The following is a 57,671-nucleotide window of genomic DNA, read 5'->3' as shown; positions in this document are numbered from 1 at the left end:
GCTGCGGAAGGCTATGCGCGAGTATCCGGCAAACCGGGCGTTGTCATTGCGACATCTGGACCTGGCGCGACAAATTTGGTGACAGGAATTACGGATGCGATGATGGATTCATTGCCGCTCGTTGTTTTCACGGGGCAGGTGGCTAGCACCGTCATCGGGACGGATGCATTCCAAGAGGCAGATGTCATCGGCATTACGCAGCCAATTACAAAACATAACTACCAAGTGCAGGACGTCAAGGATCTCCCGCGGATCATCAAAGAGGCATTCCATATCGCTTCAACAGGCAGACGCGGCCCAGTTGTCGTCGACATTCCGAAAAACGTGGCTACAGAAATTTTCGTCACGGAGGAGGAGCGCAATGCCGAGGTGAATCTGCCAGGATACCAACCGACGACTACTCCGAATTACTTGCAAATACAAAAGGCGGCAGAAGCGATCCGCTTTGCACGGAAACCGCTTATCCTCGCTGGTGCGGGCGTACTGCACGGCCAGGCGATGGAAGAACTGAAAACATTGGTTGAAACGAAACGGATTCCAGTAACGAACACATTGCTTGGTCTTGGCAGCATTGCAGGAGATCATGAATACTTCCTTGGCATGGCAGGCATGCATGGAACATACACGGCAAACATAGCGATTAGCGAATGCGACGTGCTGATCAATGTCGGCGCTCGATTCGACGATCGGTTGACTGGCAATCTGAAATCATTCGCACCGCATGCAAAAGTGATACACGTCGACATCGACCCTGCGGAAATCGGAAAGAACGTACCGACAGACATCCCGATTGTGGCGGATTCGAAAGAAGCATTGAAAGCATTGCTCAACCAGGAATTCGAAGCACCGGACACTGCAGATTGGCTATCATACTTGAGCGGCTTACAAGAAGAGGCGCCGTTATGGTACAACACCGATGAGCATGAAATCTTGCCGCAAGAAGCCATCCAAATGATCCATCGCATAACGAAGGGCGATGCAATCGTCACGACGGATGTCGGACAGCACCAAATGTGGGCGGCTCAATATTATTCATTGAACAATCCCGATCATTGGGTTACGTCAGGCGGTCTCGGAACAATGGGCTTCGGATTTCCTGCAGCAATCGGAGCGCAAATCGCGAAGCCGAATGAACGGGTCGTCGCAATCGTCGGCGATGGCGGATTCCAAATGACAGCACAAGAACTATCTCTTTTACAAGAGATGAGGATCCCGGTAAAAGTCGTGATTTTGAACAACGGAGCGCTCGGAATGGTGCGCCAATGGCAAGAGACATTCTACGACGAACGCTACTCGCAGTCATTGATTCCCGTCCAGCCGGACTTCGTCAAGCTAGCGGAAGCGTATGACTTGAAAGGGTACCGCATTACGAAAAAAGAGGACGCTGAACAGATCTTCCGGGAAGCCCTCCTATCAGATGAACCGGTGCTGATCGATTGCCGAGTAAAAATGTTGGAGAACGTCTATCCGATGGTAGCGCCAGGAAAAGGACTACAAGATATGATCGGAGTGAAGAGCAAATGAAAAGAGTCATTACGGTTACAGTCATTAATCAAAGCGGAGTATTGAACCGGGTGACAGGATTGCTAATGAAACGGCAATTCAATATCGAAAGCATCACCGTCGGTCATTCCGAACAGCCGGGCATGTCGAAAATGACGTTCATCGTCCATGTGGAGGATGAACAGAAAATCGAACAGCTCGTCAAGCAGCTGCAAAAGCAGATTGATGTCATCAAAGTGAATGACATTACTGATAAAGCGATCGTCATGCGGGAACTCGCACTTGTAAAAGTCGTCTCACCGCCGCATGCGCGCAGTGAAATTAACAGCATCGTCGAACCGTTCCGCGCAACGGTCATCGACTCAGGGAAAAACGTCGTCACCTACCAAGTGACCGGCGCACCGGAAAAGATCGAGGCATTCATCGATCTCGTCAAGCCTTATGGCATCAAAGAATTAGCTAGGACCGGAGCAACGGCATTCACCCGTGAAATCCAAAAGGTCAACTCACCACAGTTATCCATTTTAAAATAATAGATAAACCCAAAATCGAGGAGGAACTAACAATGGCTAAAATGTATTACAACCAGGATATCAATGAAGGACTACTACAAGGAAAAACGATCGCGGTTATCGGCTACGGCTCACAAGGGCACGCACATGCACAAAACTTGAAAGAATCAGGACATAACGTAGTTGTCGGCGTCCGCCCAGGTAAATCTTTTGATCAAGCAAAAGAAGACGGACTTAATGTAAAAACAGTTGCCGAAGCGGCAGAACAAGCAGACATCATCATGATCTTGCTTCCAGACGAAAGACAAAAGCAAGTGTATGACGAAGAAATCAAACCAGCATTAAAAGCAGGCAAATCACTCGTGTTCGCACACGGATTCAACGTCCACTTCGGACAAATCGTGCCACCAGCAGACGTTGACGTATTCCTCGTAGCGCCAAAAGGACCAGGACATCTCGTCCGCAGAACTTATGAAGCAGGCGCTGGCGTACCGGCACTATTCGCAGTATTCCAAGACGTTTCAGGCCAAGCGAAAGATGTAGCGCTTGCTTACGCAAAAGGAATCGGCGCTGCGCGTGCTGGCGTACTTGAAACTTCATTCAAAGAAGAAACAGAGACGGATCTATTCGGCGAGCAGGCGGTGCTTTGCGGCGGATTGACTTCACTCGTCAAGGCAGGTTTCGAGACATTGGTGGAAGCAGGTTATCAGCCTGAACTTGCCTATTTCGAAACGATGCACGAACTGAAACTGATCGTTGACCTCATGTATGAAGGCGGCATGTCCGGAATGCGCTATTCGATTTCCGACACTGCTGAATGGGGCGATTACGTATCGGGACCTCGTGTCGTTGATGCGGACACGAAAGCTCGCATGAAAGACATTCTGACGGATATCCAAGAAGGGAAATTCGCGGAAGGCTGGATTGCTGAAAACGAAAACGGACGTCCAAATTACAATTCGTATGAGGAGTCGGAAGCGAAGCACCAAATCGAAGTAGTTGGAGAAAAGCTACGTGAGATGATGCCGTTCGTAAATAGTGGCAAGAAAACAAAACAGGAGGAAGTGGTGGGTAGTGCGAAAAATTGACATCTTTGATACGACACTTCGTGATGGTGAACAATCAGCCGGCATTAATCTGAACACGGCAGAAAAGATGGAAATTGCCCGCCAACTAGAACGTTTTGGCGCTACGGTGATCGAAGCAGGATTCCCTGCTTCCTCACCTGGTGATTTCGAAGCAGTGCAGCGCATTGCAAATACAGTAAAGAATTCGACAGTGACTGGCCTTGCCCGCGCCATGAAAAGTGATATCGATACATCATGGGAAGCGCTGAAAGGCGGACAGCAACCACATCTCCACGTGTTTTTGGCAACTTCTCCGATCCATATGAAGCATAAATTGATGAAGACGCCTGACCAAGTCGTGGATATTGCAGTGGAGGCCGTAAAATACGCAAAAAAATTCTTTCCTCTCGTTCAATGGTCAGCAGAAGACGCATTCCGTTCCGACCCTGCATTCCTCGTCCGGATCATCAATGATGTAATCAAAGCCGGTGCGACAACGATTAATATCCCTGACACGGTCGGTTATGCAACGCCGCAAGAATACGGTGCTCTATTCAAATTCTTAAAGGAGAATGTGACGGGCATTGAGCGCGTAAAGCTATCTGCACATTGCCATAACGATCTAGGAATGGCTGTCGCAAACTCCATCGCAGCGATTGAAAATGGTGCCGATCAAGTCGAAGGCACGATTAACGGGATCGGTGAACGGGCTGGAAATGCAGCGCTCGAAGAAATTGCAGTCGCCCTCCATATCCGCAAAGATATTTATGGATTTGAAACAGGCGTCAATTTACAGGAAATCAAACGCACAAGCCAATTGGTCAGCCAATTGACAGGCGTCGTCATCCAGCCGAATAAGGCGGTCGTCGGAAAGAACGCGTTCGCACACGAATCAGGCATCCACCAAGACGGCATGCTGAAAAACCGGGAAACATATGAAATCATCACTCCGGAACTGATCGGTGAAACGACAGCTCCTCTAGCACTTGGAAAGCACTCCGGACGCCACGCATTCAAGGATCGCGCCATCACGATGGGATTCGAGTTAAGCGACGCACAATTGAATGAAGCTTTCGCGGAGTTCAAGAAGCTCGCAGATCGCAAAAAGGAAATTACCGAAGACGATCTATTTGTTCTCTTCACAGGAAAGCAAATTGCGAACGCTGATGCGGACATTTATGAACTGACAAATGTGCAAGTGCAATACGGAACTTCCAACGTTCCAACAGCGACCATTTCAGCGAATATCCCTTCCGGGGAGAACGTCGTTGTTGCAACAACAGGCGCAGGCTCCGTCGAAGCAATCTTCAATGCACTCGAGCTGCTCGTGAAAGGGCAAGTCAACATACTGGATTACCGCGTAACTTCTATCGGCAAAGGGCGAGATGCTCTAGGGGAAGCCGTCGTCAATTTGCGTTTCAACGGCGAAACATTCACTGGGCGCGACATCTCCCAAGACGTCCTGGAAGCATCGGCAAAAGCATACTTGAACGCGATTAATAGGAAATTAGTGAAAGATCAAGTGAAAGTGTTGGAAACAGTCAGTCAATAACGATTTTATACATCATTGAGTCGGAAGATTATGCAAACGGGAATGACAACAAGGAGGAGAAGTTCAATGGAAAAAAGAGTAGCTGTACTACAGGGCGATGGAATTGGACCAGAAGTGACGTCGGCGGCTGTGCGTGTTCTTGAAGTGGTTGCAAGACGATTCAACCACACATTCCAATTTAATTACGGTTCAATCGGAGGAGCGGCTATTGATTCATTCAATAATCCGCTTCCGAAGGAGACAGTAGAACTCTGTGAATCAAGTGATGCAGTACTCTTAGGGGCAGTCGGTGGTCCTAAATGGGATAACAACCCTTCGGAATTGCGTCCTGAAAAAGGATTGCTCGCCATTAGGAAGCATTTCGACCTATTTGCGAACTTAAGACCGGTAAAAGCAGTCCCTTCCTTGCTCCAAGCTTCTCCGCTCAAAGAGGAAATCGTTCAAGAAGTCGATATGATGATCGTCCGTGAATTGACGGGCGGCATCTACTTCGGCAAACCGAGCCGCAAAACAGAAACATCCGCAGTCGATACGCTCGTCTATACACGTGAAGAAATCGAACGCATCGTTGAAAAGGCATTTGAGCTCGCACGATTAAGACGAGGAAAGGTTACATCCGTCGACAAGGCGAATGTATTGGAGTCTAGCAAGCTTTGGCGCGAAGTCGTTGAAGAGAAGCGGAAAGGCTATCCGGATGTCGAAGTAGAGCATCAACTCGTCGACTCGGCTGCCATGAAGTTGATTACGAACCCGAAAGCCTTTGATGTTGTCGTTACTGAAAATATGTTTGGCGACATTTTGAGCGATGAGGCTTCCGTCATTACCGGATCGCTTGGCCTGCTTCCATCCGCAAGTGTTCGCTCGGATGGGTTCGGTCTTTATGAACCGGTCCATGGTTCGGCGCCAGATGTTGCCGGCAAAGGGGTTGCGAATCCGGCAGCAGCCATATTATCAGCCGCAATGATGTTGCGGTATTCATTCGGAATGGAAACGGAAGCGGCAGCGATTGAAAAAGCAGTCGACACAGTGTTCGAGGATGGTCATTTTACGATTGACCTAGCGGGAGACTCAGACCGTGCCCTTTCAACAACAGAATGGACGGATAAAGTGATTAACGAGCTTGATCTGCAGTTCGTCTCAAATAGCATCATGTTTTCCTACGTGTAATGTATATAAGAAAAGCAAAATGAATGAGAAAGGAGATGCTCAAATGCCGAAGACGATCATCGAAAAAATTTGGGATCAACACGTTGTATACGAAGAACAGGGGAAACCTGACCTATTATATATCGACCTTCATTTATTGCATGAAGTGACTTCTCCGCAAGCGTTTGAAGGCTTGCGGCTGGCAGGGCGGAAAGTGCGCCGTCCAGACCTCTGCTTCGCGACAATGGACCATAACGTTCCAACTCGGAACTTGCCGACAATCAACGATCCGATTGCTAAAAAGCAAATTACGACATTGGAGAAAAACTGTGAGGAGTTTGGCATTGCACTTGCGGACATGGAGCATCCGGATCAGGGAATCGTCCATATTATTGGCCCAGAGCTCGGTTTGACGCAGCCCGGGAAGACGATTGTTTGCGGAGATAGCCATACTTCGACGCACGGTGCATTCGGAGCCATCGCCTTCGGAATCGGCACGAGCGAAGTTGAACACGTCCTTTCGACACAGACGTTGTGGCAATCAAAACCAAAAACGATGGAAATACGGATCAATGGAAAGCTTGGCTTTGGTGTCACTGCAAAAGACGTCATCCTTGCGATCATCTCGAAATTCGGCATTGACGTCGGAACAGGACATATCGCCGAGTATACAGGCGAAGCAATCCGCTCCATGACGATGGAGGAACGCATGACCATTTGCAATATGTCAATTGAAGCAGGGGCGAAAGCCGGTTTGATCAGCCCGGACGAGACGACAATCGAATATTTGAGGGGACGTCGTCATGTCCCTGAAGGAGAAGCGTTTGAAAAGGCAGCCGAGCAATGGCTATCTTTGGCAACTGATGAAGGAGCAGTATACGATACAGTTCTTGAAATCGATGCAGATGAAATCGAGCCATTCGTTACGTGGGGCACGAATCCTTCTATGGGTTCAGGCATAAGCGCGCATGTCCCGTCAGCTGATGATTTTGACAATGAATCCGATAAAGAAGCACTGAAAAAAGCGCTCGCTTATATGGGGCTTGAAGAGGGAACACCGCTCTCTTCGATAGAAATCCAACACGTCTTCATCGGTTCCTGCACGAACGCCCGATTAAGCGATTTACGGGCTGCTGCGGAAGTCATTACGGGACAGAAGGTGCATCCGAATGTGACAGCAATCGTCGTTCCAGGTTCACGCACGGTGAAACGGCAGGCGGAAGAGGAAGGTTTGGATAAAATCTTCATAGAATCAGGATTCGAATGGCGCGAATCTGGTTGCAGCATGTGCCTCGCAATGAACGATGATGTCGTTCCAGCAGGCGAAAGATGTGCATCGACATCGAACCGAAATTTCGAAGGCAGACAAGGCGCTGGCTCCCGCACTCATCTAATGAGCCCTGCAATGGCGGCGGCGGCAGCGATTTCGGGACGTTTCACAGATGTTCGGGAAATGAAATTGGCCCACGTCTAATAAACAAAAGCAGCTAGCGCCCATAGCTGGATGAAGAAAGGATGATTCCATGAAACCGATTAATGAAGTGCGCAGCGTCATGACCCCGCTCGATCGAAAAAATGTAGATACAGACCAAATCATATCGAAGGAATTTCTGAAACGGATTGAACGGACCGGCTTCGGAAAATACCTTTTCTATCATTGGCGTTTCCAAGCCGACGGCACAGAAAACAGGGAATTCGTCTTGAACGACGACCGTTTCAAAGACTCGAAAATACTCGTCGCGCACGATAATTTCGGCTGCGGTTCCTCCCGGGAGCACGCGCCATGGGCAATCCTTGACTATGGATTCGAAGTCGTCATCGCACCGTCATTCGCGGATATTTTCCATAACAATTGCTTTAAGAACGGCATCTTGCCGATTCGTCTACGCGTTGAGGAAGTCGAAGAGCTGTTGTCAAAAGGCCAATCAGATTCGTATTCGTTGGAAATCAATCTAGAACAGCAGACGGTAAAAGGCGAGGACGGCAAAACATATTCATTTGATATCGACCCTTACTATAAACAAATGCTATTGAATGGTTGGGATGAAATCGCATTGACATTCCAATACGAAGAACATATCTCCGAATACGAAAAACAGCATGCATAATTACAAATCCACCTTCCATCACTGCGGGAGGTGGATTTTTGAATGAAGTTCTTTATTCTCGTAATAAGTTTTAAAAATAGTTCTCATTTTCGACATCTAATCTATTACATTCTCTGTCTACTACTGTCGAAATAGTGTACAATGGATAAAAACATGCAGATAAATGACTATGACATATATACTAATTTAACAAGGGGTGGGCATGTGTTTGTTTCTGTATTAAATGATCGACAATCCTTCTCGATGCAAGTCCGGGATACGAATAGCACGTCAGGCGACGGGTGGAGAAAAGTGTGGGGCAAGGAAGCTGCCGCCATCAATCCGCTAGCGGCTGTGAACCAAGGACGGAATTCCCTAATCCTAGAGGCAGTGCGTACAAATGATTGGTCGGACTACCATAACTTCCAAGCAAAACAGCATCCTGCCTGGTATGACAACGTCGGCGGAGTCATGAAGCAAAATAAGCTCTATTACGGCAATCTCATCGATGTGCAAAACCGTTCGTTAAAAGAAGCGATCCAATCAGGCGATAAGGAGGAAATTGCAAAACGGCAAGCGCACATGAAAGAGCTAATTGCCGATTTCAAAAACGCTCCGGGAGAAGTGCCGCACGTTATTGCATTCGCTCAAGACCCGGCATTGGCAGAAGCGCATGGCATTCCGAAGCCATCGAGTGCTTGGTTTAACTCACCTTACAATAATGCACTTGCTGCGTCACAAGGACGTTTTGAAGATAAATACTGGTATGAAAACCCTTATTTCGCGGATCATCCAGACGAAATGAACTTTGCATTAGAAGCTGTGAAAGAATATAGACCGGACATCGCAAAAATTGCAGCCTCCATTAATAAAGGCGCTTATGAGCGAAATGTTGCATCTTCTTCATTTAACGCGAAGCCGGTCGAACAAGTAGTTATTGAAGAAGTAAAAGAAAATAATCAAGTGGAAACTGCTGGAGTTGTGGAGCAAGCTTCAACTGCACTTGCCGAAGCGACTGCAGTGAAAGTGGAGCAATTTGCACGCCAGTTCAGCACACAAAATCTTGCGATGGAGATGTTTGCGAAAAAAGAGCAGTCACATACGCAAACAACCTTCGATGCTTTGCGAGACAGGTTAAATCAACAAGCGGCCGAACGAAAATATAGCATTGTATGACAAGAAACGTGCAAGCTGACCAGCTTGCACGTTTTACATGACTCGAATAATTACGCAGAAAATCAGCAATATAAATATAAATACCGCGAAAAAAGCATAAATGAATCGAAAGAAGCATAAACGCATTTGAAAATGCATAATTCGCCAAAAAAGCTCATAAACGCCTATACATGCGCATAAACAGTCAGAAAAACTCATAACGCATAGAGAACTAACTAGCAACCTCCTAAAATCTAGGGGGTTTTTGTGTCGAATTTTATGGTATGATAGGACAAGATTTACGATAAGGAATGTAGTAGGAGGGTGAAAAAGTAGTGACGAAAAAGAGAATGACGACGGTCGTGCTAACGAGCGTATTATCTTTAGCGTTATTGTTATTCGGATGCAGCCCAACGGATGCGAATACAATAACGATCGACCAAAACTTTTCTGACATACATAATGAGTTTTGGGCTAAAAACGAAGTGACGCAGCTTGTCGATATGGGCATTATTAATGGATATCCTGACAAGCAGTTCAGACCGGCTCTTGAAGTATCGCGTGGTCAGGCGGCGAATCTCCTGTCAAGCGCGCTTCAATTACCGGAAGCCCCGTATGAACCTGTTTTCAAGGACGTCAGCAGCAAGTCTTCCCATTTAAAAGGGGCGATGACTACATATAAGGCTGGGATATTCCTTGGAAAAGAGGACGGTACATTCGGCGTCGCTGATTCTTTGACACGTGAACAAATGGCGACGGTTATCGTGCGTGCCTTCGACCTGCAAGATACAGGCGAAGAAATCCACTTTAAAGACGAAAACCGGATTAGCGCATCGCATAAAGACGGTGTAAGAATCCTTGCACAGCACGGAATTACGACCGGAAAAGAAGATGGCACATTCGATCCGAAAACAGCGGTAAACCGTGCAACATATGTCGTTTTCCTTCATCGTGCGATGGTAGAAACCGGAAAGATCGAAGAAAGCAAAGAGATCGTCTTTAATAAGCCACAAACGCTTGGAAACTATGAAACGGTCCGATATGAACAAAATTTTGTTGAAGTACCGATTTCAGGGGAAAATAAAACATATCTTCGTTCCAATTATTATTTACAATTTGCTGGTGAAAAAACGAGAAAGCACGCCCATTCAACAGATACAACTTACACATATAAAGTGGGCGGATTGTCTCCAGCCGAAGTTAATGTAACAAAACGTCTCCTCGAAAACGGCGACTATTTCATTTTCACGGAACTGAGAAATTCTCAACGAATGCCGATTACAATCGATGTCATCCAGACGGAAGGCAATGTAGAAAAAGGAATACTACGGGAATACAGCCGCTATCCGATTAAAAAAGAAACAGACGGCACTTTTGGTTTCGATCTGACGACGTATCCGACAGGCGTATTTGAAAAAACAACAGAAAATGGTGACAAAGCGCAACGGATGATCGGTAAAGCATACCGCTCAAAAGAGCTGACAAAAACGTATCCGAACGGCGCAAGCAGCCATACGCGCGAGTTGTTGAATGAAAGCGAGTCTTTCAGCGGCATCCTTCTTGGAGATACACAGCTTTCTGTCTATACGTTGAAGTCGAGCGGGTATGATATTGTCGATCAATGGCTTCTCGTTTCCGACGAGCTGCTCTTCTCCAGCCATCAAAGTATGGATCGATGGATGCTTGAATCCGCTACTTATTATAAGAAGCGTAATAAATGGTATACAGCAAACGGACCGTACAATAAGATGGCGACGACTATTGAACCGATGCCTAAATCAGGCAGAGGATATGGCCGTAACTTGCTGCTCGTGAAAGAAGATCGTACGATGGCGATGTATAATGAAACGAAAGAGCGCTACTTTGAAAGCTTACTATACAATTCATTCGCGAACCTCGATATTTTCCGTGGAGACCGAACGTATTGGGAAACCGAAGTAACGAGCACATACTTAAAAAATCTGTTCGGCATTACAGCTCCATTCGTGGATACAAGATTCAACGAACAGATCGCTTTATTCCTTTATAATGGAGGGAAGGCGTTTGGACATGACGACTATACGGTCGGCTTGAAAAATTATGCAAACCTTCTCGTATCGCAAAAAGGGAAAGGCAATATTATTAAAGTCGATGCAAATTCGTTTTACATCCAAGATTACTTCCCGGCGAAGCAAAACGTGAAGACACATAGCTCGATGAACCATCTGCTTGGGGGAATGAACATCCTGTTGCTTGCTTACAAGGAACTTGGCGATCCTGTCTACTTGCAAACAGCGGAAAGCATTCAATCCGCGCTTGAGAAGGATGCCAATAAATGGATTCGACCGAACGGTGATATTTGGTACAAAATTTCGCCGGACCATACATTTGTCGGAGAGGATTATGTGCATTTGACATTGGAAGATCTTATCCATTCATATGAAATGTGGTCCGATATCGATCCATCCAAAACGGCGGTCTTTGAAAAGTTGATCCGCTCGAAGGCGGGCTATATGGATAAGAATAATAAAGGTTACACAACGAAAATTAAGGAAGGCCTCGACCGTATCGGCATGCCGGAATTATTGCCAGCAGGTGTTGAGCATACGGACGCACTATAAAGCGTAGGGCGACCAAAGCTGGATTGACCATAATAAAAATAGAAAGTCCCGTACGATGAAAATATCGTACGGGACTTTTTTTAGTTGATTTTATTCACTAGGTCGGAGCGGATCCATCCATAATCGGACGGAGGGTTAATATCCGCTAACACTTTATACCATACATATCCGTCGCTGCCCGCGACTTCTTCGACGATGACGACTGGATAGCCGAATGCCGCATTTAAGCCAGGATTTTTCGGTTTGTAAGTAAATAACTTGTTGTCAGAACGGACTTCAGGGCTCGTTCTTACATTGACCCCTTCAGGGCCGGTATAATTAATGCTGCCTAGTTGTACCTGATTATAATCACGTCCGCCGAGGAATGTATCCATTTTCCACATATGGCCCGCGATTTTACTGCCCCAGTTCGGGTCGGATGCGTATCTCACGTTGATGCCGACAGCTTTATTGCCCGGTACCGCGCCGTTCGCATGGGCGCCAAGCGGATTCGCATAATTCAAGTTCATATAGCGTTGGATGAACGCATTGACACTATTTTCAGGAGTCGCATATACTTCTCCCATTTCAGGGGAAGAATCAAAGACTCTGATTCCGAAAATATTATTCTTCGTCTGTGCATTGGGACTGATGCCGTAATCACTTTCATGGATTGCCGCAGCAAGGATGAACATTGCGTTGACACGATATGTCTCTTCCACTGATTTCAAATAATCCCCTAAGCCGATCAGCTTTGATTTGACCGTCGCATCTTTGTAGCGTGCGATGCCCGTGCTTTGACGGTCTGCAAGCGCCCAATTGATGTACGAATCAAGTTCGGCAGCTGTATAGGACGTCGGCTGCCTTACGGATTGGAATTGGAAATATGGGTAATAGGTGATGACATTCTTCGATCCGACTTCTGCGAAATGGACGCCATCGAAACTAGTATACTTCTTCCCGTTTGCCATGCCAGGTCCTGCAGGGCCGACGTTGTAAACGCCTCTCGTCTTGTTGAGATTATCATAGGTTGAGTGCGTCAGTACGCCGTTGATTACTTCATAGAAATCATAGCCCGTAACAAGTTCTGTCGGGACGAGGTCAACTTCATTATGCCTAGCGTAGAATGTAGAACCCGCAAATTCAACGATTGCATAATCAGCACCGCTTCCGATGTATTTCATCTCGCGGCCTTTCGTAATATACGTCACTTCATTCCGCAATGTCTTATCACTGTAAAGGGATGTGTATTGCTTCGAGTTTTGCGCGCCAAATGCACGGCCCGCCTTCATTTTAATGACATCGCTTCCTTTTTGGATGACCCGAATGGATGAAGATGCATTGTAGACTGCCAATGCATCTTCATATGTTTTGTACAATGCGATTGTTGGGACGACTTGACCATTAGAAATCGAGCTTACTTTGTAAATTTCCGGATCCACTTCAGGCGTCTCCGGCACTGAAGGATCTGTCGGTTCAGTCGGCTTCAAAAGCTCTGCCGCTGCATTCATTCTGAAAAGGAATGCTGCCGCATGGGCGATTGTTGCGCTGTCTTGCGGTTTGAAATAAACACCGTTCTTCTGATGATCTCCTCGGATAATGCCTAAGTACACTGCCGCTGATACAGCTTCGCGGAAGTTAGGCGAAATCTTATGGGTATCTTTGAATGTGAAGTTCGTCTTTTGAATAGGAAGATCCATATAACGGAATGCTTTATATATCATTCCCGCCATTTGTTGACGAGTGATCTTATCATTCGGTCTGAACGTTCCATCGGGATAGCCTGAAAGCAAACCCGCTCCAGCCGCGTTTTGGATTTCGATTGTCAAACCTGAACCTGCTTTTAAATCTTTGAACGTATATTTCGTAGATGCAGGCAATTCCAAAGCGCGTGCGAGATACGAAGCAAATTCGCCTCGAGTGACAGCTTTATTCGGATTGAATTTACTGTCTGTCCGAATAACATTTTTCTGGATCCAATAATTTAACTCCGTTTCCATTTGGTGTCCCGAGACAGAGCTCGCTTCCACCGGATTTTGGAATAGAGGAGCAAACATTAGTAGCATGATCAAGGCAAAAGTTATTATTTTTTTCACCGATAAACCTCCTTTTGTACATCATCTATTATAATATCAGATTCTTTATGAAATAATAAGGTGTAATTTGGTGAGATTTACCGATTTACTAGAAATGAATTGTTCGGATAGTTTGCTAGGAGTGAAAAGGAGAGGGTTTTTGGCAAGTTCATGTCGATTTTTTTGAAAATGCAACTAAACGGTAAGCCGCAACGTCGTATAAGATGCTATAATGACTAAGGGTCATGCCCATTAACCTATTGGAGATCATTCGTGGAAAGGGTTTTATTGTTAATGACAACACTTACAAACAAATTGAAGGAAAAAGATACAGTTTATTTCTTAGTTGCATTGGCGGTCGTCGTGGTCGCACTTTTCCTTCCATCGTCCATTGCACTCGTCGCGACATCATTGTTTTTTGTTCTTTTTGCATTTTTCAGGCCACAGCAAAGCCTATTATTTCTCGTCATCTATGTAAGCATCCGCCCGTTGCTCGTGGAAGTGAACTCAGGGCTGAAGTTGATCGGTGATTTGATCACTTTCATAGCGTTCATCAAGATTGTCATTTCAAGCGGACGTAATTGGAAAACATTGTTTTCATTCAAATGGTTCGAATGGGCGTTTTTCGCACTACTGATCGCAGGATCGATCAGCGGATTGCTTCAAGACGTTCTGCCGCAAGCGATCATCTTCCAAGTTCGGACATTTGTCATTATGTACTTGCTTTATTACATCATCGCAAGAATGACGTTGCCAGATGACTGGTTGAAAAGACTCGCTTGGGTAACGGTTTGGACGAGCATGATTTCCTCCATCCACGGCCTCATTGAAAAGCTTTCGATGCGCCAGTTGCTATTGCCCGATGTGTGGAAATATAAAACGTTAAGCTCAACGAACTTCGTGCGCATTTACGGATTGCCAGGCAATCCGAACTCAATGGCATTATTATTGCTTTTCGGAATTATGTCGTTGCTATTTTTACAACACATTTATAAAGGCGAAAAATATAAGTGGTTCTTGAACATCAACCTAGTGCTGTTCGTCGGGGTCTTCATCTTAACGTATTCACGAGGAACATGGATTTCTGCTTTTGTTCTTGGAGCGATTTTCATTCTGATGACCAAGAATTGGCATTTGCTGAAAAAGCTTGTTATCGCAGGTATCGCTGCAATTATCCTCATCTACTATCCGGTGAATTTAGGCGTTAGCTTTGTCGCAAAACTTGGGGTTGAACCGCCGGAAGATCCGGCAGGCAGCATCGCCGGACGTTTCGGCGAGACGTTTAACGAGCAAAACTTGGCGCTCATGTCTGAAAGCGGCCGTTTCTTCTATATTAAGAAAGGCTTTGAAATCTTCAAGGAATATCCGGTCGCAGGTTCAGGATTCGGCTCGTTCGGCGGATCCGCTACATTATCGTATGGATCGCCGATTTACGATCATTACGGAATCCGTTCGGATATTTACGGAGGCAAGTATTTCTATTCGGATAACCAATATATTCAAATCATTACGGAGACAGGAATTATCGGCGTAATCTTATTCGCAGCCTTTCTGCTCGGCATGCTGTACCTGTTCTGGAAGGAACGGAAAACACCGATGGGCAAATTCATGATTGCGCTTTGGTTCGCAACTGGCTTCTCCGGCTTTTACTATAATATATGGGAGCTGAAGCTTTACACGATGTTCTACTTCATCCTGTTCGGCGTCTTCGCTTCCATGACGAATCAATACACGAAATTCAAAACGAAAGATATTTGACTACTCACCATCCGGCCACTTCGCCGGGTGGTCTTTTTTATATAATGAAAAAATCTACTATAATTCCATTCTAAAAAATCCTCAGTTAGTCTCCTAGTATTGTAAGCAATAATGACGATTTCTTCCTGAATCAAACAGTATTTACCAATCGAATTACGTCGGAATCTAGACAGGACAACACTTTGTCCGCTATTTCCTTCTTATGGATTATAGTAATTTGTCGAAACGTTTGGTAAGCTGGACATTGATTCATAGAAAGGAAGGTGTCGACTTATCATTAATAAAGTAGATTCATTGAAAAATTTCGGGAAAAAGGTCGCGATGACAGCGGCTGCTGTTTCACTTTTAGTGGCAGTGCCAGCTGGAGCATCTGCGAACACGCAGACAGTGGATAGCTATCCGGTTTCTTCCGGAGTGACGTATACGCATTACACACATTCGGGCACGAACCATATTAATCATGTAAGTGTCAATTTGAATGACCCTTACACGAAGCTCGATGTCGGATTGCCATCCCCGCTAGCAAAACGGGACGCGACGACAACACTTGCAAATCGGGATACACGTGATGGGAATCGTGTAGTTGGAGCAGTGAATGCATCATTTTTCGACATGAAGTCAGGATTGCCAATGTATTTGATTTCGCAAGGAAATGAAATCATCAACGGCGGCGTCATTTCAAGTTCCCGTGAATATTATGTGAGCAAGCCTATTGCCTTTGGTGTCATGAATGACGGCCGTGCAGAAATTGATGAGTTCAATTTCGACATTCGCATCAACCATCAAGGCACGGATTACAAGATGACCGGGTTGAACCGCGAAAGGCAAGCTGATGAAACCATTGTATTTACACCACAACATATTTCATCTACGACCGGGTCTAATGAATTCGGTATCGAAATCGTCGTAGATACCGGTGAACCAATTACGTCTACATATTATGGGCAGCAATTGACTGGAAAAGTTGTGCAAGTGAGAGATTATGGATCAAAAGAAAAAGTCACGATTCCAAAAACAGGATTTGTCATTTCCGCACATGGATTGAAGCCGTTGGAACGATTAAAAGGGATTAAAGTTGGGGAGACCGTTTCTCTTAACTTATCAATAGACTCGAAGTGGATGGATTCATCTTTCATGTTGGCAAGTGGGCCAATGCTGTTAAAGGACGGCAAGCCATACATTACGATGGATACATCGAACTGGCGTGCAAAAGCGATGACGGCACGCACGGCAATTGCCATCAGCAAAGATAAAAAGAAAGTCGACCTCATCACAGTGGATAACAAAAGCGGATATAGCAACGGCATGACACTGACACAGTTCGCGAATTATTTGGCATCCCAAGGTTACGACCGTGCCATCAACTTTGACGGCGGAGGTTCGACGACGATGGGCATCCGCAAACATGGCAGCAATACGGTCGTTCTTGCAAACCGGACGACTGATACTAGCCAGCGGAAAGTATCAGCGATCATTGAAGCGATTAGCACTGCACCGCTCAGCGATCCAGCGCATATTAGTGTTTCACGTGGACAAGTTGGTGAAATGCTCGTTGGTGCTAGCGTTCCGTTGACAATCAACTACGTGTTGGATACGTATTACAATCCGTTGAAAGTGGATGCATCCCAATTGTCAATTACGTCCGCTAACGGCAAAGCATCCGTTTCAGGTACGACATTTACGGCAACAGCAGCAGGAACTGATCGCATTAACGTCCAATACGGCACTGCAACGCAATCATTCCCGATTACGATTGTTGATGCACCTGCAAAGTTGACGATTTCACCAAGTACTTCGTCAATCGAACCTGGATCGACAGTGACTTTCAAAGCAACGGCAACCGATGCACAAGGAAAGCCGGTCATTTATTCTCCTGAACAATTGACATGGAGCGTAAGCGGTGATGTCGGTGCTATTACAGAAACAGGAACGTTCAAAGCGTCTAAAGTGCCTGGCAAAGGGTCCGTAAACGTGAAGCTCGGAACGAAAACAGCATCACTTCCAATCGAGTTGTCCGATGGAATGCCTGCATTCACGGATATCCCGTCAGATTATGCATACTATACGGAAATCCGTTTCTTGAAAGACCTCGGTTATATTAAAGGAGATCTGGACGGCAAGTTCAACCCTGGCCAGACGTTATCAAGGGAACACGCCGCTGTTATTTTAAGCCGCGTCTTCAACTTGGATACTTCTGTTAAAGGAGCTCAAAAGTTCAGTGACGTTCCGACGACGCATCGTTACTTCAACGAAATCAACGCCATCGCTGAAGCGAAACTCGTCGGAGGTAAAGGGGACGGTACATTCGATCCTGCTGGTCAGTTGACGCGTGCACAAATGGCTGCAATTCTCGTGAAAGCTTACGAGTTGCAAGGGGAGTCCGAGAAGAAATTCAAAGACGTGCCTTCAAGCCACTGGGCATACAAACAAGTTCATATCCTTGCAAACCATAAAATTACGACAGGGAATGAAAAAGGGAACTTCGAACCGAATAAACCGGTAAACCGCGCACAATTCAGCGCATTCCTATACCGCGCCATTAATAAATAATCATGAAAATGCCGTCGGATCGTTTATACGGTCCGCGGCATTTTTTTCTTTACAATCGAAGCATGATATAATAAGTACATTATTTGTAGAAGGATGTTGGATTATGAAAATAGGAATTGTAGGGAATTATGGAAACGATAATAACGGGGACGAAGCGATCTTGCTTAGTCTTGTAAAACAAGTAACATCCACTTTCGATATTAATACGTCTCAGCTCACCATTTTCAGCAATAATCCGCAACAGACGGCCGAGAGATACGGTGTGGAAAGTTATCCGCTCTATTATAAAAAAGGGAATGCTGTCAAGACGTTCATCGAGACATTCCGCCAAAATAAGAGAGTCGTGAAAAAGCTGGACTTGCTCATTATCGGTGGAGGCGGCATCTTGATGGACTTGTACCGCCGGGAAGCGCCGTTGTACGGATCGTATGCGATGATGGCGAAACAGTCGAAAACGCCATATGTCATATATGGATGCGGGGCAGGCCCATTGCATACGTCGTTAGGAAAATGGTTCATCCGCTATATGTGCAAACATGCTGAAAGTGTTTCTGTCAGGGATCCGGAGTCTGCACAGTTATTGCGGTCTATCGGTGTCAACGAACAAGTAGATGTGATCGGCGATCCTGCGTTTTCATTACGTGAAGAAGGCGCTTCAGATAAATCTATTGTACCGACTAAAATTGGTGTCACTGCTGTCCCTTATTACAACGCCGACTACTGGCCGGAAGGGAATCCTGATATTTATCAGAAATACGTTGAAGGCATGGCGAAAAATCTAGATAAGCTCGCATCTGGGCGTGACGTCGAAATTTCATTTTTCGCAACGAAGTTTCCGCAGGACGCCAATGTGACAAAGGATATTCAGGAGTTGATGACTGAGCGTTCGAAAACGACAATCATCGATGAAAACTTATTGCCTTCTAAAATATTGGAAGTGACAGAGCAGCAAGATATCGTCATCGGAACTCGGTTGCACTCATTAATATTAGCGACGTGCACCGAAACTCCAGTAATGGCGATTTCATACCATCATAAAGTGAAAGACTTCATGAGTTTGGCTGGGCTGGACCGTTTTTCATTCCCAATCGATGAACTTCATGAAAACGACGAGTACTTCCTCGGTGCGTTCAATGAAATGAATTCTGATTGGAAGGAGACTTTGCAGCAAACCGAACAGCTATCGAAGAAGCTGTATGATGAAGCGATGAATGGAACTGTTCAATTTACGAATGCGTTGAATAAATGATAGAGTGTGCCGCCGGATAAATAATTATCCGGCGGCTTTTTATTGAGTAAGTGCACAAGAAATCAAATCAGCGCTCAAGAAGTTCGTCTTCGCGCTCAAAAAATCCACCCGCGCTCAAGAAATCAATTCGGCGCTCAAGAAGTCCACCCGCGCGCTCAAGAAGTCCACCCGCGCGCTCAAGAAATCGAATCGGCGCTCAAGAAGTCCACCCACGCGCTCAAGAAAACAAATCCGCGCTCAAGAAGTCCACTCGCGCGCTCAAGAAAACAAATCCGCGCTCAAGAAGTCCGTCCCCGCGCTCAAGAAATCGAATCGGCGCTCAAGGTTCCGCCCCCGCGCTCAAGAAATCGAATTTGCGCTCAAGAAGTCCACCCTCGCGCTCAAAATACCACCTTTTGCGCTCAAAGCCGCAACCTAACACGCTAAAACTCCCACCATCAAAACCCCAGCACACACTTCACATCATTCACATACGATTGGCTCACCGGCAATCCTGTACCATCCACTAACGTCACAACGAGATTCGACGAGAAATCGCGCGAAATCCGTGAAATCTTAGCTGTGTTCACAATATAAGAGCGGTGAATGCGCAAGAAGATTTCAGGCAGCCGCTTTTCCAATTCTTTCAGCGTGCTCGACACACTGAATTGACCGTCCTCTGTATAGAAGAAAGTCTTTTTCTGATAGCTTTCGATATGGGTGATCTGTTCAATCGGTACAGGGTACCATTCGTCGTCGAGCTTTCCGGTGAGAATCCGTAATGGATTAATTTGATCAGGAGTAAGGATGACGACAAGTGCAGCTTGTTCCCCGTTTATTTCAATCGGCATCCAATCCCCTTGCAGACTAGTTATTTGATGCAAGATATCCGCACGTAATTTTTTCTCCATTCATTTATCTTCCCCTTCATCGATTTCATCACGCTATTTTCTCATTCATCCTCTAAAACTGCCTTTTTGTCGGAATGCACAGACAGTTTTAATATTCTGTTATATAGTAATGTATAACAACTTTAACTGTTGTGGAACAGTAAGAAAGTATCAATTACTCTATTAATCGAAAGGTGTGGTGTGAAATGGCGAAACAAAAAGGACGAATGGAACAAATTGAGCAGTTGGAAAGAAGCTGGCAGGAGGAAGAACGTTGGTCGGGAATCGAGCGTGGATACAATGCCGAGGACGTCATCAAATTACGGGGATCTGTTCAAGTTGAGCATACGTTGGCGAAAAGAGGAGCAGAGCGGCTCTGGAAATCACTTCACGAAGAGGATTTCATCGCTGCGCTTGGCGCACTGACGGGCAATCAAGCCGTACAGCAAGTGAAAGCGGGGCTCCAAGCGATTTACTTAAGCGGTTGGCAAGTGGCGGCGGATGCGAATATGGCGGGACAGATGTATCCCGATCAAAGCCTCTACCCGGTGAACAGCGTGCCGAATGTCGTGAAGCGTATCAATCAAGCGTTGCAGCGCGCAGATCAGATTGATTATGCGGAAGGCAGGACGGACGAATTTGATTGGTTCGCTCCGATTGTCGCTGACGCGGAAGCGGGATTTGGAGGTCCACTAAATGTGTTCGAATTAATGAAAGCGATGATTGAAGCGGGAGCTGCAGGCGTCCATTTTGAAGATCAACTTGCCTCCGAAAAGAAATGCGGTCACCTTGGAGGAAAGGTGCTTCTACCGACGCAGAACGCAGTCCGGAATTTGATTTCGGCGAGACTAGCAGCTGACGTATTAGGCGTTCCAACAATCATCATTGCGAGGACAGATGCCGATGCAGCGGATCTGATTACGAGCGACATCGATGAGCGCGACCACGCGTTCATTACTGGAGAGCGGACGCCGGAAGGATTTTACCGGACGAAAGCCGGTATTGAACAGGCGATAGCCCGCGGCCTTGCATACGCGCCATACGCCGATCTCATCTGGTGTGAAACGTCGACGCCAGATCTTGAAGAAGCGAAACTTTTTGCGGATGCCATCCATGAAAAGTTTCCAGGCAAAATGCTCGCCTATAACTGTTCGCCATCATTCAACTGGAAAACGAATTTGGATGACGAAACAATCGCCAAATTCCAACGGGAGCTCGGCAAGATGGGCTATAAATTCCAATTCGTTACGTTGGCAGGCTTCCATTCATTGAACCATAGCATGTTTGAATTGGCCCACGGTTATAAAACTGAAGGGATGGCTGCTTATTCAAAGCTGCAGGAAGCTGAATTTGCGAATGAATCAAAAGGATATACGGCAACCCGTCATCAGCGCGAAGTCGGAACGGGCTATTTCGATGAAGTTGCGCAAGTTATCTCGGGAGGCACGTCTTCAACGACGGCTATGAAAGGGTCAACGGAAGAGGCGCAGTTCGTCTAATCCAAATCCATACATGATACGAAAGGATGATTCAACTGACTACTCAACGGACGCGTTTCAATTTGGATGTGCTTGGTGAGATGACTGTAGCAACGGAGGAGATTTTAACACCGGAAGCGCTTGAATTCATTTATAGCTTGCATGAACAATTCAATGGTCGGAGGAAAGAATTGCTTGCAGCGAGGGAATTGAGGCAACAAAGATTTGATGCTGGCGAGAAACCTCGCTTTCTGGAGGAAACGAAGCATATTCGTGAGGGAGATTGGACGATTGCACCGATTCCATCTGATTTGCAAGATCGGCGGGTTGAAATTACAGGACCTGTCGATCGGAAAATGATCATCAACGCACTTAATTCCGGGGCAAAAGCGTTCATGGCGGATTTTGAAGATGCAACTTCGCCTACTTGGTCGAATATGGTTGATGGACAGCTCAATCTGAAAGACGCTGTGAGACGGACGATTTCATTTGAGCAGGCGTCCAATGGAAAGAATTATTCTTTGAATGAAGAAACAGCTGTGTTAATGGTAAGGGCACGTGGACTGCATTTGGACGAAAAGCATATTCATATCGACGGCGAGCCGATGGCGGGAGGGTTTTTCGATTTCGGACTTTATTTCTTTCATAACGCAAAAGAATTGATGGAGCAGGGCACAGGTCCGTACTTTTATTTACCGAAGCTCGAAAGCCATTTGGAGGCGAGGCTGTGGAATGAAGTATTTATCTTCGCACAGGAAAAGTTAGGTATACCGACAGGCACGATCAGGGCGACGGTGTTAATTGAAACAATTCCGGCTGCATTCGAGATGGATGAAATTTTGTATGAATTGCGTGAACACATAACGGGGCTGAACTGCGGTCGTTGGGATTATATTTTTAGTTTCATTAAAAGACTTCAGCGACATCCCGATGTCATCTTGCCGGATCGCAGTCAAGTTACGATGACTTCACCCTTTATGAGAGCTTATACACAGCTTTGCATCCAGACATGCCACCGGCGGAACGCATTTGCGATGGGAGGGATGGCGGCACAAATTCCTATACGCAATAATCCTGAAGCAAACGAGGAAGCATTCAAAAAGGTCGCGGAAGATAAGCGCCGTGAAGTGACGGATGGACATGATGGAACATGGGTCGCACATCCCGGGCTTGTCCCGGTGGCGATGGCTGAATTCGATGCGCATATGAAAACGCCGAATCAAGTCCACAGGAAACGTGAAGATGTGCAATTGACCGCGTCAGATTTGCTGGAAGTGCCGTCTGGGACGATAACGGAGGAGGGATTGCGGATGAATTGCAGCGTCGGCGTCCAGTATATTGCTTCTTGGTTGAAAGGGAATGGAGCTGTTCCAATCAATCATTTAATGGAAGATGCAGCGACTGCGGAAATTTCCCGCTCCCAAGTATGGCAATGGATCCGTCATCCTCAAGGTCGCCTAGTGGACGGCAGGAAAATCAATATGGAATTGTTCAAGGAAATATTTGCAGATGAAATGAAAAAATTAAAAGAAGCAGTAGGCGAAAAGGAGTTCCGTTTCGGCAAATTTAACGAGGCAGCCGATCTGTTCGTCGAATTGACGTTGCAAGATGAGTTCGAGGAATTTCTGACGCTGCCTGGCTATACAAAATTATCATAGGAAAAGGAGGAGGTTCATAATGGTGAAAACGACAGGCGTGAATAGGAAATCGAAAAAGTATTGCCAAGAATGCGGGTGCGAAATCGTCGAGAAAGTTGAATCCCTGCTCTATGAGTGCGAGCGCTGCATCGGCAAACATAAAGAATAATGACGTGGCCCGGTCTCCTTGTTAGGAGAGCGGGTCATTTTAATAAAAGGGTTTCACTCCCTCTCTGACGAATGATGATGATATGATAGAAGGGAAAATAAAACGTAAAGGGGATGTTAGGATGCGCAATGAAGAGATGCTTTTAATTCCTGGACCTACACCGGTCGTCGATTCAATTTACGATGCAATGGCAAGTGAGACGAGAGGGCATACGGATCCTCGCTTCGTCGAAATTTACAAGCGTTCGATTGAGCGGACGCGCGAGATGTTCAATACGGACGGGGAAGTATTTGTCATCGCCGGATCGGGGACAATCGGGATGGAAATGGCGCTCGTTAATACGGTGGGTGCCGGAGAGCGGCTCTTAGTCATCAGCCATGGTTATTTCGGAGACCGTTTCATCCAGCTCGGGAAGGCATTCGGAATTGAAATCGATGTCCTCCAAGCTGAGTGGGGCAAACAAGTTGCGGCTGAAGAAGTGGAGCGTCAATTATCGGAGCATACATACAAGGCGGTGACGATCACGCATGCAGATACGTCCACCGGAGTGGCTGCCGACTTGGAGATGCTTGTCCCGATCGTGAAAAAGCACGGAGCGCTCGTCATTTTGGACGGGGTTTGCGCAACTGCTGCGATGGAAGAGGATATGAGCAAAGAGTATGGCGAAGCAGGATATAAGATTGACGTCGTCCTGACTGGCTCCCAAAAAGCAATTGGTGTTCCACCGGGACTTGCGATTGTCGCATTCAACCAAACTGCATTGGAAGCGCGTAAACAGCTCGGACGTATTCCTGCCTATTACTGCGATATTGAAAATTGGATTCCAATCATGCATGATCCGTCCAAATATTTCGCAACTCCTCCCGTAAACTTGATTTATGCTTATGACGAGGGGATGAAGCTTGTCCTTGAAGAAGGATTGGAAAAGCGTTATGCAAGGCATGAGGCATATGGACGCGGTGTGCGCGCCGCACTACGGGAATATGGCATGGCGCCATTGGCGGACGAAGAAGTTGCCGCTTCGACATTGAGCTGCTTCCATTACCCGGAAGGGGTCAATGACGCTGAATTCCGTGCTGCTTTGGCCAAGGAAGGACTCGTTGTCGCAGGCGCGTTGGCGCACTTGGCGGGTAAAGCATTCCGCATGGGCCATATGGGCAACACATCGGAACAAATGCTCATTTCAGCAATCGAAAAAATCGGCGAAGCGTTGAAAGAAACCGGTCGCGATGTGTCGATCGACCAAGCAGTGAATCAATTCAAACAAGCAACAGCATCGCTTGTTTAATAAAATTAAGCCCCCCAATTTCCTTCACTTGGAAATTGGGGGGCTTTTCAATCCTCCTGAAACTCCTTCAACACTTTAACCGCCACATCCGGCACATCTGTAAATATCCCGTCTGCACCGATTTCAATCATATGTTTAATGTCCTTTTCTTCATTCACCGTGAAAGGGTGGACATGCAGTCCTTCTTCGTGTGCAGTCTTCACTAACTCTTCTGTTGCTACTGTCTTATCGATACCGATGCCAGAAGCATACTTGGCGACTTTCCCCAATCTCTTTTTCGTTAGCATCGTTTCATTTTTCGCCGAATACAGTTGTATAAGCGGAATGGCCTGCTCCTGCTCATGGATTTTCTTCAAAGAGATGGCATCGAATGATTGCAGAATCACTTTTGGCATGTCTGCGTCATCCAAAGGTAACAGCCCGAACTCCAGCAGCTGCCCAAGCAACGCTTCCTCGATTCCAGGGTAAGAGGCAGGTGTTTTCAGTTCGATATAGTAATTGACGTCATCTTGGAAATACGAAAAAATCTCCTCTGTACTGACAATCCGCAACGAGTCAAAATCCAGTGGGAAAGAAACGGGCAGCTTACCGTCGTAACTCGACTCGCGCTGTATGTCCTTCAACTCTTGAAATTCGACCTGTGCTACAGTCTTGTTACCGTTCGGCGTATGCACAATCGAATCGTGCATCGAAACAAGCTCCCCATCTTTCGTCATATGAACATCCAATTCAATATAATCGGCTTCCATTTGGACTGCCAATCCATAGGATAATAAGGAATGCTCCGGCGCGTAGGCGGAAGCCCCGCGGTGAGCAATCACTAGAAATTTATCTTCAGGTAAAGAAGCCGCTTTCGAGGTAGTTGAACAAGCTGCTAGAAGGGCAAGTAAGACAAAAAGTATCCCTTTTTTCACGAATATTTCCTCCTTGATCGTAAAGTAATTGTAAAGAATGAGAAAAAAGGAAGGAATTGTGACTTCTTTTAGCGAAGTGTGTTGTAAGACTACTTTTTCAGATTACTAGAAAATTTTAGCGGAAAGGATTTTGATCAATGAAACAGGTTGAACTGATAGACGTCTCTAAATCATACGATAAACAAGTGGACGTTATATCCAATATAAACGTAACAATCGAGCCCGGCGAATTTTTTGTACTTGTCGGTCCTTCAGGCTGCGGTAAAAGTACGATGCTCCGTATGATTGCTGGCCTTGAAGAAATTACAGGAGGAACACTAAAAATCGGCGATAAAGTCGCGAATAATCTATCACCTGATAAACGTGACCTTTCTATGGTTTTCCAGAACTATGCGCTTTATCCGCATTTGTCGGTCCAGCAAAACATTACATTCGGCCTCGATGTAAAAAAGATGAAAAAGGAGGAACAGCGGAAAAAGGCGAAAGAAGTGGCAGAAATGCTAGGCTTGACCGAATATCTAGACCGGAAGCCGCGAGAACTTTCCGGTGGCCAGCGTCAACGGGTAGCCTTAGCTCGAGCGATTGTCAGTGAAACGCCAATTTGTCTCATGGATGAGCCGCTCTCGAATCTTGACGCGAAGCTGCGTGCCCATATGCGTTCCGAAATTAGAAGGATCCAAAGAAGTCTCGGCATTACGATGATTTACGTCACCCATGATCAAGTGGAAGCGATGACGATGGGTGATCGAATCATGATCCTCCATGAAGGGAAGATTCAGCAAATCGGCAAGCCGATCGACATTTACAATTATCCTGCAAATCCATTCGTCGCGACGTTCATCGGATCGCCTCCTATGAATCTCGCAAAGGCGGAATACAATGAATCGACTAGACAGCTTGATATCGGAAATGATTTCAAGCTGAATGTCCCTGTCGATGAAATCGGAACATTGCCAAGGACATCCATGACAGTCGGAGTTCGTCCTGAAAACCTCCATCCTGTAACGCCTGAAACTGCGACAGAGGACGTTTTCCATGTCGAAGTGACGAACGTTGAAATCCTAGGGAATGAAACCGTCTTTTCATTCAAACTCGGCGAGGAGGAATGGATGGCTAAATGGACCGGCCAATGGCATATCGGCATCGGCGATCGCCTGCCAGTTCGGATGGAATTTGAATCATTGTCCATCTTTGACGAACAGAGTGGAGAGCTTGTTAAGAAAACAATTGACTATGGCAACTATGTTACGCAGCAAGAGGTGTCGCCATGACACGGTTTGCAACAATGTGGAGGAAATCCATAGACGGCCGGACAGCTGCCCTTTATTTATTGCCATCTATCATTCTGTTTTCCATTTTCGTATTTTATCCGATGTTTCGGACGCTCTATTTAAGCTTTTTCCTGACAGATCAAACGGGTAATGCCGCCATCATGGTCGGGTTTGAAAACTTTCAATATTTGCTCGGATCATCTGAATTCCAGAATAGCATGAAAGCGACAGGGCTGTTTGTATTGTATACTGTTCCGATTACAATCATCCTGGCGTTGTTCTTTGCATTACTTGCCAATGAAAAATTGAAGGGAATTGGATTTTTCCGGACGATGTATTCATCGACGATGGGTATCTCCGTCGCTGCGTCATCCGTCATTTGGCTGTTCATGTTCAACCCGAGCATCGGGATGTTCAACCGTTTGCTGAGCGTCTTTAATTTCCCGCAAATCCAATGGCTTCTCGATCCGGAATGGGCACTGTTATCCGTGTCGATTTCGACAATTTGGATGAATATCGGTTTTTCATTCCTCATTCTTTTAGGTGGTTTGCAAAACATCGACGAGCATCTTTACGAGAGCTCGAGAATCGACGGAGCGGGCTATTTCTATCGGTTGAGACGCATTACGTTGCCGATGCTGTCACCGACGCTGTTTTTCATCATTACGATTTCCTTGATTAACGCGTTCCAGACATTCGGCCAGATCGATATTTTGACGAAAGGCGGACCTTCGCAGTCGACGAACTTGATCGTCTACTCGATCTATCGGGAGGCGTTCATCAACTATCAGTTCGGGACTGCCAGTGCGCAAGCCATCATTTTATTCCTCATCATATTAGTTGTCACCATCCTCCAATTCAAATTGGGTGAAAGGAAGGTGCACTACCAATGAAAATGGGGCTCGCTTCGAAAATATGGATTTATTTCTTATTAATTATCACTTCGGCATTCGTCTTCTTCCCGGTATTGTACGCATTCATGATTTCATTCATGACGGGTCCGGAGATCATCCAAGGAAAGTTTTTCCCGGAATCGATCAACTTTGACAATTACGTTAAAGTGTTCAGCCGGTTGCCGTTGCTGAACTACTTGCTGAACAGCTTTATCGTCTCTGTGAGCGTCATGCTCGGTCAGCTTGTCGTCTGCAGTCTTGCTGCATATGCGTTTGTCTTCTTTAAGTTCAAAGGGAGGGATTTCATTTTCTTCCTGTTCATATCGACGATGATGATCCCGTGGGAAGCGACGATGATTCCGAACGTGTTCACGATCCGCAAGCTCGATTGGTTCAATACGTATCAAGGGCTCACATTACCGTTTTTTGCGCTTGCATTCGGCACATTCCTTCTTCGCCAGCATTTTCTTACGATACCGAAGGAACTGCATGAAGCTTCTCAAATCGCAGGGCTCAGCCGATTCCGCTTTTTCTGGCGGGTCGTCCTCCCGATTTCGAAAACAAGCCTTGTCACGTTGGGCGCGTACGGCTTCCTGACAACTTGGAATATGTATTTATGGCCGCTGCTCATAACGACAAACCAATCTGTTCGGACTGTACAAATCGGCCTGAAGCAGCTGCAGTCCCAAGAAATCGCAACCGAATGGGGGGTGGTCATGGCAGGAGTCATTGTAGTCATCATACCGACGCTGCTTTTACTGTTCATCGGACAGAAGCAGCTGCAAAAAGGGTTATCCCAAGGTGCGTTAAAATGATCAATTCTACCAATTAAAAGGGGTGCATGTAATTTGAAGAAACTACTCAGTTCTTCTCTATTTTGGATGCTGATTCTTGCGGTTGCGATTTTGACGGCTTGTACGAACAGCGACAGCGATAAAAAGACGGATGAACCAACAACAAATGACTCGTCATCCGGAACGGAAGGGACGAATGCTGATAGCGCTGCAACCGGCGAAAAAGTGACAATCGAATTCTGGCATGCGATGTCAGGCACTGGGCAAGAGTCAATTGACGCCATCGTTAAAGGGTTCAATGAATCCCAAGACAAATACGAAGTGAAGGCGGAATTCCAAGGATCCTATGAGGAATCGTTGACAAAGCTACGTGGAGTCGGCGGAACGAAAGATGCTCCAGCCATTACACAAGTGTTTGAAGTAGGAACAAAATATATGATCGACAGCGGCTATATCGAGCCGATGCAGAAATTCATCGATGAAGATAATTATGATCTTTCCCAGCTTGAGGAAAATATTTTGAACTACTACCGTGTAGACGGCGAGTTATATTCAATGCCATTCAACTCCTCAACGCCGGTAATGATCTATAACAAAGATGCATTCAAAGCAGCTGGACTCGATCCTGAAAAGGCACCGGAAACGTTCTCAGAAGTGATTGATGCGGCGGCGAAGCTGAAAACAGATGAAATGTATGGATTTTCCATGTTGACGTACGGTTGGTTTTTCGAGCAGCTCGTTGCGACGCAAGGCGGCTTGTATGTCAATGAAGACAACGGAAGATCTGGAGACGCGACAGAAGCTTTATTCAATGGACCTGAAGGGCTGAATGTATTCCGATTCCTCGATACGATGAACAAAGCTGGCACATTCGGTAACTTCGGAACAAACTGGGATGATATCCGTTCCGCATTTGCAACGGGCAAAGTAGCGATGTATATGGATTCGTCTGCTGGTGTAGCGGGAGCTATCAAAAACGCTCCGTTTGAAGTAGGGGTCGCTTATATTCCGCATGCAGATGAAGTTCAACGTAATGGCGTTGTCATCGGCGGTGCTTCGTTATGGATGTCGAAGGGCATTGCAGAAGAAGAGCAGGAAGCGGCTTGGGAGTTCATGAAATACTTGACTACACCTGAAGTCCAAGCGAAATGGCATCTCGATACAGGCTACTTCGCTATCAACCCTGCAGCCTATGACGAGCAAAGCGTTAAGGATAAGTGGGCGGAATTCCCACAATACAAAGTAACAGTGGATCAGCTTCAAGACACGATTCCTGGCCTTGCAACTCAAGGCGCGCTTATTTCTGTTTTCCCTGAATCGAGACAGCAGATCGTAACGGCCTTGGAAGAACTATACCAAGGAAAAGATCCGCAAGAAGTGCTTGATAAAGCTGCAGAAGGAACAAATCGTGCGATGGAAATTGCGAACAAGACAAAACAATGACAATAGGCTGTCCGGTAATCGATTGTTGATTGCCGGACGGCTTTTTCGGGATGAAATGAGTGAATGTGAATTCATCCCTATTTCCAATTATGATATTGTATAGAATAGTAGATTACTAGAAATGGTTTTACGTGCAATATCGCACTTAAAATAAAAATTACAGTAGGGGAGATGGAATCATGTCTTTCATTCGAAAAGCGGGAATGTGGATTGCTGTCATGGCACTTGCATTCAGCGGTTTTTCAATGTCTGTCGCAAAAGCGGCGGGAGCTCAAGATGTGACACGCGGGGAATTCATAGCAGCCGTCGTGGAAGCGCTTGAACTGGAATTGGGAGATGGAAGCACGATCGAATTTACGGATGTCGACGAATCGTTGGCTCCTATCATTGAAGCGGCACAACAACACGGACTTATAAAAGGTGCCACTTCGACCGAGTTCAAACCTGATGAGAAGCTGACTCGTGAGCATGCGTTTCTAATCGCATCGCGTGCAGTGAAGTCGGAGGAAACCTATCCGGTCACGTTATTAGATCGTTTCAAAGATAAGGCGGACTTCAAAACTGATGAACTAGAAGAACTGGCGAAAAGTGTCGGTTTGGATCTGTTCAGAGGTTATGAGGATGGTACTGCGAAGCCGCAGCAAATCGTAACAAATGGACAGGTGAAGAAAATCATCGACAGGATGCTCGCAGTATATAACGCAGCACCTGAAGTGGATGAAACAAATAAGGACGCAATCGCTCTTCGTATACTCGGCACGAGCGATTTGCATACGAACTTCGTAAACTATGATTATTATCAGGACAAGCCGACGAATGAATTCGGATTGGCGAAGACTGCTCTTCTCATTGAAGCAGCTCGTGCAGAAAACCCGAACAGTCTATTATTCGATAACGGTGACTTGATTCAAGGAACTCCGCTTGGCGGATATAAAGTGTCTGTCGATCCGTTGGAAAAAGGAGAGTTGCATCCTGCATTAGCAGCACTGCAAGCTCTTGACTTTGATGCTAGCACTTTAGGTAACCATGAGTTCAACTACGGACTCGACTATTTGGATCTAGTATTGGCAGAATCGCCATTCCCAATAGTAAATGCGAATGTCTATGATGCTGAAACAGGAAAGAACCGCTATACGCCTTACGTCATCATGGACAAAGAAGTCGTGGATGGCAATGGGGAAACCCATGTGCTGAAAGTCGGCGTCATCGGAGTAGTAGCTCCAGGCATCATGCGTTGGGACCGTTCCCATCTTGAAGGGAAAGTGACGGCAGAAGACGCGGCAGATACGGTTGGAAAATTCGTTCCAGAAATGAAAGAAGCAGGAGCAGATGTCGTCATCGTACTTTCCCACTCAGGTATGGGAGATGAAATCCATACGAAAGAGGAAGACGATGTTGCCTACCAAATTACTGCAATCGACGGAGTCGACGCAGTTTTAACAGGCCATAACCACTCCGTATTCCCTGGCGATTATGCAGATCTGAAAAACGTTGACAGTGAAAATGGTACTGTCAATGGGACGCCGATCGTTATGCCAGGCAAATTCGGAAGCCATTTGGGTGTTATGGATCTAGTTCTTGAAAAAGATGGGGAAAGCTGGAAAGTAGTTAGCGGCAAAGGGTCACTACGTGAAATTGATTCCAAATCCGATGCTGCTTCGGAAAAAGTGATTGCAGCTGTGAAAGAAGCTCATGAAGGCACGATCGAGTATGTCCGCAGCCCTGTCGGCAAAACGACATCTGCAATAACGAGCTATTTTTCATTAGTGAAAGATGATCCTTCCATTCAAATCGTAACAAATGCACAAAAATGGTATGTAGAAGAGCAATTGAAAGGCACAGAGTATGAAAGCTTACCGATCCTTTCGGCAGGTGCACCATTCAAAGCGGGCGGACGCAATGGAGCAAACTATTATACTGACATTCCTGCGGGACAAGTTGCCATTAAGAACGTCGCTGATTTGTACGTATACGACAATACGGTGAATGCAATTGTTCTGACCGGTGCGGACGTGAAGGAATGGCTTGAAATGTCTGCGGGTCAATTCAATCAGATCGATCCTGCTTCAACAGAAGAGCAAGATTTGGTCAATCCTGAATTCCGTACGTACAATTTCGATGTGATTGATGGGGTGACATATGAAATTGACGTCACACAACCAGCGAAATATGATTATGCAGGCAAAACGGTCAATGCAGATGCAAACCGTATCGTCAATTTACAATACGACGGCAAGGAAATCGATCCTGAACAAAAATTTGTCGTTGTTACGAATAACTACCGTGCTAGCGGAAGCTTCCCGGGCGTCGTTAATGCAACCGATAAAATCGAATATGCATACGAAAACCGTGAAGCGATCATGGATTACATGATTGCAGAAGAAACGATCGACCCGTCAACGGATGACAATTGGAAGTTCGTTCCGGTCAAAGGCGATGTAAAAATCGTATTCGAAACAGCAGAGAAAGCGAAAGACCTCATTCCGACAGATAGCGGAATCGAATTCGTCGCACCGACGAAAGATGGCTTCGCGAACTTCTCCATCCAATTGAAATAAGGAAGTTGAATATGAAAGAGCAGGGGAAACCCCTGCTCTTTTTCTCATCTACATCTAAATTTCGGTAAGTGATCATAAATCTCTGCAAGTGATCATAAATCTCCGCAAGTGATCATAAATCTCGGTAAGTGATCATAAAACTCCGCAAGTGATCATAAATCTCCGCAAGTGATCATAAATCTCCACAAGTGATCATAAACCTCGCCTTTCTCTTCCTCCTACTGTCCCTTCGATTAAAAGACAGGATTATGGGTATCGTTAAGGTAAGAATGAAAATGGAGGAGCTGTTCACCATGAAAGACAACCGTTTTCAAACGAATCCTAATGATGAAAAGGGTGAAGGATTCACAGGAATGCCAAACGCTAAACGTTACCCGGACTTCGAGCCCGAACAGGACGCGGACAAGCAAATGATGCAATATCGTAATTCAACCGAATGCAGAGAACAGCCAACGGACCACAAATGGGAACAATAATACGAAGACCTATGCTTATTCCCGACGAAGCGTAGGTTTTTTTGCATCTTCCATATTTTTCAAAGTTGGAGTATAGTGTGAAAGAGACTACTACTTTACGACTGGGGATAGTTGTTTGAAACGTATTGCTATATTGTCCTTAGCATGCAGCTATTTATTAACTGGGTGTATGAAAAATAGAGAAGAAATCGTCCGTCCCGATGACTTTGCCTTACTGCAGTGCAATCCGTATGTCTTGGATTTACATGATAAATCATCCGACATGACAATCGGCATGATCGGGGACATCCTGTTGCATTATCCGCTCTATACATACGATAACTATGACAATTCCTTCAGTGCAGTGAAAGATGAGATGAGCGGAACCGACTTTCTGCTTGCGAATCAAGAATCGCTGCCAGGTGGAAAGGAGCTAGGTTTGTCCGGTTATCCGCTATTCAATAGCCCAAAGCATATTATTCGAGATTTGAAAGCGAGTGGGGTCGATATGCTATCTATCGCTAACAACCACACGCTTGACCAGAAGGAAAGCGGCCTATTGAAAGCAATCGGGCATTTGAATGAATATGAAATGCCGTATGTCGGTGCGTATAAGTCTATTGAGGACCGGGAAACTAAGCGGATCTTTGATGTGAAAGGCGTCCACATTGGCGTTTTGGCGTATACATACAGTTTGAATGGAGCTGCTATACCGAGAGGGAAGGGCCATTTAGTTTCATTAATTGACAAAGAACGCATAGAAACAGAAATTAAGGAAATGAAGGAAGAAGTCGATATTACAGTCGTCTCCATTCATTGGGGCGATGAATATGCGTTATATCCTTCTGCGCGCCAAAAGGAGCTTGCTGAGTGGCTTTCGTCGGAAGGGGTCGATATCATTTTCGGCCATCATCCTCATGTATTGCAGCATTACGAGAAAATAGGGAATACGGAAGTGTTTTATTCGCTAGGAAACTTTTATTCCGCCCAACAATTCGATTCGACAAATATCGGCGGTATTGCAAAAGTGCACGTATCAACTACCGAACTAGCAGGGAAACGCTTCGTGCAAATAGATAAATCGACATTTTATCCGACAGCTGTCGTCAAGGACGATAATAATAGATTTATAGTCGTACCGTTGAAGGATGCCAATACTCAATCTAATTTTAATGAAGAATGGGCGACGAACCATGTTGGCCTTCCATCTAAATAAAACATGCCCCCGCTCGCTCGCGAGAAGGGGCATGTTTTGTCTGTTACTCTGCTTTTTTCACTTGTTTCGTATTGTAAATATAATTCGAAACGATTTTTGCTGCTTGTTGATGCGTTGTGAATTGTTCTGGCATAAATTTACCTTCATAGCCTGAAGCAATTCCGAGCTCATGCAACATGGAGATTGCGTTTACCGCATCATCTGCATACTTTCCGAAATCGGAATAAGGTGCTTTCGCAGAAGCTGTATACTTCTCACCAGTGTAGTTTTCAAATGCACGCTCTAGTATTAAAGCAAATTGTGCACGCGTCACTTTATCGTTCGGGTTGAATTTACCGTCATTGCCTTTTACGATGCCGTTTTCGTAGGCAGCCGCAATATCAGCTTTCAAATCGTCGGATAGACCGTTGAGATCTGAGAATGGCGCTTGACCTTCAGCTTTTAATCCATTTGCTTTAACGATCCATGATACCATTTCAGCGCGAGTGATATGCTTACCAGGCTTGAACGTGGAATCTTTCGTCAAAATATCTCGATAGTAGAGATCAGAGATGTATGGATAAGCCCAATGGCCAAGTGATACATCTTTGTAAGGAACAGTCGCGATTATTCGACCTTCAATTCCTGTTGTAACTGTACCTAACGACTTAATATGATTTGCAAGGTTTTCCCAGTCGCTAAAACCAGGTTCGCTTGCACGGCCATCTTCGTATGCTTTGCCAAGAGCTTCAAAGCCGTCTCCACCTTTAGCAGTGAAAACGTTCGTTGCTGCTTTGTACATCTTGTCCGCTTCGACTTCTTCGCCATTGATTTTCAATGAAACGACTCGTTTTCCAGGCTCTGCAGTACCGTCAAAGACGACTTGCATGCCAGCGACGTGAAGAAAACCGCCACTTTCTTTCGGGTATTCCTTGACAGAATGCTCGAATGTTTCACGAAGCTCAGCTCCGGTCAATTCCATGATTGCAAGGCTGTTGCCGAATGGCAGGACAGTGAGGACCTCACCATAAGTGACTTCGCCCTTATCAATGGAAGTACGGATGCCACCGCCGTTTTGGAATGCTATGACAACTTCCGGATCGACTTCCTTCGCTTTTGCTAACATTCCGTCTGTAATGATGTTTCCAAGATTCGTTTCACCTGCACGGACGCCGCCCAAGTCGCGCAGCCCGCTTAGGAACACATCTGCAACTCCGCCAGTCGGTGAGTTTTTAATTGCTCCAACCTTATCGGCATATGGTTTTAGCTTCTCTTCTGCTTCAGCGTCTTTTTCTCCTTCTTTGGTGTCGACTGCATGAAGCACTCCATTGTACTCTTTAATAACTCCATTTTCATCGAATGTAATATCCAATTGTCCAAGGAATTTTTGATGTTCGTTTGCTTGTACAATGACGACAGGTCCTGCTTCTCCTTCATGTACAAACGGTTCATCTAATTTGGAATGCGTATGTCCGCCGACAATAATATCAATGCCTGGGACGTTAGCTGCGAGCAATTTATCATTATCGATAGCATCACTATCATTGAAGCCGATATGTGTCAAAGCAATGATTTTATTGACGCCAAGCTCTTCGAACGCTTCAACTGCTGCCTTTGCTTCAGTGATGTAATTCGTAAACTTTATTTCTTTCGGACTGGAAATATCGACAGTTTCTTCAGTCGTCAAACCAAATATTCCGATTTTCTCCCCATCAATTTCCTTTACAATTCCGTTAAAGATTTTGCCGTTTTCAGGCTCAGCCGTCACTTCTCGAAGCTGAAGGTCTTTGAAATTATTGTCGGCTGAGAAATCGACGTTTGCTGAAACGAATGGGAACTCTGCTTTCTTGATGAAGTCGGCAAGTCCTTTATGTCCGTCTTCCGAACTGCCTAGGTCAAATTCATGATTTCCAAAGGTCATTGCGTCATAACCAAAATAATTCATGAATGCTAGGTCCGCTTGTCCTAGGAATTCGTTGAAATAGAGGGAACCCGAGAACACATCACCAGCATGCAACAAGACATTGTGCGGCACTTCCGCACGTTTTGCTTTCAATAGTGCAGAGAAATAGGGGATGTTGTCCAACTGCGCATGGGTGTCATTCGTGTGGAACACAGTCATTGAGAAATCTTTTGACGCTTCTTCTGCGGAAACGGCAGCAGGGGTAATTCCCGCCATACTGAACAGCAACATGGACGCAGCCGCGCCTTTAAAATACTTCGTTGACATAATGCACCTTCCTTTTATGGGTTTTTCTTCATCAGTATTCCAATATAATTAACAGAGCTGGAATAATGATGAAAACTATTCATTTTAAGTTTATCATTATCATATTTAAAGGACAAACGAATTTTCCGTAAATATATAGATTCATAGAAAAAGCCGGAAAGAAGTACATTCACTTCTTTCCGGCATAATAGATCATTGTACTGCGTAATATTGTACAAGCCCTTGATAGATCGCTTCTGCGTAAATTTCTGCATATTGATCGCTCGATAACTTCTTGAAATCATCAGGATTCGTAATGAAACCGAGCTCAACAAGTACAGCGGCAACATTATTATTACGAATAACATAGAAACGTTGGTCGCGAACACCGCGATCGTTCATATTGGCGTTTTTCACAAGATTTGTTTGAATCTTGCTTGCCAACAGCTTGCTCTCAGAAGCATTCGGATTTGTGGAAGAGTCATAGTATACTTCCGATCCTTTTGCTGCTGATGAGCCAGCTGCATTCACATGGATGGAAACGAAAGCTTCTGCGTAATGCTTTTTAGCGAGTTCTGTCCGCTGTTCCAATGTCAAATACGTGTCATTTGAACGCGTCATCACTACTTTTGCGCCTGCATTCTTCAACTTGCTTTCTACAAGTTTACCAACCTTTAATACAACGGACTTTTCATTTAATTTATTGCTCGACGCGCCAGGGTCTTTTCCGCCATGGCCAGCATCGATAACGATGATTCGATCCTTCAACGGGTTGCCCGTCTGGTTGATAAGCTTCAAATAATTTTTATGGACATAACCAGAACCGCTTTGCAAATTGATTTTAGCCCAATTGCCGTTAATCGATTCGATATCCACTTTTTGATTGAGGGATAGCTTTCCTACAATTGCTGATGTGCCATCAGGTGATTTTCTGACATTCAAAACTTTAGTGGTAACTTTTCCGACCAATCCGCTTGATGGAGAGGAGTTGTCCCAATCTTCCTCAGGATCAGTTACTTCAGGATCAGTTACTTCAGGTTCTGATACTTCAGGTTGTTCTGGTTCCTCCATAGCTACATCATCGTCGGATGGTGTTTCAGTTCCGACTTCAACTGTGTAACGGCCATGGATATATCCGTTTTTACCGTCGATTAGGATAAGTAGCCAGTCGCCTGTCTGTCCAATAACTTCGACGATTTCACCGTCTTTCAATCGACTGACGACATCACCGGTAACTGCCGGATGAGTACGGACGTTCAAGTTGTCTCCGCCAGTTGACACTTTTGCAAAATACGTTCTCGAAGTTTGTTCAGGCAATTTGACCGTTAGCTTATAGTCGTCATTCAAAGCACGTGCTACAAACAATGCAAATTGCGAACGAGTTAACAGATCATTCGGCAGGAATTTGCCTGCATCTCCTTGTGTAACACCACCGTAGTACAATCCGTTAATTTGCTTTGCGTAAGCATGGTCTTTCATGTCGGTGAGCATTAACGGACGATCGACTGTCACATTCTCCGAAAGATTGAAAGCGACGGAAAGGGCATATCCCATTTCATCCCGTTTCAATTTTTCGTTCGGATCAAAGCTTCCGTCGGCTTTTTTCTTGAAATAGCCGAGTTCAACTGCACGGCTCGCAAATTCATACTGCTCAGTGCCTGGCTTTAGATCTTTGAACTGAATGTTTGGCGTAGGCATGTCCTTTTTGCCGGAAGCGATGACGAGCATCTTCGCCGCATGAGCACGTGTCAAATTGTTGCCGGGATTGAATTTTTCTGCTTGATTGACGATACCCAAATCAGCTATGTAATGTACTTGTTCGTAATACTCTTTCTGAGGTGAGATATCCGAGAATTGAAACTTTGCCGAAGAATGTCCAGGGACGATGGAAACAAGAGCGAAAAAAAGTAAAGCAACAGCTGCCCATTTAAACGTTTTCATGGTGTCCTCCTAAATAAGATGTAGATTAAGTTTACCAGTTTTATCAACGTAAATCTATAGAGGATTTACTATTTTAATAGAGTTATTCTGAAAAAAACCGAGTGTCCAATACTACGGAACACCCGGTTTTTAGGCTATCAATGAAGTCGATCAAGAATCTTTTGGAATTGCTTTTCAGTCAATTTATCGTTAAGACCGAAAGATCCATCTTCATATCCGCTTGCAATATGGTTATAGGCTAGTATATTAATATATTCATTAGCCCAATGATCTGCAGGAACATCAGTATAAGATGTATTTGTAGAACCTTGTAAATTGAAAGCTTCTACGATGACTTTTGCCATTTGCGCACGAGTCAATGAATCATTTGGATTGAATTTCCCGTCATTTCCGGTAAATAGCCCGGCACTTGCTACTTTCGAGATTGCCTCATATTGAGGATGATCTGCCGCTACGTCAGAGAATGATATATCAGTAGCGTTTGATTCCAGGCCAAGTTCAGTTACGAGCGTCTCTGCTATTTTAGCGCGAGATACATAGACAGGTGTAGTTGCCGTCGGTTCTTCGAAGGCGACTGTTTTTTCATTCTTGAAATCCGCGACGCGACGGGCGCCTAAATAACGTTTTCCCCAGTATGCAGGGTCGTTGACGGAAGAAATCATAACACCTTTGGATGTCGAAGCATGGATGAATCTGCTGGAACCGATATAGATTCCGACGTGTGAGACTCTGTTCCCGAAAGTGTTGAAGAAGACGAGGTCTCCAGTTTTAAGATCGCTTTTCTTAACAGCTGTTCCCATAGCAAACTGTTCGCCAGTCGATCTTGGAATATTGATGCCTTGCTTTTTAAAAACGAATTGTGTATATCCTGAGCAGTCGAATCCGGAAGTGGTTGTGCCTCCATAGGCATAAGGCGTTCCTATAAAGGTCCGCGCTGTACTGACGAGCGAAGTCGGTGAATTCGCTGAGGCCATGGCTGGTACGGACGTTGCTAACAAAAAGCATGCCAAAAACGAGAAAAACAGTTTCTTCATATGGTTCCCAAATTCCCCTTTCGCACGTTTACATACAGTGTGCTTTTATCTGAGAACATCCTACCATAGCTAAACCTTCATTTCGGTTACAGTTACATTACAATAACGTTACATTCTTCGACTAGTGTCGAAAAGGCGCTCATACCAACGTTTTATAAAGGGTGAATTTTGTAGGAAAGTTTAATTATAAAGACAATCTACTGTTATTTTTCAATTTTCATCAATATTTTAGGTATTTCACCCTGAGTTTCTTCGTAGCAAAAATGGTATATGACAGACATGTTACAAAAATGAAAGGAACATACTTATGGTATAATCGTTTAATGTGTATAGAGTACAGACTTACAGTAGATGGGATGAGAAATAAATGCGCAGAATCGCAGTTTTCAGTAATATGTACCCTTCGGAAAAGCACCCGACATACGGTATTTTCGTTAAAAATCAAGTGGAGCTGTTACGCTCAAAAGGAATTCAAGTCGATCTTATTGCAATCGATGAGCCGGGAAAAGGGAAAGCCGCCACTTTGAAAAAATATATGGCCTGGTTTCTGAAATCAATCGGCTTTTTATTACAGAATAAAAGGCATCTATCATTGACGCATGCACATTATGCATTTCCGACAGGAGTTCTTTCATTAATAGGGAAGAAGCTTTTCGGAATTCCATACGTTGTAACTGTGCATGGCGGTGATATTGATAAAATGGCCGCAAAAAGTGAACGTATCGCGGGTTATACGCGAAAGGTCCTGCAAGGGGCGGATGCAGTCATTACGGTAGGGGAACGATTGAAGAATGATGTCATTACAAGATTTGGTGTAAAGGAAGAGCAAGTCCATGTCATGAGCATGGGAGTCAACATGGAGATCTTCCAACCGATGCCGAAGGAAGATGCGCGTAAAGAGTTGGGCATCCCTTCGACCGAAAAACTTCTATTGTTCGTCGGGAATATGATCGAAGCGAAAGGCGTGCTCGACCTTGTCGATGCGTTCAACATCGTGCAAAAAGACCATCCTGAAGCTGCACTTCATATGATCGGATCGAGTAAAGACGAAAGATTCATGGAGACGTTGGCGAAGCGGCTGCTGTCGAATGGTGTCCGGATTTCCCATCAGGAACCGTTGCCTCAGAAGGACATTACAAAATGGATTGCAGCAGCGGATGTTTTCGTTTTGCCTTCCCACCATGAAGGCTTTGGTCTTGTTGCACTCGAAGCGATGGCGGTAGGTACAATGGTAGTTGGAACTGACGTCGGAGGCCTTTCATTCCTGCTTGGCAATGAAGCCGGTATTCTCGTTGAGCCGAAAAAACCGGAATCTCTAGCGGCCGGATTAAAACAAGCATTGGAAGAGCCGTCGGAAGCAGGAAAGAAAATTGCTGAAAAGAAAGTGGCGGAACATACGTATGATGTCATTGCCGAACGATTGACGGCAATCTATGATGCTGTGTCGAAAGGGAAGAATACAAATGAGTAAAATGATGAAAATCATCGGCACAGTTGCCATCATCAATATTGCAGCTCGGCTATTTGGCTTTTTGCGTGAAGTGGTCATCGGGAAACAGTTCGGGACAAGCGCAGCTGCGGATGCAATTGCTACTGCCTATACGATTCCGAATTTCATTTACCTCGTCGTAGGCGGCGGGTTGACGACGGCTTTCATTTCCGTCTATCATTCCTCCAAAACCGACAAAGCCATTTTCGTCAGAAGAATGTTTACGTCGGTATTGATGGCCGCAACAATTATCACGGTCCTTGCTGTCATTTTCGCAGGACCATTATTGCGGATCGCATTTAATGATTTAACGCCATCACAATTTGAATTGACATATACGCTATTCCTATGGATGATGCCTTCCACGATCATTCTTGTCCTTTCGACATGGATGAGCGGTTTATTGAATCTGAACGACAAATTTAAGCTGTCGAGTATTGCGATCCTCGTTTACAACGCTGCTTTCGTCATCATTTCTGCACCGCTTGTCAAATGGTACGGCCCGACTGCATACGGAATCGGAGCACTATTAGGTGCGGTGCTCATGGGCGTCTTTTTATTCGCAGGCATCAAAAAAAGCAAGCTTTATTCACTGAAGCCGACACTTGGCAAGTCGGAAGACGTGAAGCGAGTATGGATTATCGCATTGCCGATTCTACTAGGCGGCGCATCGATGCAATTCTATGCGTTCATCCATAGAATTGCTGCCGCAGGATTAAGCGAAGGCGTCATCTCAGCTGTCAACTACGCGTCCAAGCTGAGCAATTTCCCACAAGCGATTATGATGACAGCTGTCACGACTGTCATCTATCCGATGTTAAGCAAGAAGGAAGGCGAAGGGGATAATGAAACAGTTAAGAAACTGTATAAAAAAGGAATGCTCCTGCTAGCGGCATTAATTGCACCAGCCACTGCAGTCGCCTATTTCTTCGCTGATCCGCTCGTTCGACTCATTTTCGAACGTGGAGAATTCGACGAAGCATCGGTGTTAATTACAGTTCCGATTTTCAAGGTATTCGCGTTGTCAATGTTCTTCCTTGCGGCGAACACATATGTGACCCGTTTTTATTACGCAAAAGGCAACTCGATGCTGCCTGTTATTTTCAGTCTCATCAGTGTGCTAGGCATTAATATTGCTATCATTTATTTGTTCATCGATTCTCTCGGTCCTACAGCAATTGCATACGGAACCGTCATCAGCTCAGCTATCAACTTGCTCATGCTTGTTATTTATGCAAGAGTGAAATGGAAGCTGTAAACAAAATATCCCGCCGCAGAATCGACTGCGTGCGGGATATTTTTTTATCTATTATTCCAATTCGATTTGAGCTATTCTGAATAAAAGAAGAAACGAGAGTAGGAGAGATGACAATGTCCATTGAAAAACAGATAGGGGAATGGTTCGCCCATTTTCATACGAATCCTGAAATTAGTTGGAAAGAGGTTGAAACGACGAAGAAGATAGCTGAAATCCTAACGGAAATGAATGTGCAGCATCATACATTCGATGATGTGACAGGCGTGGTGGCGGAAATCGGGAGCGGGGATCGGATCATCGCAGTACGGGCCGATATGGATGCGCTATGGCAAGACGTGGATGGCGTATACCGGGCGAACCATTCGTGCGGGCATGATGCAAATATGTCGATGGTGCTCGGTGCGCTCTCCTATTTGCAAGAGCGGCAAATCGGCAGCCGCATCCGTTTCATTTTCCAGCCAGCGGAAGAGAAAGGGAATGGGGCTAAATCAATGATCGAAAGAGGAGCGATCGATGGCGTTTCCCATTTATTCGGCGTACATTTACGGCCACAGGAAGAGACCCCTTTCGGCAAAATCTCTCCTGCAATCCATCACGGGGCTGCGCTATTCCTTGAAGGGAAAGTTACAGGAGTAGATGCTCATGGTGCGCGGCCGCAGCAAGGAAAGAATGCGCTTGATCCGATATTCGCGATTGCGCAATTCCTGAAAACAATCCATTTCTCGCCATATGAAGCATATTCCGCAAAATTGACGAAAGTACAGGCGGGTGGCGAAAGCTTGAATATCATTCCGGGGAACGCAATGTTTGCGATTGATACACGGGCTCAGGCAAACTCAGTGCTGAATGAATTGAAGGAGCGCATCGATGCGGGAATCAAATCGATTGCACAGCTATACGGTGTACGTATCGATTTGAATTGGTCTGATTATACGCCTGCCGCAGAAGTGTCCGAAGAAGCCGCTTCAATAGCGAAAGAAGCGATTGTGGAGGCGCTTGGGGAAGAGGCGCTTGCACCTGCGATTATCACATCAGGCAGCGATGATTTCCATTTTTATACGATTCACAACCCTGAGTTGAAAGCAGCGATGATCGGGGTAGGAGCCGATTTAGGCCCGGGTCTCCACCACCCGAATATGACATTTAATCGAGATGCGCTCGACATGGGAGCGAAAGTGTTGGCGGCGACGTTGGCGAAAGCTTCATTTGAATAAAAACGAAAACTCTATCTACCGGACGATCGCCGGAAAGATGGAGTTTTTTAATTTATCATCTATTACGTTTAATCAGAATTAAGTGAAATTTAATTGCTTATTGAGCATATTTAAGTATAATTATTGGTAGACTCCTTTTTTCATAGCGTCAATACCTCTATAAGAGCTCCACTTTTCTTCATTTTTGTAAGCGCTTACGAGAAGGGAAAATGAAAAATGAGGGGGAACGACAGTGAAAAGAAATCGTGTAAAAGTTTTAGTGTTCATGCTGCTAGGTGCTTTGCTTGTGTTATCTGCATGTAGTGGTGGAGGGAAAAAGAATATTGCAATCGGCCCGCCGGCTAGTGAAACGAACAATGTATCCAAAATCATTTTGGATGCTTATGGAATTGGTGACGGCGACTATACAGCATTCCAAGAAGGCTTTGGAGATGCAGCTGACGGCGTACAAGACGGTAATATCGACATCTCAATCGGAATTTTAGGCCTTCCTGCGGCAAGCATTGAAAGCTTGCAAGCATCTGCCGGGGACGTGAAAATGCTAAGCCTATCAGATGAAGCGATTAAGAAGATCGAAGAAGAATCGGGCTACAAACGGTTCACAATCCCTAAGGAGTCCTATGAATTCCTGACAGAAGATGTGGAGACTGTAACAGCTTTCGCTATCTTAATGGGTAATACGGACACAATTGACGAAGAACTTGGCTATGAATTAGCGAAAAGCATGATTGAAAACGCAAGCGAAAATACGCATGCACAAGCAAAGCAAATGATTTTGGAAAATGCATTGAATGGTGCTGAAGGGCTGTTAATCCACCCTGGCGCGAAAAAGTATTACGAGGAACAAGGATTGACGGTCGACAATGAAGTGGCTGAATTGACAGCTACAGCAGGGAATCGAAAAGAAGAATTTACGCTAGGCACAGGAAGCCAAGGAGGAACGTATTACCCGCTTGGCGGTGAGATGGCAAACCTTTGGAATAAGTATATTGACGGTATTAACGTCACAAATATGGAAACAGGGGCTTCTGTAGAAAACTTATCGTCAATTAGCCAGGGCCAGATGGATTTAGGTATGACGGTCCATGTCCCTGCACTGAATGCTAGAAATGGAAAAGCTGATTTCGAAGGCAATCCTGTGGAAAACGCAGCGTTCATCGGACATATTTATCCGGAAGTTGTTCAAATCGTAACGAGAGAAAAAACAAAAATCAGCAGCTTTGAAGATGTGAAATAAAGGTCAATTTGCAAAGGGGAACCGGTTCATTCAACAGAATATAGTCAAGTCAAGAAAGGCGGCAAAATATGAAAAATCATAAGGTGGTAGATGCACAAGAGATACTTGAGAAATTTGACAAGGAAAGTCAATTCCGTGTTCAAATCGGTAGATGGGCATACGTCGTTACCTTTCTTGCAGTTTCACTCACGATTTTCCATCTATATACGGGGGCAACGAGTGTTCTGCCATCGCAACAGCAAGGAGCTATCCACCTTGGTACGGCTCTAGGAATCATATTCCTTCTTTATCCGGCAAAGAAGGCATGGAGGAAAACGCAGAAAAAAGTCCCTTGGTATGATGTGCTGTTGGCGTTTACAGCAATGTATGTGGCGTATCATAAAATATTTTTTTACGATTCAATTCTCCAAAGCAGGGTTTCGGGCTATAGCTCATTGAATATCATCATTTCAATCTTGGGCGTATTACTCGTATTGGAGGCCACTCGAAGGACAGTAGGTCTGCCAATCGTCATCGTTGCGAGCATTGCGATGTTATACGCAATGTATGGAAACCTCGTTCCGACTCGTATCTTATCCCACCAAGGATTTGCTCTCGATCGGACGATGACGAACCTTTGGTATCGTGAAAGCGGTGTTTTCGGAACTCCGATCCAAATTTCCGCGAAATTCATTTTCCTGTTTCTGTTTTTCGGGGTTCTTCTTGTCAATACACCGATCGGCAGGTTCTTCAATAATCTGGCGTTTTCATTAACCGGGCGTTATACAGGCGGAACCGCGAAGACAGCTGTTGTAGCAAGTGCACTTCAAGGAACGGTATCTGGAAGCTCTGTCGGAAACACTGTAGCGACTGGAAGCTTCACAATTCCGATGATGAAAAAGGCGGGTTTTAAGCCGGAATTCGCTGCAGCAACAGAAGCATCCGCTTCGACAGGAGGTCAAATCATGCCTCCTATGATGGGTGCTGCCGCTTTCATCATGATGGAGTACCTTGGCGTCAGCTACTCAACGATTATGCTGGCTGCTCTGATTCCAGCTATCCTGTACTTTACAGGGATTTTCATCGGAACGCATTTCGAGGCAAAACGGCTAAAAATTCATGGGCTGCCAAAGTCCGAGCTTCCGGTTTTCAAAAAGATATTTGTACGAGATGGTTATATGATCATTCCTCTCTTAGTCATCATCGTTACAATTATGTCGGGCTTTACGCCGCAACGCGCTGCATTATTCGGAATCCTATCGGCTGTTGTTATCTGGATTTTTAATGCGTTTTACAGAAAGGAATCCGAGTTTAGTGTAAAAAGAGTCATTTATGTACTTGAGCAAGGAGGTAGGGTCGCTCTTCCTGTCATATCGGCTGTCGCAACAGCCGGCATCATCGCCGGTGTTGTAAGTATGACGGGATTAGGCGCAAAATTTGCAGCGGGTATTATCGCCCTATCAAATGGCTATTTAATTTTGGCGCTATTCTTCACAATGATTGCTTGTATTGTGTTAGGAATGGGATTGCCGACAACCGCTAACTACGTTGTTACTGCAACGATTGCGGCTCCAGCGCTTATTAATGAATTCGGCATTGCGCCGATTGCTGCGCATATGTTCGTCTTCTATTTTGGTATCGTAGCGGACATAACGCCGCCGGTCTGCTTAGCGGCCTATGCAGGAGCAGGGATTGCCAAGGCGAACCCGTTCAAGACTGGAGTAACCGCTGTAAAGCTGGCGATTGCCGCTTTCATCATTCCATATATATTCATCTATAATCCGATTCTCGTATTTGTTGACGTCACTCCAGTGAAGCTCGTAATTTCCATCACAACCGCGTTAATTGGCATGATGGGAGTCAGCAGCGCCGTCATTGGATTCTTCGTACGGAATGCACGTATGTGGGAACGATTTGTCCTATTTGGTGCCGGTTTGATGCTTATCATCCCCGAGCTAGTATCAAGTGCTATTGGACTTCTGCTTATCGCAATCATCTGGTTCATTCAGAGGAAAAGACCGGAAGAAGAGGAAAAGCAGGCTATTAAAGAAGTTGTTGTATAAGATAAAAGCTGTCGCCCGAAAACAGGTGACAGCTTCAGAGTGTAGACAAAGTCGTTTTTGGACTTTGTCTACACTCTTTTTAAGGCAAGTGGCAATGTGCAGGAATTTCCTCAGCCTGATTGAAAACGCTTGCCAGCCTAGGCGCGAAGTCGAGCGAAGACGCGAATAGAACTAAAGTTCATGAGCGGACGAGCGAGACGAGCAACAACGGATGCGAGCGTTTGTCAACAGGCTGAAGCTGTCGCCCGAAACGAGGTGACAGCTTTTTACGTATTTTACATGAAGAAATTCTCTTCGCCTATACGGTTATACAATCCGCTCTTTTTGAACAAAGATAGTTTCTGCTTCGGCAATTTCTTCACAATGATTCTCACGTTCTTTTTGCTAGCGCTATCTAATAAAGCGGATAACGCAGCTTCGCCCGTCGCGTCGATCATTGATAAGTGCTCCAAATCTAAAATGATATTAGCCGTCCCATTCGAAAGGAGATCGGGCATCTTATCCTCAAACGTCTTAGCCGTACCGAAAAACAACGGTCCCTCGATACTATACTTCGTAACGTCTTCTCCGAACTTATGAATTTCGACATCGGAAACTTTATCCATCGCAATATGAAGCTTGCCACTCATCTTACGCAAGAAGGAAAGAGCAGCCAATAGGATCCCGACTTGAACAGCTACTGTCAAGTTAATAAATATAGTAAGTATAAATGTTATCAGCAAGACAATTGAATCGCTGGATCTGACAGATAAAATATGAATGAATGCTTTTCTTGCACTCATATTCCAAGCGACAAACATTAATATAGGAGCCATTGCTGCTAATGGGATATAGGAAGCAAACGGAGCAAATACTAAAATGAATAACAAGACGAAAACACTTTGGATCATGCCTGATACTGGACTGACAGCGCCTGATCGAATATTTGTCGCTGTTCGCGCAATCGCTCCCGTCGCGGGAATGCCACCGAATAACGGTGTAATGATATTCGCAATCCCTTGACCGAAAAGTTCCCGTTTCGAATCATGTTTCAGTCCTTCTTTCATGCCATCTGCAACGACTGCCGATAATAATGATTCAATTGCGCCTAGCGCGGCAATGATCAATGCAGGCTGCCAAAGGCTAACGAGTTTGGACAATGTGATTTGGGGAAGTTGAAATCCCGGCAATGATTGAGGAATACCGCCAAACGCTGTGCCGATCGTCTCCAGTTTTCCAGGATACAACAAGACGGATACGATGGTTGGAATTAAAAGAGCGAAGAGCAGCAACGGAATTCGAGGAGCGACTTTCGGCAAAATGAAAATCATAGCTAGACCAATTACAGCGGTAAGTACACTGAAGACATTCACCGTATGGAGATGCTTGGCGACATCGATCATATTTTCATGAAAGAATTCCTTGCTTTCCAAACCTGAAAGGCCGAGGAAGTTTCCGAATTGCCCTGTGAAAATGATAATTGCAATACCTGAAGTGAAACCGATCGTTACAGATCTTGGAACAAAATGAATGAGGTTGCTGACGCCTGCAAAACTCATGATCACTAGGAAAATACCAGCTAGAAACCCGGCAATTAATAGGTCTTCGTAGCCGTATTGAAGGACAATTGCTAGAAGGATAGGGATGAATGCACCCGTCGGACCGGCAATTTGAAAACGGGATCCACCTAAGAGGGCGACGAGAAAACCAGCAATGATCGTCGTATATAAACCATACTCAGGTTTAACGCCTGAGGCAATTGCAAAAGCCATCCCGAGTGGAATGGCTACGATACCGACAGTAATCCCTGAAAGTAAATCTTTCCGAAATCCCGACGCATTATAATCAACAAAACGCTGATCTTTGAACAAGGCGGTCACACTTCTTCCACTGTATTTGTAAAAATATTTCCTATCTTCATTATAAGTGAAAAATGCAGTGCTGACAAGGTCCCATGCTAAAAGTCAATGGTCCAAAGCTTACTACAACTGAGGGCAGCCGCAAAAGGTCAACTCTCCCTGACTTTCAGGGCAGCCCTTCAAAAATTACGCAAGTTCAGTTTCTTTCAATACAATATAATCATATCCCAATCGTTTCACTAGTTTCGTAACATGCGGCTGCTCGACCCGTGCAACCCGCAATGCTTCCTCCTGAGCAAACGCCTCGCGAGTCTCACCGTCGAAAAGCATTTCACCATTGCTGAAAATGATTGTACGCCCGAATGTTTCCGCGACAAAATCCATGTCATGCAAAATGCAGATGACAAGTTTGTCTTTTTCATAGAGCGAATGAATCATTTCTTTCACCTTCGCCTTCCCCCGTACATCCTGCCCCATCGTCGGTTCGTCGAAAATGACAATATCCGTATCCATCGCGAGTATCGACGCCATCGCAACCATTTTCCGTTCCGCAAGGCTCAAGTCATACGGATTTTCTTCCGCTTTATCGGCAAGACCAACTAGCGCAAGCATCTCTCTTGAATTTGCAAGAGCTTCTGCATCGGTTTGGCCGATATTCAATGGACCGAACATTACTTCATCAATCACTTTATGTTTGAATATCTGGTCGTTTGGATTTTGGAAGATGAGCCCGATTTGGCTTGCCAACTTTGCAGCGGTCATTGCAGATATTGGCATTCCATTCATTAATATTTCGCCGGAATCAGGTTTTAATAGTGCCTTTATTAGTTTAACGAACGTCGTTTTTCCTGCTCCGTTTTCCCCGATGATCGCAATTGGCTCACCACTCAACGAAACGTTCAGTCCGCGAATGACATCCCGTCCTTTTTCATAGCTGAAATGAAGATTCCGGACGGTGAGTGTCGGCGTCATTATTTTATGTGAATCCATTTGATCTACCGGCTTAAATTGAATTTCCCGATGCATTGGCATTTCATTCAGAGATATTGGATAATATCCGGTTGCATCATTTCGCAAGCCGAGAGCTCGTGCGATTTTTACATACATAGGAGGCTCGACTCCGAATGCATGCAAATCGTCTTTTGAAAAGACTTCGTCGGGCTTTCCGTCCTCGATTAACTTCCCATCATGCATCAAGAGAATCCTATCAGCGTATGCCGCAAGCTTTTCCATTTTCTGCTCCACCATAATGATCGTCATTCCTACATCTGCCAACTTTTCAACAATGCGGAACACTTCTTCAGCGCCTTGCGGATCAAGCTGGGAAGTCGGTTCGTCAAGAATGAGGATTTCAGGTTTCATGGCAATGACGCTAGCAATGGCGACACGCTGCATTTGTCCTCCAGATAACGAAAATGGATTCTTCTCTTGCAATCCTTCAATATTAAGCAGCTTCATACTTTCACGAATCCGTTCATGCATGACATGGCGCGGTACGCCTTGATTTTCCAATCCGAATGCAATTTCATCATAGACAGTGAACTTGGCTCCTGTCATTTGTGAAAAAGGATTTTCAAGCACAAGTCCGACTCGTGAGGTAATTTCACTTATGTCATGCGATAAAACATCCTTGCCGTCAATAAAAACATCTCCGCCATAGGAACCTTTAAAAAAGTGGGGGACAAGTCCGCTCAACGCGTAGCATAATGTCGTCTTTCCAGCCGTATTCATGCCGGCGACTCCAATGAACTCACCTTTTTCCACTGTAAATGAAATATTATCGAGTGCGAAATGGGGGCTATCCGGATACTTATATTTCAAATTCTCTACACGTAAAAGACTCATGAACTCACCCTCCATACGATGACAGCCAAAAAGAAGGCGATCAATGCAATCCGCATCGGCACCCCATATCGGTAGCTTGCCCTCTCATATAAAAACGTCCGTCTCACTTTGGCACTGAATCCGCGTATTTCTAATGCGATAGACCGTTCACGTGTTTCTGTAAGGGAATTCAGGACGACGGGACCTAGGAGGGGAAGGAATGACTTGAATCGCATCCAAAGTCCGCCTTCTGTCTCCATTCCACGAGCCCGCTGCGCATCAGTTATTTTGCCGGTTAGTGCGACCATTTGCGGGATGATCTGCAGAACTGACAGCAGCACATAACCGAACTTCGGCGACATACCTTTTTGAAGCAATGCCTCTACAAGATCATCAGGTTTTGTCGTTAAAATGAGCACACCGAAAGCCGCGACCATATTGACGACCCGGAGCGTGATAAGAAAGGCGATCGCAAAGCCTTCCTTATAAATCGTTATCGGGCCGATATCAAATAGAACCGTCATGCGATCAGGATGAAAGAAACCTTGAACGATGATGATGGATGCGATTAACAGAAAGCTGACCCCGATGATCGGCAAAATGTATTTGATTACTTTACCGATCATCAAGATGATGAAAGTGAACAGAAGGATTCCGAGCACGGCTAGATGGTCCGAGATGATATATGTTGATGCTATGGAAATGAAGACGAATAATAGCTTTGTCAAGGGATCCACGTTATGGACCGGTGAATTCCTATGCACGTACAATGTCATAATGTTCATTCGAATCCCTCCTGCAGGCAGTGCTTACAATCTTTCAATCTCACTTTGGTTGTTATACATAAGTTTCACGTTCTTCGGCAACCCTTTGAAGATCAAGAAACTGAGCAGTACTGTGACCACTTTGTCGGGTACATCGACGACGATGCTGTCCGCGAATGAAGCGAGCCAAAGCGGCATGTCTTTTGCAAGCATCGTTGCAAATAATGCATCGCCCCAAACGTTCCCTGTCGTCCCTTCCCAAAAAATAATATTGAGAGGAGTTGATACGATCGCCGCGATGAATCCAACGACGACCCCAAGAATGATTGCTTTGCCGATATTCGAAATCCACCCTCTATACGCCATGACCCCGACAACGATTCCGATGACTGCCTGGGTAATTGCATATACGAAAGATACTGGGTCCGTCGTGAACCCATAGACGATATTATTAACAATCCCGACAATGGCGCCGACAAGCGGACCTGCAAGCATACTCGCAAGTGCTGTCCCAATGGCATCGACCCATAATGGCAGCTTCAAAACGCTTGCAAACAGTTTTCCTAAAAAGTTGATGCCGACCGCTGCTGGAATTAATACAAACGCAGCCGTTGAAAATTGCAAAGACCACATACGCTTCTTTTTCATTCTTATTCTCCTTTTCTTTTGTAATCATGATAGATGTCAAGACACATGACTATACTAATCTAATATGAAGAAATAGGGAAGCGATTTTTAAAAATATCTCCTTATTCTCATCTTATGCGGGCACTTCTGCTTGGGCGTCTCGACTTACGGACAATAAAAAAGACCAAGAGAAGTTCATCTCTTGGTCTGATGCATATTATCTAACTGATTGAAGTTGAGTGAAGCGGGTGAAGCCGACGAATTTGTCTCTCCAGTAAGCGGAATCGACTGCCGCAATTTCAACTTTTTTTGTTCCGGCATGAATGAACTTGCCGTCACCTATATAAATACCCGCATGCGAAATGCCCTCGCGATACGTATTTTCAAAGAAAACGAGATCTCCTGGAACTGGCTCGTCCACATGCTGCGAATTCATGAACATGCTGATCGTGTCTAACCTCGGTAATTGAAGCCCTGCATTTGTAAACACATAATAGATGAAACCGCTGCAATCGAACCCTTCAGGCGTAACGCCGGCCCATACATAAGGTGTATCAAGAAGCGGCAGTGCCACTTCGACTGATGCAATTTGAATGTCTTGGGCTGATTTCGACAAGTTCGGTAAAAGGGGCTTGTCCTTTTCTTCGGCCGGTTTGAAGAAGCTTGTAGATGAAGTCGTCTTCGCGACTGTCAAGCTTTTATTGATTTCTTTCGTACTGATAGCGTTTTGTTTCTCTGGCTGCTTCGTCACAGCAGGCTTTTTTACAAGTAGTTTTTGAGAAACTTTTATGGAATCAGTCGTAAGATTGTTCATTTGTTTCAATTCGTCTACAGTCAACTTATGCAGGGAAGCGATTTTCCATAGGGAATCACCGGTTTTAACAGTGTACTCTTCAGTGGCGGCTTCCGCATTGCTGGCAGCGATGCATGTCGCAAGAGCAAAAGTGGCCATCACCGAAAAAACTTTCTTTTTCACTCATATTTCCCCCTCTTAGACAAACTTCTATAATTCTATTTTACTAGTAATCTATTCGTAACACAAGAGGGTAGAAAGCTGGCGAAACGTGAAATTCTGTGGAATAAAAAACGCTGTTTAATGTTTCGTAAACAGCGTGAACGTACTATTAGAATGTATATTGTTTTAATAAGTTTTCAAGCTTCAGCGCAAGACCGATATTTCCTTTCACTTTCAATTTTCCCATCATGAAAGCTGCGGTTGAATTCAAGTTGCCCTCAAGCAATTTCTTAAAGTCGCCAACACTCATCTTCAATGCACAATCGACGTCACCCGGGTCGCCATGAATAGTCTCCGCTTCACCATCTGCAAACTTCAAGCCGTACATGCCGCCATCCTCACCAGCTAAATCGAAAGAATATGACGCATTCATTCCCTCGATTGGTCCTTTATTAGCGCTCAGCTGTGAATCAATTTCAGTCCAAATCTCTTCCATCGTCAATTTTTCCAAATTCATTGGGGAACACCATCCTTACCGTTAAATGAGTGACTATTCATTCAGTATACCATATACTTCGAAAAGAATTATGTAAAAATACGTATTATCTCTCAAAAAAATTGGAATTTTGTCGATAGAAAGGGGTAGGTATAGTAGTAGGTAGAAAGGGGATGCATAACGCCGATGAATCGTACTCAAGAAGAACTCAACTTAATTTTAGAGGAGCTTCAAAAGAAGCAGGAATTCATATTTAAGCAGGCGAAGCAGTCGGACCTTTCACGAAAATCGATTGCCCCTGTCTTAGAAGAATTATGCATTCGCATATCAAAGATAATGGCTTGCGATCGTGTGAGCATTTGGTTATTTAATGAAAAACGAACGCTCTTGACCGCACAAAATACATTCCACAAAAATAGATCAACTCATACATCTGGAGAAATAATCCGTGCCGAAGAGTTGCCATCTTATTTTGAAGCGGTCCAACAAGAGCGGATATTAGCGATTTCAGACGTTTCAACAGATCAGGCAATGAAAGAATTGCTGCACAATCCATTTTACGCTGATAAGGAAGTGAAATCGCTTATTGACGCTACGATTATCTTAAGTAGAGGGATTGGTGGTGTTATCTGCTGCGAGTCGGTTCATTCGAGAACATGGACATATCTCGATAAAGTCCTAGTTGCATCCATTGCAGATATGCTCTCATTTATTTTTGACCGGCTTGAGAGAATCGAAGTGGAGGAACATGTGCATAGTCTTGCTTATGTCGATCCATTGACCGGGCTCAATAATCAATATTCATTCACAGAAAAGGTAATCGAGCAAATTGAAGGTTTCGAAAAAGGGCAGCGGGGAGTCTTCATATATCTAGTACTCGATCAATATACCAATATGCAAAGCGTGCTCGGACCTGATGGCGCAGATCAAATATTAATGATCACAGCGAATCGTTTGAAGAGATTGTTCCAATATCCTGCACAAACTGCAAGATTGGCTTTCGATCATTTCATCATTTTCCTTCCTTTTAGCGGAGAATTGGAAAGCGAAATGGAGAAGATCGAGCAGATTGTCAATCGATTGAAGCGTCCGATGCATGTAAGCGGACAAGAATTGTATTTGACTTTCAGCTATGGTGCCTCTGTCTATCCAGAGCATGCGACAAACGTGAAATATGGTGTTCAGGCGGCATATATGGCATTGCAATCAGGAAAAGAGGCGTTTGTCCGTAAAAGCGGGAGGCTTTACAATCCAGAGATGCATACATATTTGAAAGAGACGATGCTTTCGGAAATGAACTTGCGTAAAGGCCTCGATTTGAATGAATTCAAATTGCACTTTCAGCCGCAAGTGAATTGCCGGACGGGAGAAGTGATAGGCTTTGAAGCGTTGATCCGATGGCAGCATCCGGAACGCGGCCTCATTTTCCCAGGGGAGTTTATAGAGCTCGCCGAATCGACCGGACTTATCATACCGATTGGTGAATGGGTGATCAAGCAAGCAGCTGAACAGGTGCGGGAGTGGAAAGAGGAGGGGTTGAAGCATATAACGGTGTCGGTCAATTTATCACCAAGGCATTTCCTCCATCATAATCTTCCTTCCTATTTGGATACATGCATCGCTGAAGCGAACATTAAACCGAAAAATATTATGTTGGAAATAACAGAAAATGTCGCTTTGGAAGATACGGAAGCTGTCGCCAACCGGATTACTCTATTGCAAAAAATGGGTTATTCTGTTTCCATCGATGATTTTGGGAAAGGGTATTCTGCATTCATTTATTTACAGCATTTCCCGATCCAGCAAATTAAGATTGATCGCCAGTTCATCAATGGTCTCGGTAATGATCCGAAAAGTTCCGGCATCGTCCAAACGATCATTCATTTAGCCGAAATGCTCGGTCTGCAGACGATTGGTGAAGGTGTCGAAACGAAAGAGCAATGGGATCTTCTGAAGGAGTTCGGCTGTTCCGAGCTGCAAGGATATTATTTCAGCAAGCCTCTCCCTGTCGAAGAAATTAATGATTTGATCCACACTCATAGGCGAGGCAGAAAATTGCTTTTGCCTTCCGCGTTATAATGAAGATAAGCCTTACGCTACGGAAAATACCGAAGCGTAAGGCTTTATTATTGTTACAAACTTTATGCTCTTCGCTTTTGTATATTATCGCCCAATCGGCCAGTCGAATGGCAATGATCCCGGTGGGGAATGCTTAATAATGTCGAAGACTGGAATAGTATAAGCGAATAGGATAAGAGCGACTGTTATTCCGATCCATAAATACCAATTTTCCAAGATTTTTGGAGTCGGATCGGCGTCCACTTCTTCTTCCGCAATCGGGAATTCCTGAACGCCGCGTGGTGCAAAGAATGCGAGCTGGATGAAGATATAGATCATCATGATGATGCCGATGAAAAGAATTGTACCTCCGACAGCTTGCGCAATTTGATAGCTGATCCACGTATCGACTTGCGCGCCGCCAGCGTAAGTCGAAAAGTTTGAACGCCTCGGGCCGCCAAGGAGACCTTGAATATGCATAGATGTCGACATGATCGTCATCCCGACTGTCCAAACGATCGTTTGAATGATCCCAAGCTTGTTTAATTTCGGTGTTAATCTTCTTCCTGTCAAATGGGGAACGAGCCAATAGGCAATACCGAAATATGTTAAGATGACTGTCGTTGCAACCGTCAAGTGGAAATGTCCTGTCACCCATATCGTATTATGGATGAGCGTATTCATTTGGTGGGAAGCATTGACGATACCGCCAGCGCCGCCAGGAATGAATGCCACCATGCCGATGAATGGTGCAAGAAAACGAACGTCCTTCCAAGGCAAATGCTTGAACCAACCGAAAAGCCCTTTATGACCTTTCCGGCGGCCTGTCGTTTCAAATGTTGCAAAGATGGAAAACGCCGTCATTAAAGTCGGTATGACAACCATGAATGTCAAGACAACTTGGATGAATTTCCATGTGGGATCAATACCAGGCTCTGTCAACTGGTGATGGAATCCGACCGGAATCGAAAACATAAGCAAAAGGATGAATGATAGCCTTGCAAGCGAGTCGCTGAACAATTTGCCGCCAATAATTTTCGGGATGATTGCATACCATGCCATATATGCAGGGAGCAGCCAGAAATAGACGAGCGGATGGCCGAAATACCAGAAAAGCGTACGGCTCAATAAGACGTTGATTGTCGCCGCGTATCCTAAAGACCAAGGGATGAATTGAATTAATACGGAAGTAGCGACACCGAGAGATGCGATGAACCACATCGCCATATTGATAACGACCATGAATGCGAGCAATGGAGATTTTTGTCCCGGATTCGCTTTCTTCCAAACGTACAGCTGACGGAAGTTGACAAAAACAGCTATCCAGCTGCCGACGATGACTAATGCCAAACCGATATAAAATGCAGCATGTGCACGCAAAGGAGCATAGAATGTGTACAGTACGTTCGCTTGCCCTACTAAAATTGTCGTCGCTGCGATAACTGTACCGACGAGCATTGTCCAAAACGCAACCCAGCCCCATTTGTATTGTTTATCAGAAATACCGACCGTCTTCCCCATAAGGGCAAATTGGAAACCGACGATGAAAAACGTTGTTAATACTAAACCTAAAATGACGCCGTGCACCGTTAAAATCGTGTAGTAGTTAATTCCGAATGGCAATTGGAATTGGCCGGAACGGGACAGAGTTTGCAAGAGTCCCATAAGCCCGCCTATGAGCAAGGAAGCAAATGTTACATGCATGAACGCCATGTAGAGCCGGGCTTCCTTCTTCGGGAACAGATAGTTTTTCAACATCATTCATACACCTCCACGGTTGCAAACATTTGATGGTGGCCGATACCGCAATACTCATTGCAGACGACAGTAAATTCGCCGGTGTTTTTCATGACTGTTTCAAGCCGACTTACGTGTCCTGGCTCAACCATCATGTTGACATTCGTGCCTGCAACTTGGAACCCGTGCACGACGTCCTTAGTAGTGATCTGGAATAAAACAGTGGAACCTTTTGGCACGCGGATTTTTTTAACAGGTTTTCCGTCTGCATCTGTGCCAAAATCGTAGTTGAACGCGGAAGCAACGATATTGACGGTATATTTGCCTTCCGCCACTTCACGAAGGCCGAGATTTTCAGGTTTGAAAGATTCGTGCGCTTCGACGTTTTGTGGGTCGATCGTTTCGATATGACTCATTGGATGTGTCCCTTTCCAGAAAGCTGCGAATCCGATAATTACAAGGAAAAGTGCGAGAGAACCCAATCCGAATGTAAGCCAAATCTTTTCGTATTTATGCAAATGCATCGTATTTCCTCCTAATGAGTCTCATTATCTAGATAAAAATAGTGCGTAAAGTCCAAACCATGTTACTAGGATGAAGACACCTAACAGCATGACTGAGATGAAGGTCCCTTTCAGATTGATGCCGGTATGAGGATTGCCGGATTGTTCTGCCGGGCGCTTCTTGGAATTGCTTGTAGCCATACTTTCCACCTCCTGCATTGAAGTTGTTAGCTCATACTTTTATCATA

The 57,671-nt window shown here is 45.2% G+C and carries 44 protein-coding genes (1 of these 44 cut by a window edge); 29 read left to right on the top strand and 15 right to left on the bottom strand.

The annotated features are described in order from the left end of the window. From ilvB to ACTHPA_RS09465, 9 genes are all read left to right on the top strand, one after another. A protein-coding gene (gene ilvB / locus ACTHPA_RS09505; protein ID WP_440499945.1) for an acetolactate synthase large subunit crosses the window boundary here: on the top strand, positions 1-1,524 show its 3' portion. Its footprint begins 237 nt before the window's first position; the window shows 1,524 of its 1,761 coding nt (coding positions 238-1,761); its start codon lies beyond the left edge, outside the window; its stop codon occupies positions 1,522-1,524. After that, positions 1,521-2,036: an acetolactate synthase small subunit gene (ilvN, locus tag ACTHPA_RS09500; RefSeq protein WP_440499944.1), complete on the top strand. Its 516-nt coding sequence runs from the start codon at positions 1,521-1,523 to the stop codon at positions 2,034-2,036. Before ilvB ends, ilvN begins: the two co-directional genes overlap by 4 nt. Before the next feature lie 32 nt (positions 2,037-2,068). Beyond that, complete coding sequence (ilvC, locus tag ACTHPA_RS09495) at positions 2,069-3,103, top strand: ketol-acid reductoisomerase (RefSeq protein ID WP_440499943.1); 1,035 nt, start codon at positions 2,069-2,071, stop codon at positions 3,101-3,103. Beyond that, on the top strand, positions 3,090-4,634 hold the full coding sequence (locus ACTHPA_RS09490; RefSeq protein WP_440499942.1) for a 2-isopropylmalate synthase: 1,545 nt from the start codon (positions 3,090-3,092) through the stop codon (positions 4,632-4,634). The genes ilvC and ACTHPA_RS09490 overlap by 14 nt, the downstream gene beginning before the upstream one ends. Before the next feature lie 66 nt (positions 4,635-4,700). Continuing rightward, a complete protein-coding gene (gene leuB, locus ACTHPA_RS09485) occupies positions 4,701-5,801 on the top strand; it encodes a 3-isopropylmalate dehydrogenase (protein ID WP_440499941.1) in 1,101 nt (366 codons plus the stop codon). A 43-nt stretch (positions 5,802-5,844) separates the two neighbouring features. Beyond that, the gene (gene leuC, locus ACTHPA_RS09480) at positions 5,845-7,254 is read left to right on the top strand and encodes a 3-isopropylmalate dehydratase large subunit (protein ID WP_440499939.1); all 1,410 of its coding nucleotides are present in this window, start codon (positions 5,845-5,847) and stop codon (positions 7,252-7,254) included. Positions 7,255-7,303: 49 nt separating this feature from the next. Further along, on the top strand, positions 7,304-7,888 hold the full coding sequence (gene leuD / locus ACTHPA_RS09475) for a 3-isopropylmalate dehydratase small subunit (RefSeq protein ID WP_440499938.1): 585 nt from the start codon (positions 7,304-7,306) through the stop codon (positions 7,886-7,888). 204 nt (positions 7,889-8,092) lie between these two features. Next, positions 8,093-9,043, top strand: coding sequence for a hypothetical protein (locus ACTHPA_RS09470; RefSeq protein ID WP_440499937.1), 951 nt, complete (start codon positions 8,093-8,095; stop codon positions 9,041-9,043). Between the two features lie 314 nt (positions 9,044-9,357). Continuing rightward, on the top strand, positions 9,358-11,622 hold the full coding sequence (locus ACTHPA_RS09465; RefSeq protein WP_440499935.1) for an S-layer homology domain-containing protein: 2,265 nt from the start codon (positions 9,358-9,360) through the stop codon (positions 11,620-11,622). An 80-nt stretch (positions 11,623-11,702) separates the two neighbouring features. Here ACTHPA_RS09465 and ACTHPA_RS09460 read toward each other — a convergent pair whose 3' ends face one another. Beyond that, positions 11,703-13,697, bottom strand: a complete 1,995-nt coding sequence (locus ACTHPA_RS09460; protein WP_440499933.1) for an S-layer homology domain-containing protein — start codon at positions 13,695-13,697, stop codon at positions 11,703-11,705. Between the two features lie 273 nt (positions 13,698-13,970). Here ACTHPA_RS09460 and ACTHPA_RS09455 point away from each other — a divergent pair, with 273 nt between their 5' ends. From ACTHPA_RS09455 to ACTHPA_RS09445, 3 genes are all read left to right on the top strand, one after another. Continuing rightward, positions 13,971-15,434 carry an O-antigen ligase family protein gene (locus ACTHPA_RS09455; protein ID WP_440499932.1) on the top strand — a complete coding sequence of 488 codons (1,464 nt, stop codon included), beginning with the start codon at positions 13,971-13,973 and terminating at the stop codon, positions 15,432-15,434. Positions 15,435-15,755: 321 nt separating this feature from the next. Further along, the gene (locus ACTHPA_RS09450; protein WP_440499931.1) at positions 15,756-17,984 is read left to right on the top strand and encodes an S-layer homology domain-containing protein; all 2,229 of its coding nucleotides are present in this window, start codon (positions 15,756-15,758) and stop codon (positions 17,982-17,984) included. A gap of 103 nt (positions 17,985-18,087) precedes the next feature. Next, positions 18,088-19,233: a polysaccharide pyruvyl transferase family protein gene (locus ACTHPA_RS09445; protein ID WP_440499930.1), complete on the top strand. Its 1,146-nt coding sequence runs from the start codon at positions 18,088-18,090 to the stop codon at positions 19,231-19,233. A gap of 437 nt (positions 19,234-19,670) precedes the next feature. Here ACTHPA_RS09445 and ACTHPA_RS09440 read toward each other — a convergent pair whose 3' ends face one another. After that, positions 19,671-20,123, bottom strand: coding sequence for a LytTR family DNA-binding domain-containing protein (locus ACTHPA_RS09440; protein WP_440499928.1), 453 nt, complete (start codon positions 20,121-20,123; stop codon positions 19,671-19,673). Positions 20,124-20,308: 185 nt separating this feature from the next. On the opposite strand from ACTHPA_RS09440, the gene aceA reads away from it, so the two are divergent. The 4 genes from aceA to ACTHPA_RS09420 all read left to right on the top strand — a co-directional run bounded on the left by aceA (position 20,309) and on the right by ACTHPA_RS09420 (position 24,674). Continuing rightward, positions 20,309-21,601 carry an isocitrate lyase gene (gene aceA / locus ACTHPA_RS09435; RefSeq protein WP_440499927.1) on the top strand — a complete coding sequence of 431 codons (1,293 nt, stop codon included), beginning with the start codon at positions 20,309-20,311 and terminating at the stop codon, positions 21,599-21,601. Positions 21,602-21,681: 80 nt separating this feature from the next. Beyond that, positions 21,682-23,238: a malate synthase A gene (gene aceB / locus ACTHPA_RS09430; protein WP_440500099.1), complete on the top strand. Its 1,557-nt coding sequence runs from the start codon at positions 21,682-21,684 to the stop codon at positions 23,236-23,238. Between the two features lie 19 nt (positions 23,239-23,257). Further along, positions 23,258-23,386, top strand: coding sequence for a protein YhfH (locus ACTHPA_RS09425; RefSeq protein ID WP_440499926.1), 129 nt, complete (start codon positions 23,258-23,260; stop codon positions 23,384-23,386). A gap of 121 nt (positions 23,387-23,507) precedes the next feature. After that, a complete protein-coding gene (locus tag ACTHPA_RS09420; protein WP_440499925.1) occupies positions 23,508-24,674 on the top strand; it encodes a pyridoxal-phosphate-dependent aminotransferase family protein in 1,167 nt (388 codons plus the stop codon). Between the two features lie 47 nt (positions 24,675-24,721). Here ACTHPA_RS09420 and ACTHPA_RS09415 read toward each other — a convergent pair whose 3' ends face one another. Then, complete coding sequence (locus tag ACTHPA_RS09415) at positions 24,722-25,588, bottom strand: glycerophosphodiester phosphodiesterase family protein (protein WP_440499923.1); 867 nt, start codon at positions 25,586-25,588, stop codon at positions 24,722-24,724. 137 nt (positions 25,589-25,725) lie between these two features. On the opposite strand from ACTHPA_RS09415, the gene ACTHPA_RS09410 reads away from it, so the two are divergent. From ACTHPA_RS09410 to ACTHPA_RS09380, 7 genes are all read left to right on the top strand, one after another. Next, positions 25,726-26,859, top strand: coding sequence for an ABC transporter ATP-binding protein (locus ACTHPA_RS09410; protein ID WP_440499922.1), 1,134 nt, complete (start codon positions 25,726-25,728; stop codon positions 26,857-26,859). After that, positions 26,856-27,752 carry a carbohydrate ABC transporter permease gene (locus ACTHPA_RS09405; RefSeq protein ID WP_440499921.1) on the top strand — a complete coding sequence of 299 codons (897 nt, stop codon included), beginning with the start codon at positions 26,856-26,858 and terminating at the stop codon, positions 27,750-27,752. Before ACTHPA_RS09410 ends, ACTHPA_RS09405 begins: the two co-directional genes overlap by 4 nt. Positions 27,753-27,754: 2 nt before the next feature. Beyond that, positions 27,755-28,567, top strand: a complete 813-nt coding sequence (locus ACTHPA_RS09400; RefSeq protein ID WP_440500098.1) for a carbohydrate ABC transporter permease — start codon at positions 27,755-27,757, stop codon at positions 28,565-28,567. 33 nt (positions 28,568-28,600) lie between these two features. Then, complete coding sequence (locus ACTHPA_RS09395) at positions 28,601-29,989, top strand: ABC transporter substrate-binding protein (protein ID WP_440499919.1); 1,389 nt, start codon at positions 28,601-28,603, stop codon at positions 29,987-29,989. Between the two features lie 179 nt (positions 29,990-30,168). After that, the gene (locus ACTHPA_RS09390; protein ID WP_440499918.1) at positions 30,169-32,547 is read left to right on the top strand and encodes a bifunctional 2',3'-cyclic-nucleotide 2'-phosphodiesterase/3'-nucleotidase; all 2,379 of its coding nucleotides are present in this window, start codon (positions 30,169-30,171) and stop codon (positions 32,545-32,547) included. Positions 32,548-32,840: 293 nt separating this feature from the next. Next, positions 32,841-33,023 carry a hypothetical protein gene (locus tag ACTHPA_RS09385; protein ID WP_440499917.1) on the top strand — a complete coding sequence of 61 codons (183 nt, stop codon included), beginning with the start codon at positions 32,841-32,843 and terminating at the stop codon, positions 33,021-33,023. Positions 33,024-33,138: 115 nt separating this feature from the next. Then, positions 33,139-34,218: a CapA family protein gene (locus tag ACTHPA_RS09380; protein ID WP_440499916.1), complete on the top strand. Its 1,080-nt coding sequence runs from the start codon at positions 33,139-33,141 to the stop codon at positions 34,216-34,218. A 43-nt stretch (positions 34,219-34,261) separates the two neighbouring features. On the opposite strand, the gene ACTHPA_RS09375 is transcribed toward ACTHPA_RS09380, so the two are convergent. The 3 genes from ACTHPA_RS09375 to ACTHPA_RS09365 form a co-directional block, all read right to left on the bottom strand. Next, positions 34,262-36,427 carry a 5'-nucleotidase C-terminal domain-containing protein gene (locus tag ACTHPA_RS09375; protein WP_440499915.1) on the bottom strand — a complete coding sequence of 722 codons (2,166 nt, stop codon included), beginning with the start codon at positions 36,425-36,427 and terminating at the stop codon, positions 34,262-34,264. Between the two features lie 192 nt (positions 36,428-36,619). Further along, the gene (locus ACTHPA_RS09370) at positions 36,620-38,347 is read right to left on the bottom strand and encodes an N-acetylmuramoyl-L-alanine amidase (RefSeq protein WP_440499914.1); all 1,728 of its coding nucleotides are present in this window, start codon (positions 38,345-38,347) and stop codon (positions 36,620-36,622) included. A gap of 137 nt (positions 38,348-38,484) precedes the next feature. Beyond that, entirely contained in the window at positions 38,485-39,381 is an 897-nt protein-coding gene (locus tag ACTHPA_RS09365; RefSeq protein ID WP_440499913.1) for a C40 family peptidase, read from the bottom strand. 367 nt (positions 39,382-39,748) lie between these two features. Between ACTHPA_RS09365 and ACTHPA_RS09360 the strand changes: the two genes are divergently transcribed. The 5 genes from ACTHPA_RS09360 to ACTHPA_RS09340 all read left to right on the top strand — a co-directional run bounded on the left by ACTHPA_RS09360 (position 39,749) and on the right by ACTHPA_RS09340 (position 46,621). After that, complete coding sequence (locus ACTHPA_RS09360; RefSeq protein ID WP_440499912.1) at positions 39,749-40,852, top strand: glycosyltransferase; 1,104 nt, start codon at positions 39,749-39,751, stop codon at positions 40,850-40,852. Further along, the gene (gene murJ, locus ACTHPA_RS09355; RefSeq protein WP_440499911.1) at positions 40,845-42,128 is read left to right on the top strand and encodes a murein biosynthesis integral membrane protein MurJ; all 1,284 of its coding nucleotides are present in this window, start codon (positions 40,845-40,847) and stop codon (positions 42,126-42,128) included. The genes ACTHPA_RS09360 and murJ overlap by 8 nt, the downstream gene beginning before the upstream one ends. A gap of 113 nt (positions 42,129-42,241) precedes the next feature. Beyond that, positions 42,242-43,342, top strand: coding sequence for an amidohydrolase (locus tag ACTHPA_RS09350; RefSeq protein WP_440499909.1), 1,101 nt, complete (start codon positions 42,242-42,244; stop codon positions 43,340-43,342). 232 nt (positions 43,343-43,574) lie between these two features. Then, positions 43,575-44,579 carry a TAXI family TRAP transporter solute-binding subunit gene (locus ACTHPA_RS09345; protein WP_440499908.1) on the top strand — a complete coding sequence of 335 codons (1,005 nt, stop codon included), beginning with the start codon at positions 43,575-43,577 and terminating at the stop codon, positions 44,577-44,579. 68 nt (positions 44,580-44,647) lie between these two features. Next, positions 44,648-46,621 (top strand): TRAP transporter permease, encoded by a 1,974-nt coding sequence (locus ACTHPA_RS09340; RefSeq protein WP_440499906.1) that lies wholly within the window; start codon positions 44,648-44,650, stop codon positions 46,619-46,621. A 275-nt stretch (positions 46,622-46,896) separates the two neighbouring features. Here the strand turns inward: ACTHPA_RS09340 and ACTHPA_RS09335 are convergent, their stop codons facing one another. From ACTHPA_RS09335 to ACTHPA_RS09310, 6 genes are all read right to left on the bottom strand, one after another. Continuing rightward, on the bottom strand, positions 46,897-48,471 hold the full coding sequence (locus ACTHPA_RS09335; protein ID WP_440499905.1) for a SulP family inorganic anion transporter: 1,575 nt from the start codon (positions 48,469-48,471) through the stop codon (positions 46,897-46,899). Between the two features lie 174 nt (positions 48,472-48,645). Further along, a complete protein-coding gene (locus ACTHPA_RS09330; RefSeq protein ID WP_440499904.1) occupies positions 48,646-50,304 on the bottom strand; it encodes an ABC transporter ATP-binding protein in 1,659 nt (552 codons plus the stop codon). Beyond that, a complete protein-coding gene (locus ACTHPA_RS09325) occupies positions 50,301-51,068 on the bottom strand; it encodes an energy-coupling factor transporter transmembrane component T family protein (protein WP_440499903.1) in 768 nt (255 codons plus the stop codon). Before ACTHPA_RS09325 ends, ACTHPA_RS09330 begins: the two co-directional genes overlap by 4 nt. Positions 51,069-51,092: 24 nt before the next feature. After that, on the bottom strand, positions 51,093-51,695 hold the full coding sequence (locus ACTHPA_RS09320) for an ECF transporter S component (RefSeq protein WP_440499902.1): 603 nt from the start codon (positions 51,693-51,695) through the stop codon (positions 51,093-51,095). A 196-nt stretch (positions 51,696-51,891) separates the two neighbouring features. Continuing rightward, positions 51,892-52,650, bottom strand: a complete 759-nt coding sequence (locus tag ACTHPA_RS09315) for a C40 family peptidase (protein ID WP_440499901.1) — start codon at positions 52,648-52,650, stop codon at positions 51,892-51,894. A gap of 148 nt (positions 52,651-52,798) precedes the next feature. Then, complete coding sequence (locus ACTHPA_RS09310; protein WP_440499900.1) at positions 52,799-53,146, bottom strand: SCP2 sterol-binding domain-containing protein; 348 nt, start codon at positions 53,144-53,146, stop codon at positions 52,799-52,801. Between the two features lie 165 nt (positions 53,147-53,311). On the opposite strand from ACTHPA_RS09310, the gene ACTHPA_RS09305 reads away from it, so the two are divergent. Beyond that, complete coding sequence (locus ACTHPA_RS09305; RefSeq protein ID WP_440499899.1) at positions 53,312-55,204, top strand: sensor domain-containing phosphodiesterase; 1,893 nt, start codon at positions 53,312-53,314, stop codon at positions 55,202-55,204. A gap of 84 nt (positions 55,205-55,288) precedes the next feature. On the opposite strand, the gene ACTHPA_RS09300 is transcribed toward ACTHPA_RS09305, so the two are convergent. The 3 genes from ACTHPA_RS09300 to ACTHPA_RS09290 are packed head-to-tail and all read right to left on the bottom strand — an operon-like array spanning position 55,289 to position 57,624. Then, entirely contained in the window at positions 55,289-56,944 is a 1,656-nt protein-coding gene (locus tag ACTHPA_RS09300; RefSeq protein ID WP_440499898.1) for a b(o/a)3-type cytochrome-c oxidase subunit 1, read from the bottom strand. Further along, entirely contained in the window at positions 56,941-57,444 is a 504-nt protein-coding gene (locus tag ACTHPA_RS09295; RefSeq protein WP_440499897.1) for a cytochrome c oxidase subunit II, read from the bottom strand. Before ACTHPA_RS09295 ends, ACTHPA_RS09300 begins: the two co-directional genes overlap by 4 nt. A 24-nt stretch (positions 57,445-57,468) precedes the next feature. Beyond that, complete coding sequence (locus ACTHPA_RS09290) at positions 57,469-57,624, bottom strand: cytochrome c oxidase subunit 2A (protein WP_440499896.1); 156 nt, start codon at positions 57,622-57,624, stop codon at positions 57,469-57,471. Positions 57,625-57,671: the final 47 nt, after the last annotated feature.

This window comes from Sporosarcina sp. SAFN-015, assembly GCF_051966875.1.
In the GTDB taxonomy this organism is placed as follows: Bacteria; Bacillota; Bacilli; order Bacillales_A; family Planococcaceae; genus Sporosarcina.
This window is presented reverse-complemented; position numbering and strand designations above follow the sequence as displayed.

What these genes read in the sequence shown, in the direction of transcription:
- ACTHPA_RS09420 (WP_440499925.1), top strand. Translation starts at nt 23,508, where the DNA reads ATGCGCAATGAAGAGATGCTTTTAATTCCTGGACCTACACCGGTCGTC.
- ACTHPA_RS09290 (WP_440499896.1), bottom strand. Translation starts at nt 57,624, where the DNA reads ATGGCTACAAGCAATTCCAAGAAGCGCCCGGCAGAACAATCCGGCAAT.
- ACTHPA_RS09400 (WP_440500098.1), top strand. Translation starts at nt 27,755, where the DNA reads ATGGGGCTCGCTTCGAAAATATGGATTTATTTCTTATTAATTATCACT.
- ACTHPA_RS09450 (WP_440499931.1), top strand. Translation starts at nt 15,756, where the DNA reads ATGACAGCGGCTGCTGTTTCACTTTTAGTGGCAGTGCCAGCTGGAGCA.
- ACTHPA_RS09385 (WP_440499917.1), top strand. Translation starts at nt 32,841, where the DNA reads ATGAAAGACAACCGTTTTCAAACGAATCCTAATGATGAAAAGGGTGAA.
- ACTHPA_RS09295 (WP_440499897.1), bottom strand. Translation starts at nt 57,444, where the DNA reads ATGCATTTGCATAAATACGAAAAGATTTGGCTTACATTCGGATTGGGT.
- ACTHPA_RS09320 (WP_440499902.1), bottom strand. Translation starts at nt 51,695, where the DNA reads ATGAAAAAGAAGCGTATGTGGTCTTTGCAATTTTCAACGGCTGCGTTT.
- ilvC (WP_440499943.1), top strand. Translation starts at nt 2,069, where the DNA reads ATGGCTAAAATGTATTACAACCAGGATATCAATGAAGGACTACTACAA.
- ACTHPA_RS09340 (WP_440499906.1), top strand. Translation starts at nt 44,648, where the DNA reads ATGAAAAATCATAAGGTGGTAGATGCACAAGAGATACTTGAGAAATTT.
- ACTHPA_RS09310 (WP_440499900.1), bottom strand. Translation starts at nt 53,146, where the DNA reads ATGAATTTGGAAAAATTGACGATGGAAGAGATTTGGACTGAAATTGAT.
- ACTHPA_RS09425 (WP_440499926.1), top strand. Translation starts at nt 23,258, where the DNA reads ATGGTGAAAACGACAGGCGTGAATAGGAAATCGAAAAAGTATTGCCAA.
- aceA (WP_440499927.1), top strand. Translation starts at nt 20,309, where the DNA reads ATGGCGAAACAAAAAGGACGAATGGAACAAATTGAGCAGTTGGAAAGA.
- leuB (WP_440499941.1), top strand. Translation starts at nt 4,701, where the DNA reads ATGGAAAAAAGAGTAGCTGTACTACAGGGCGATGGAATTGGACCAGAA.
- leuC (WP_440499939.1), top strand. Translation starts at nt 5,845, where the DNA reads ATGCCGAAGACGATCATCGAAAAAATTTGGGATCAACACGTTGTATAC.
- ACTHPA_RS09305 (WP_440499899.1), top strand. Translation starts at nt 53,312, where the DNA reads ATGAATCGTACTCAAGAAGAACTCAACTTAATTTTAGAGGAGCTTCAA.
- ACTHPA_RS09440 (WP_440499928.1), bottom strand. Translation starts at nt 20,123, where the DNA reads ATGGAGAAAAAATTACGTGCGGATATCTTGCATCAAATAACTAGTCTG.
- ACTHPA_RS09350 (WP_440499909.1), top strand. Translation starts at nt 42,242, where the DNA reads ATGTCCATTGAAAAACAGATAGGGGAATGGTTCGCCCATTTTCATACG.
- ACTHPA_RS09360 (WP_440499912.1), top strand. Translation starts at nt 39,749, where the DNA reads ATGCGCAGAATCGCAGTTTTCAGTAATATGTACCCTTCGGAAAAGCAC.
- aceB (WP_440500099.1), top strand. Translation starts at nt 21,682, where the DNA reads ATGACTGTAGCAACGGAGGAGATTTTAACACCGGAAGCGCTTGAATTC.
- ACTHPA_RS09370 (WP_440499914.1), bottom strand. Translation starts at nt 38,347, where the DNA reads ATGAAAACGTTTAAATGGGCAGCTGTTGCTTTACTTTTTTTCGCTCTT.
- ACTHPA_RS09390 (WP_440499918.1), top strand. Translation starts at nt 30,169, where the DNA reads ATGTCTTTCATTCGAAAAGCGGGAATGTGGATTGCTGTCATGGCACTT.
- ACTHPA_RS09330 (WP_440499904.1), bottom strand. Translation starts at nt 50,304, where the DNA reads ATGAGTCTTTTACGTGTAGAGAATTTGAAATATAAGTATCCGGATAGC.
- ACTHPA_RS09410 (WP_440499922.1), top strand. Translation starts at nt 25,726, where the DNA reads ATGAAACAGGTTGAACTGATAGACGTCTCTAAATCATACGATAAACAA.
- leuD (WP_440499938.1), top strand. Translation starts at nt 7,304, where the DNA reads ATGAAACCGATTAATGAAGTGCGCAGCGTCATGACCCCGCTCGATCGA.
- ilvN (WP_440499944.1), top strand. Translation starts at nt 1,521, where the DNA reads ATGAAAAGAGTCATTACGGTTACAGTCATTAATCAAAGCGGAGTATTG.
- ACTHPA_RS09455 (WP_440499932.1), top strand. Translation starts at nt 13,971, where the DNA reads ATGACAACACTTACAAACAAATTGAAGGAAAAAGATACAGTTTATTTC.
- murJ (WP_440499911.1), top strand. Translation starts at nt 40,845, where the DNA reads ATGAGTAAAATGATGAAAATCATCGGCACAGTTGCCATCATCAATATT.
- ACTHPA_RS09300 (WP_440499898.1), bottom strand. Translation starts at nt 56,944, where the DNA reads ATGATGTTGAAAAACTATCTGTTCCCGAAGAAGGAAGCCCGGCTCTAC.
- ACTHPA_RS09405 (WP_440499921.1), top strand. Translation starts at nt 26,856, where the DNA reads ATGACACGGTTTGCAACAATGTGGAGGAAATCCATAGACGGCCGGACA.
- ACTHPA_RS09445 (WP_440499930.1), top strand. Translation starts at nt 18,088, where the DNA reads ATGAAAATAGGAATTGTAGGGAATTATGGAAACGATAATAACGGGGAC.
- ACTHPA_RS09375 (WP_440499915.1), bottom strand. Translation starts at nt 36,427, where the DNA reads ATGTCAACGAAGTATTTTAAAGGCGCGGCTGCGTCCATGTTGCTGTTC.
- ACTHPA_RS09365 (WP_440499913.1), bottom strand. Translation starts at nt 39,381, where the DNA reads ATGAAGAAACTGTTTTTCTCGTTTTTGGCATGCTTTTTGTTAGCAACG.
- ACTHPA_RS09325 (WP_440499903.1), bottom strand. Translation starts at nt 51,068, where the DNA reads ATGAACATTATGACATTGTACGTGCATAGGAATTCACCGGTCCATAAC.